Source organism: Aquimarina rubra (assembly GCF_042684305.1).
GTDB lineage: Bacteria > Bacteroidota > Bacteroidia > Flavobacteriales > Flavobacteriaceae > Aquimarina > Aquimarina rubra.
The window spans coordinates 358,374-416,044 of record NZ_JBHULE010000002.1 but is presented as its reverse complement, the minus strand read 5'-3'; the positions used below and the strand labels follow the sequence as shown (position 1 = coordinate 416,044).

Annotated in this window: 56 protein-coding genes (2 of these 56 cut by a window edge); 28 read left to right on the top strand and 28 right to left on the bottom strand. The window is 33.6% G+C overall.

What is annotated here, in order from left to right:
- From ACFSR1_RS02280 to ACFSR1_RS02190, 19 genes are all read left to right on the top strand, one after another.
- A protein-coding gene (locus ACFSR1_RS02280; RefSeq protein WP_378289214.1) for a S41 family peptidase crosses the window boundary here: on the top strand, nucleotides 1–43 show its final stretch. 1,388 nt of this gene lie to the left of the window's left edge; 43 of the gene's 1,431 nt are visible here — the last part of the coding sequence; the start codon falls outside the window, past its left edge; the stop codon is at nucleotides 41–43.
- Nucleotides 44–501: 458 nt separating this feature from the next.
- Nucleotides 502–1,254 carry a hypothetical protein gene (locus ACFSR1_RS02275; RefSeq protein WP_378289212.1) on the top strand — a complete coding sequence of 251 codons (753 nt, stop codon included), beginning with the start codon at nucleotides 502–504 and terminating at the stop codon, nucleotides 1,252–1,254.
- A 176-nt stretch (nucleotides 1,255–1,430) separates the two neighbouring features.
- On the top strand, nucleotides 1,431–2,132 hold the full coding sequence (locus tag ACFSR1_RS02270) for a hypothetical protein (protein ID WP_378289210.1): 702 nt from the start codon (nucleotides 1,431–1,433) through the stop codon (nucleotides 2,130–2,132).
- 161 nt (nucleotides 2,133–2,293) lie between these two features.
- Nucleotides 2,294–3,445: a cyanophycinase gene (locus ACFSR1_RS02265; RefSeq protein WP_378289208.1), complete on the top strand. Its 1,152-nt coding sequence runs from the start codon at nucleotides 2,294–2,296 to the stop codon at nucleotides 3,443–3,445.
- 192 nt (nucleotides 3,446–3,637) lie between these two features.
- Nucleotides 3,638–4,510 carry an RNA polymerase sigma factor gene (locus ACFSR1_RS02260; protein WP_378184083.1) on the top strand — a complete coding sequence of 291 codons (873 nt, stop codon included), beginning with the start codon at nucleotides 3,638–3,640 and terminating at the stop codon, nucleotides 4,508–4,510.
- Nucleotides 4,511–4,644: 134 nt separating this feature from the next.
- Nucleotides 4,645–5,148, top strand: a complete 504-nt coding sequence (locus ACFSR1_RS02255) for an SRPBCC family protein (RefSeq protein WP_378289206.1) — start codon at nucleotides 4,645–4,647, stop codon at nucleotides 5,146–5,148.
- A 69-nt stretch (nucleotides 5,149–5,217) separates the two neighbouring features.
- Nucleotides 5,218–5,823 carry an SRPBCC family protein gene (locus ACFSR1_RS02250; protein WP_378184087.1) on the top strand — a complete coding sequence of 202 codons (606 nt, stop codon included), beginning with the start codon at nucleotides 5,218–5,220 and terminating at the stop codon, nucleotides 5,821–5,823.
- A gap of 55 nt (nucleotides 5,824–5,878) precedes the next feature.
- Nucleotides 5,879–6,361 carry an SRPBCC family protein gene (locus ACFSR1_RS02245; RefSeq protein ID WP_378289204.1) on the top strand — a complete coding sequence of 161 codons (483 nt, stop codon included), beginning with the start codon at nucleotides 5,879–5,881 and terminating at the stop codon, nucleotides 6,359–6,361.
- A gap of 268 nt (nucleotides 6,362–6,629) precedes the next feature.
- Entirely contained in the window at nucleotides 6,630–7,220 is a 591-nt protein-coding gene (locus ACFSR1_RS02240) for a hypothetical protein (protein WP_378289202.1), read from the top strand.
- A 53-nt stretch (nucleotides 7,221–7,273) separates the two neighbouring features.
- Nucleotides 7,274–8,200, top strand: a complete 927-nt coding sequence (locus tag ACFSR1_RS02235; protein WP_378289200.1) for a hypothetical protein — start codon at nucleotides 7,274–7,276, stop codon at nucleotides 8,198–8,200.
- 372 nt (nucleotides 8,201–8,572) lie between these two features.
- A complete protein-coding gene (locus ACFSR1_RS02230) occupies nucleotides 8,573–9,310 on the top strand; it encodes a hypothetical protein (RefSeq protein ID WP_378289198.1) in 738 nt (245 codons plus the stop codon).
- A gap of 74 nt (nucleotides 9,311–9,384) precedes the next feature.
- Nucleotides 9,385–10,437, top strand: coding sequence for a sensor histidine kinase (locus ACFSR1_RS02225; RefSeq protein WP_378289196.1), 1,053 nt, complete (start codon nucleotides 9,385–9,387; stop codon nucleotides 10,435–10,437).
- Nucleotides 10,430–11,206, top strand: coding sequence for a LytR/AlgR family response regulator transcription factor (locus ACFSR1_RS02220; RefSeq protein ID WP_378289194.1), 777 nt, complete (start codon nucleotides 10,430–10,432; stop codon nucleotides 11,204–11,206). The genes ACFSR1_RS02225 and ACFSR1_RS02220 overlap by 8 nt, the downstream gene beginning before the upstream one ends.
- A 239-nt stretch (nucleotides 11,207–11,445) precedes the next feature.
- The gene (locus ACFSR1_RS02215; RefSeq protein WP_378289192.1) at nucleotides 11,446–12,009 is read left to right on the top strand and encodes a VanZ family protein; all 564 of its coding nucleotides are present in this window, start codon (nucleotides 11,446–11,448) and stop codon (nucleotides 12,007–12,009) included.
- A gap of 121 nt (nucleotides 12,010–12,130) precedes the next feature.
- Nucleotides 12,131–13,141, top strand: coding sequence for a hypothetical protein (locus ACFSR1_RS02210; RefSeq protein ID WP_378289190.1), 1,011 nt, complete (start codon nucleotides 12,131–12,133; stop codon nucleotides 13,139–13,141).
- Between the two features lie 81 nt (nucleotides 13,142–13,222).
- Entirely contained in the window at nucleotides 13,223–14,827 is a 1,605-nt protein-coding gene (locus ACFSR1_RS02205; protein ID WP_378289188.1) for an alpha/beta hydrolase, read from the top strand.
- A 25-nt stretch (nucleotides 14,828–14,852) separates the two neighbouring features.
- On the top strand, nucleotides 14,853–16,523 hold the full coding sequence (locus ACFSR1_RS02200; RefSeq protein ID WP_378289186.1) for a serine hydrolase domain-containing protein: 1,671 nt from the start codon (nucleotides 14,853–14,855) through the stop codon (nucleotides 16,521–16,523).
- 83 nt (nucleotides 16,524–16,606) lie between these two features.
- Nucleotides 16,607–17,194: a helix-turn-helix domain-containing protein gene (locus ACFSR1_RS02195; RefSeq protein WP_378289184.1), complete on the top strand. Its 588-nt coding sequence runs from the start codon at nucleotides 16,607–16,609 to the stop codon at nucleotides 17,192–17,194.
- An 84-nt stretch (nucleotides 17,195–17,278) separates the two neighbouring features.
- Complete coding sequence (locus ACFSR1_RS02190) at nucleotides 17,279–18,913, top strand: serine hydrolase (RefSeq protein WP_378289182.1); 1,635 nt, start codon at nucleotides 17,279–17,281, stop codon at nucleotides 18,911–18,913.
- A gap of 105 nt (nucleotides 18,914–19,018) precedes the next feature.
- Here ACFSR1_RS02190 and ACFSR1_RS02185 read toward each other — a convergent pair whose 3' ends face one another.
- The 7 genes from ACFSR1_RS02185 to ACFSR1_RS02155 all read right to left on the bottom strand — a co-directional run bounded on the left by ACFSR1_RS02185 (nucleotide 19,019) and on the right by ACFSR1_RS02155 (nucleotide 23,650).
- Nucleotides 19,019–19,819 carry an anti-sigma factor gene (locus ACFSR1_RS02185; protein WP_378289180.1) on the bottom strand — a complete coding sequence of 267 codons (801 nt, stop codon included), beginning with the start codon at nucleotides 19,817–19,819 and terminating at the stop codon, nucleotides 19,019–19,021.
- A 3-nt stretch (nucleotides 19,820–19,822) separates the two neighbouring features.
- Nucleotides 19,823–20,353 (bottom strand): RNA polymerase sigma factor, encoded by a 531-nt coding sequence (locus ACFSR1_RS02180; RefSeq protein ID WP_378289178.1) that lies wholly within the window; start codon nucleotides 20,351–20,353, stop codon nucleotides 19,823–19,825.
- Between the two features lie 103 nt (nucleotides 20,354–20,456).
- A complete protein-coding gene (locus tag ACFSR1_RS02175) occupies nucleotides 20,457–21,059 on the bottom strand; it encodes a superoxide dismutase family protein (RefSeq protein WP_378289176.1) in 603 nt (200 codons plus the stop codon).
- Nucleotides 21,060–21,145: 86 nt separating this feature from the next.
- Nucleotides 21,146–21,892: an LVIVD repeat-containing protein gene (locus ACFSR1_RS02170; RefSeq protein ID WP_378289174.1), complete on the bottom strand. Its 747-nt coding sequence runs from the start codon at nucleotides 21,890–21,892 to the stop codon at nucleotides 21,146–21,148.
- An 11-nt stretch (nucleotides 21,893–21,903) separates the two neighbouring features.
- Nucleotides 21,904–22,428 carry a hypothetical protein gene (locus ACFSR1_RS02165; RefSeq protein ID WP_378289172.1) on the bottom strand — a complete coding sequence of 175 codons (525 nt, stop codon included), beginning with the start codon at nucleotides 22,426–22,428 and terminating at the stop codon, nucleotides 21,904–21,906.
- 740 nt (nucleotides 22,429–23,168) lie between these two features.
- The gene (locus tag ACFSR1_RS02160) at nucleotides 23,169–23,375 is read right to left on the bottom strand and encodes a YdeI/OmpD-associated family protein (RefSeq protein WP_378289170.1); all 207 of its coding nucleotides are present in this window, start codon (nucleotides 23,373–23,375) and stop codon (nucleotides 23,169–23,171) included.
- Nucleotides 23,376–23,377: 2 nt separating this feature from the next.
- A complete protein-coding gene (locus ACFSR1_RS02155) occupies nucleotides 23,378–23,650 on the bottom strand; it encodes a hypothetical protein (protein WP_378289168.1) in 273 nt (90 codons plus the stop codon).
- 502 nt (nucleotides 23,651–24,152) lie between these two features.
- On the opposite strand from ACFSR1_RS02155, the gene ACFSR1_RS02150 reads away from it, so the two are divergent.
- Nucleotides 24,153–27,908, top strand: coding sequence for a M36 family metallopeptidase (locus ACFSR1_RS02150; RefSeq protein ID WP_378289166.1), 3,756 nt, complete (start codon nucleotides 24,153–24,155; stop codon nucleotides 27,906–27,908).
- Nucleotides 27,909–27,910: 2 nt separating this feature from the next.
- Here ACFSR1_RS02150 and ACFSR1_RS02145 read toward each other — a convergent pair whose 3' ends face one another.
- On the bottom strand, nucleotides 27,911–28,810 hold the full coding sequence (locus ACFSR1_RS02145; RefSeq protein ID WP_378289164.1) for a hypothetical protein: 900 nt from the start codon (nucleotides 28,808–28,810) through the stop codon (nucleotides 27,911–27,913).
- 182 nt (nucleotides 28,811–28,992) lie between these two features.
- On the opposite strand from ACFSR1_RS02145, the gene ACFSR1_RS02140 reads away from it, so the two are divergent.
- Nucleotides 28,993–31,902 (top strand): InlB B-repeat-containing protein, encoded by a 2,910-nt coding sequence (locus tag ACFSR1_RS02140; protein WP_378289162.1) that lies wholly within the window; start codon nucleotides 28,993–28,995, stop codon nucleotides 31,900–31,902.
- A gap of 171 nt (nucleotides 31,903–32,073) precedes the next feature.
- Here ACFSR1_RS02140 and ACFSR1_RS02135 read toward each other — a convergent pair whose 3' ends face one another.
- From ACFSR1_RS02135 to ACFSR1_RS02100, 8 genes are all read right to left on the bottom strand, one after another.
- On the bottom strand, nucleotides 32,074–33,288 hold the full coding sequence (locus ACFSR1_RS02135) for a bifunctional alpha/beta hydrolase/OsmC family protein (protein WP_378289160.1): 1,215 nt from the start codon (nucleotides 33,286–33,288) through the stop codon (nucleotides 32,074–32,076).
- A gap of 121 nt (nucleotides 33,289–33,409) precedes the next feature.
- On the bottom strand, nucleotides 33,410–33,976 hold the full coding sequence (locus ACFSR1_RS02130; protein ID WP_378289158.1) for a GrpB family protein: 567 nt from the start codon (nucleotides 33,974–33,976) through the stop codon (nucleotides 33,410–33,412).
- A gap of 39 nt (nucleotides 33,977–34,015) precedes the next feature.
- On the bottom strand, nucleotides 34,016–35,686 hold the full coding sequence (locus ACFSR1_RS02125; RefSeq protein ID WP_378289156.1) for a SulP family inorganic anion transporter: 1,671 nt from the start codon (nucleotides 35,684–35,686) through the stop codon (nucleotides 34,016–34,018).
- Nucleotides 35,687–35,827: 141 nt separating this feature from the next.
- Nucleotides 35,828–36,322, bottom strand: a complete 495-nt coding sequence (locus ACFSR1_RS02120) for a hypothetical protein (RefSeq protein ID WP_378289154.1) — start codon at nucleotides 36,320–36,322, stop codon at nucleotides 35,828–35,830.
- Nucleotides 36,323–36,509: 187 nt separating this feature from the next.
- Nucleotides 36,510–37,109, bottom strand: coding sequence for an aspartyl/asparaginyl beta-hydroxylase domain-containing protein (locus tag ACFSR1_RS02115; RefSeq protein WP_378289152.1), 600 nt, complete (start codon nucleotides 37,107–37,109; stop codon nucleotides 36,510–36,512).
- 571 nt (nucleotides 37,110–37,680) lie between these two features.
- On the bottom strand, nucleotides 37,681–38,055 hold the full coding sequence (locus ACFSR1_RS02110) for an endonuclease domain-containing protein (protein WP_378289150.1): 375 nt from the start codon (nucleotides 38,053–38,055) through the stop codon (nucleotides 37,681–37,683).
- A 150-nt stretch (nucleotides 38,056–38,205) separates the two neighbouring features.
- On the bottom strand, nucleotides 38,206–38,892 hold the full coding sequence (locus ACFSR1_RS02105; RefSeq protein WP_378289148.1) for a LytR/AlgR family response regulator transcription factor: 687 nt from the start codon (nucleotides 38,890–38,892) through the stop codon (nucleotides 38,206–38,208).
- Nucleotides 38,889–39,965, bottom strand: coding sequence for a sensor histidine kinase (locus ACFSR1_RS02100; protein ID WP_378289146.1), 1,077 nt, complete (start codon nucleotides 39,963–39,965; stop codon nucleotides 38,889–38,891). Before ACFSR1_RS02100 ends, ACFSR1_RS02105 begins: the two co-directional genes overlap by 4 nt.
- 202 nt (nucleotides 39,966–40,167) lie before the next feature.
- On the opposite strand from ACFSR1_RS02100, the gene ACFSR1_RS02095 reads away from it, so the two are divergent.
- Nucleotides 40,168–41,616, top strand: a complete 1,449-nt coding sequence (locus ACFSR1_RS02095; RefSeq protein WP_378289144.1) for a serine hydrolase domain-containing protein — start codon at nucleotides 40,168–40,170, stop codon at nucleotides 41,614–41,616.
- A 176-nt stretch (nucleotides 41,617–41,792) separates the two neighbouring features.
- Here the strand turns inward: ACFSR1_RS02095 and ACFSR1_RS02090 are convergent, their stop codons facing one another.
- The 7 genes from ACFSR1_RS02090 to ACFSR1_RS02060 all read right to left on the bottom strand — a co-directional run bounded on the left by ACFSR1_RS02090 (nucleotide 41,793) and on the right by ACFSR1_RS02060 (nucleotide 46,719).
- Nucleotides 41,793–42,017: a hypothetical protein gene (locus tag ACFSR1_RS02090; RefSeq protein WP_378289142.1), complete on the bottom strand. Its 225-nt coding sequence runs from the start codon at nucleotides 42,015–42,017 to the stop codon at nucleotides 41,793–41,795.
- A 133-nt stretch (nucleotides 42,018–42,150) separates the two neighbouring features.
- On the bottom strand, nucleotides 42,151–43,464 hold the full coding sequence (locus ACFSR1_RS02085) for a S41 family peptidase (RefSeq protein ID WP_378289141.1): 1,314 nt from the start codon (nucleotides 43,462–43,464) through the stop codon (nucleotides 42,151–42,153).
- A gap of 98 nt (nucleotides 43,465–43,562) precedes the next feature.
- On the bottom strand, nucleotides 43,563–44,588 hold the full coding sequence (locus ACFSR1_RS02080; protein ID WP_378289139.1) for a helix-turn-helix domain-containing protein: 1,026 nt from the start codon (nucleotides 44,586–44,588) through the stop codon (nucleotides 43,563–43,565).
- Between the two features lie 121 nt (nucleotides 44,589–44,709).
- Nucleotides 44,710–45,117, bottom strand: a complete 408-nt coding sequence (locus ACFSR1_RS02075) for a DUF6326 family protein (protein ID WP_378289137.1) — start codon at nucleotides 45,115–45,117, stop codon at nucleotides 44,710–44,712.
- Between the two features lie 77 nt (nucleotides 45,118–45,194).
- A complete protein-coding gene (locus ACFSR1_RS02070; protein ID WP_378289135.1) occupies nucleotides 45,195–45,716 on the bottom strand; it encodes a GNAT family N-acetyltransferase in 522 nt (173 codons plus the stop codon).
- Nucleotides 45,717–45,782: 66 nt separating this feature from the next.
- Entirely contained in the window at nucleotides 45,783–46,022 is a 240-nt protein-coding gene (locus tag ACFSR1_RS02065; RefSeq protein ID WP_378289133.1) for a hypothetical protein, read from the bottom strand.
- Between the two features lie 337 nt (nucleotides 46,023–46,359).
- A complete protein-coding gene (locus tag ACFSR1_RS02060) occupies nucleotides 46,360–46,719 on the bottom strand; it encodes a hypothetical protein (protein WP_378289132.1) in 360 nt (119 codons plus the stop codon).
- A gap of 422 nt (nucleotides 46,720–47,141) precedes the next feature.
- On the opposite strand from ACFSR1_RS02060, the gene ACFSR1_RS02055 reads away from it, so the two are divergent.
- The gene (locus tag ACFSR1_RS02055; RefSeq protein WP_378289130.1) at nucleotides 47,142–48,284 is read left to right on the top strand and encodes a N(5)-(carboxyethyl)ornithine synthase; all 1,143 of its coding nucleotides are present in this window, start codon (nucleotides 47,142–47,144) and stop codon (nucleotides 48,282–48,284) included.
- Nucleotides 48,285–48,591: 307 nt separating this feature from the next.
- Here the strand turns inward: ACFSR1_RS02055 and ACFSR1_RS02050 are convergent, their stop codons facing one another.
- The 5 genes from ACFSR1_RS02050 to ACFSR1_RS02030 all read right to left on the bottom strand — a co-directional run bounded on the left by ACFSR1_RS02050 (nucleotide 48,592) and on the right by ACFSR1_RS02030 (nucleotide 52,026).
- Nucleotides 48,592–49,098 (bottom strand): hypothetical protein, encoded by a 507-nt coding sequence (locus tag ACFSR1_RS02050; RefSeq protein WP_378289128.1) that lies wholly within the window; start codon nucleotides 49,096–49,098, stop codon nucleotides 48,592–48,594.
- A gap of 100 nt (nucleotides 49,099–49,198) precedes the next feature.
- Nucleotides 49,199–49,534, bottom strand: a complete 336-nt coding sequence (locus ACFSR1_RS02045) for a hypothetical protein (RefSeq protein WP_378289126.1) — start codon at nucleotides 49,532–49,534, stop codon at nucleotides 49,199–49,201.
- Nucleotides 49,535–49,617: 83 nt separating this feature from the next.
- A complete protein-coding gene (locus tag ACFSR1_RS02040; RefSeq protein WP_378289124.1) occupies nucleotides 49,618–49,983 on the bottom strand; it encodes a hypothetical protein in 366 nt (121 codons plus the stop codon).
- A 380-nt stretch (nucleotides 49,984–50,363) separates the two neighbouring features.
- Nucleotides 50,364–51,044, bottom strand: a complete 681-nt coding sequence (locus tag ACFSR1_RS02035) for a hypothetical protein (protein WP_378289122.1) — start codon at nucleotides 51,042–51,044, stop codon at nucleotides 50,364–50,366.
- A gap of 106 nt (nucleotides 51,045–51,150) precedes the next feature.
- A complete protein-coding gene (locus tag ACFSR1_RS02030) occupies nucleotides 51,151–52,026 on the bottom strand; it encodes a LytR/AlgR family response regulator transcription factor (protein ID WP_378289120.1) in 876 nt (291 codons plus the stop codon).
- A 513-nt stretch (nucleotides 52,027–52,539) separates the two neighbouring features.
- Here ACFSR1_RS02030 and tssD point away from each other — a divergent pair.
- From tssD to ACFSR1_RS02005, 5 genes are all read left to right on the top strand, one after another.
- Nucleotides 52,540–53,304 carry a type VI secretion system tube protein TssD gene (gene tssD / locus ACFSR1_RS02025; RefSeq protein ID WP_378289118.1) on the top strand — a complete coding sequence of 255 codons (765 nt, stop codon included), beginning with the start codon at nucleotides 52,540–52,542 and terminating at the stop codon, nucleotides 53,302–53,304.
- A gap of 9 nt (nucleotides 53,305–53,313) precedes the next feature.
- Nucleotides 53,314–55,386, top strand: coding sequence for a M23 family metallopeptidase (locus ACFSR1_RS02020; protein ID WP_378289117.1), 2,073 nt, complete (start codon nucleotides 53,314–53,316; stop codon nucleotides 55,384–55,386).
- A 4-nt stretch (nucleotides 55,387–55,390) separates the two neighbouring features.
- On the top strand, nucleotides 55,391–56,179 hold the full coding sequence (locus ACFSR1_RS02015) for a hypothetical protein (protein WP_378289115.1): 789 nt from the start codon (nucleotides 55,391–55,393) through the stop codon (nucleotides 56,177–56,179).
- Nucleotides 56,180–56,288: 109 nt separating this feature from the next.
- Nucleotides 56,289–57,341, top strand: coding sequence for a hypothetical protein (locus ACFSR1_RS02010; RefSeq protein ID WP_378289113.1), 1,053 nt, complete (start codon nucleotides 56,289–56,291; stop codon nucleotides 57,339–57,341).
- A gap of 39 nt (nucleotides 57,342–57,380) precedes the next feature.
- Nucleotides 57,381–57,671: the 5' portion of a hypothetical protein gene (locus ACFSR1_RS02005; RefSeq protein WP_378289111.1), read on the top strand. The gene runs 393 nt beyond the window's last position; the window shows 291 of its 684 coding nt (coding positions 1–291); its start codon is at nucleotides 57,381–57,383; the stop codon falls past the right edge of the window.

Sequence of the window (57,671 nt, the reverse complement as noted above, 5' to 3'; positions counted from 1 at the left end):
CACAACGTTAGAGCATGCATTAAAATGGATTTCGACAAACTAATATTACTGAGTACAACATTGTATATGCGATAATGCTCTCTAAACGGCAGCAATAGGCATATATTAACCGTTGTAAGCCATTGAGAATTGTATGGTAGTTGAATTAAATTTTTCTAAAATGTTGAAATCAGTTTAAAAGAGTATCATATCAAATTAAGATTTTATTGATTAGGAAAGTTTATAAGATGGCTCTGAAAACTTCAAATCATTTATTGAGAATAATAATTTAAAAGGTGTTGGTTTTGAAATTGTTTGGGAAGATTAGTAATGAGTAGCTATGGCTTCAAAAATAAACTTTACAAATAAGCAGTTTCTAAATAAAATATCTAAAGTAAGAGCAACACCACAGCACTATAGAACGAAACATAGCTGCCCATATGGAAGCAAACGCAACATGCAATAGACGTTAACCATAATATGAACGGAACGATATTTGATAAAAGTTAGAAAACTAACATCATGAAGAAATTCATTTTTATTTTGCTCTTTACTTTGGGTGTAAAATCTGCTTTTGCGGATTGTATGGGTAAAGGAATGCAATTCTTTCCTTCAACAAAAGAAATTAGCTTAAATTCGATGTTTATTATTCAAGGTTACGCTTTAAGTCAGAAGACAATTAATAGTTTTAAAGCCACAACAATTTATCTTGAAAGTGAAAATGGCCAATTAATAGAGCTAAACCTTCAAGAAATTTTAAAAGGACAAATGCGCCTTACTCAAGCCATTTTTCGACCGGTTTCCGAATTGAAACCCAATACAACTTACTTTCTTAAATACTCTGACCAAAAAGAAAATGAAAGGGTCGCAATTAGAGAATATGGTAGTGATAAAAAAGAAAGAGAAAAAGTTTACTGGAAAACAACGGACAAAAAAGCACTTGAACCGCTTAATTCCAATCTGAATCTTGAATTTGAAAAGACCGAAGTTATCTATTATGCTGGAGGCCCATCTGCCAACGTAATCTTTAATGTAAAAAACAAATCGAATTCTGAAATTTGGTATAAGACAGAGGTTGTTGACCTAAATACTGATATCAAAAATGTATTCTATATTAAAGAATCGAATGGCAAACTTAATGTTGGACGCGGAATGTGTTCAGGAGCTTTTACCTATAAAAGTAAAGGTAAATATAAAGTCAGGTTTACGCCAATGAATATAGACGGAAAGTCATTAAAAACAACTGATTGGAAAACTTTTGATAGTCCTCTATGAAAGACAATTGTCTATTCATAAACAAATTGTTAGTAATAAAATGACAAAAATCAAATTCAAAACTTTAATAACAACATTTCATCTTGATCTTTTGGGAATTGCTTTATTGAATTTTATTCTATGACAAGCACTAGCTCAGTTTCTTAGAGTAATGTTTTTATTTTAATTACCTTATAATGATCACTTTAAAATATTTAAGTGCAGCCAGTTATATGAATAAACAAATATCCATATCCATTTTAATCTTATTTATTTTTTCGTTTTCACCTAGTAAAAGTCAGGAAAATGAAAAAAATGAAACCATAAAAACACCAAAATCCTTTAGAATTCTTGGTGAAACAGAAGGCGATTTAGACAAAGATGAAATTCCTGAAAAAGTGATAGTCTACGATACTGAAAAGAATACTGATTTTGGAACAGAGAGACAAATATATATTTACAAGAAAAACAATGACAGATGGGAATTATGGAAAAAATCAGTTGGAGCAATATTACCTAGTGAACACGGTGGAATGATGGGAGACCCTTTTGAGGGAATTTCAATTGAAAGAAATTGTATTGTAATTAGTCATTTTGGTGGAAGTCGTCAAAAATGGAATTACACGCATAGATTTAGATATCAAAATGGAGCTTTTGAGTTAATCGGAGCAACCGTAAATTTTGGTTCTCCCTGTGATTATTTTTTCATTTTTGACTATAATCTATCAAATGGTAAGATACATTACGAAAAAGAAACCGAAGATTGTGAGAATGAAAGTTCAAAAATAGAGAAAGAAGAAATGATTAGAAAATTCGAAACGTTACCGGCTATGAATGGTTTTTACCCTGGAAATAACCAATTGATACTTGCAAAATCTGAAAGAACCATATATTATTAAACACAAGATTGTTGACTTCATTAGACATAGTTTATGGTTAATACTATCCTATTTACTAAAATCTTCGTTGATTTTCTATTAGCTTTTATTTGCTACTTTAGTTGTATAAAATACGTAACAAACTGTACACGAATTCGTGGACGGTAATTAGAAAGCAAAAAATGAAATTCACGCATTTAGTATTATTAGTTATTACTACACTAGTCTCCATATCATTGTTTTCACAAAAGAATAGCGTAATGACTACAAAGGGTACTATGCTAATTATGGGTGGTGACTGTACCAACGACTTCTTTATTTCAGTATTTGCTGGCCTAGTGGGTAGCATTGAAAGCAATATTGTTATCATTCCTACAGCGATGGAAGATAAATATATCGACTCAGAACGTGATATGGACTTTTTGAAAAAACCATTTAAGGATATTGGTTTTAAAAACATTAATGTTGTTCATACCAGAGAATTTGATGTTGCCAACAGTGATTCCCTAAATAGAATACTATTATCTGCTGATGGAGTTTGGATCACCGGTGGTAGGCAATGGCGTTTGGCCAAGGCCTATAACGGTACAAAAATTCAACGCTCTCTAAAATCCCTATTAAATCAAGGAAAAGTTGTTGCAGGTACTTCCGCTGGAGCTTCTATTATGGGGGATATTCTTGTTAGAGGTGATTCTAAGGATTCAACCAAGATGCTAGGAGATTATCAAACGGGATTTGGGTTCATCAGCAATTTTGCTATTGACCAGCATCATATTGCTAGAAATAGACAATTTGATATGTTTGAATTAAAAAATAAAAGACCAGATATTTTAGGTATTGGAATTGATCAAAACACTGCGATTATTTTAAATGAAAATAAATTTAGAGTGATAGGTAAAAGTTATGTTACCATATATGATGCTACGAGATGGTCTGAAGAAAGAGATACGATCTATCCATTAGAAAAAAATAACAAACAATTTTATACGCTCTCTAGAGGTTATGAATATGACATAACCAAAAGAAAATTCATTAGTAAAAAAGATAGAGAGATAGCATCTTACGATGAAGAGATGATTAAAAATATTACTGGAACCTATCAGCAAACTGAAGGACTAAAGTACGGTCAAGATTTAAAAATAATAGTGACTTTTGAAAAAAATGATTTGTATTTTGAACAATCTTGGAATAATGCAAAGTATAAAGTAGAATACCATTATTTGACCACATTTTTTCGGCCAAATAGTATTTCAGCATATCATTTTACAAAAAATAAAAATGGTCTTATCAATGCTTTTACATTTTTTCAATTTCAACATGGCTTAACAGAATAGATAAAACAGTAGTAATTCTTGACGAAAAGTAACTATTGTCAATAAAAGGTATAATTGATTTCAGGTTGCTGTTTAAAAGAAAGATCTTTTTCAATATTAACTACATTCAAATTGTTGAGTAGTTGCTAAAAATTACGAACTTTTGTAACACTCTCAACTATTCTGTATCAAACCAAAAAAACTCTTATTATTATGCAGTTTCCTTTTAGTAAAACATATTCGGATACAGAACAGCAAATCTTGGTTAAACAAGCTATTGATGGTAACAAAGAAGCTTTGAATGAAATTATAAGCTATCATCAACCTTTTATCTATAACGTGGCCTGGAAAATGTGTCATAATCCTGTAGATGCGCAGGATTTAACTCAAGAAGTTCTGATTAAAGTGATAACCAAATTAGGTCAGTTCAATTTCAAAAGTAAATTTAGAACCTGGCTATATCGTATTGTCGTTAATGAATTTTTGCAATCTAAAAGAAGAAAAGGTGAAACTCAATTTTCTGATTTTGATGATTATGGAGAACGTTTAGAGCAAGTTCCAAATCCTGATCTAAGTATTGAGGAAGAAATTAACTATCAAGAATTATCGAAAGAAATGCAAATTCAGTGTATGAGTGGTATGATTATGTGTTTAAACAGAGAACAACGTCTCATATTTATTCTAGGTGGAAGTTTTGGAATTGACCATGCTCTTGGAGCAGCTATTTTTGACATAAGTCCTCAAAATTTTAGGATAAAACTTCACAGAGCGAGAAAAGATTTGTTCAACTATATGAACAATAAGTGTGGATTAGTAAATAAAGATAATCCATGTCGATGTCCTAAAAAAGCAAAAGCTTTAAAACAAATGGGAGTTCTGGATGATGAAAAAATGCTATTCAATATTAAAACTAAAACGAAAGTAAAAGATTTTGTAGAGGAGAATCACGTAGAAGCCTTAGATGATTTTACAAGCACATATACCAAATTGTTTCAGGAACACCCAGTTAAGGATAATTTTGATAAGGATACAATTATTAAAGAACTTATAAATAATGATAAGTTATCAGGATATTTCAGATTATAACCAGAGATCCTTTCTTTTGTATTCATGAGTTAAAAAAGTTGCTTCATTTTAGAGCAACTTTTTTTGCTTTTGTAACACATTCAATATTCTCGTATCAAAACAGTAAATATTTATTCATTTAAAAATTTATTGATATGGAATTTAAAAAAGAAATCATCATCAACAAACCAATAGAAGCCGTTTGGGATGTATTGGGGAATCAATTTGGTGATGCCTATAAATGGGCATCAGGGCTAAATCATTCTAAAGCATTCAGTCCTCCGAGAATCAATGGTGCACCATCAAATAATCGTTCTTGCGAATTACCATCTGGCAAAATTAAGGAAGTCATCAGAGAATTTGATGCTAATAAACATATCCTGGAATATGAAGTTATCGAAGGCTTTCCATTTTTTGTAGATACAGCAATCAACAACTGGCAACTCACCAAGATAAGCGCTGATAGAACTCAAGTGGAGATGCATTTAGTTGTAAAAACCAGGGGATTAATAGGTAGTATCATGAATCCTATGATGAGAATGCAATTGAACAAACAGCTTGTGCATATTCCTAACGATTTAAAGCACTTTGTCGAAACAGGAAAACCAAGTCAAAACAAAGAGAAAGAACAGCAAAAATTGTCACAGAAAGTTGCTTAAGTTTTGTAACACCAATTCAAATACTGTATCAAAGAATTAGCATTTAAATTTTAAACTATGAAAATCACAATGAAATCAATATTTGTAATCGCTCTTATGAGCATAATGAATATTAATGTATCAGCTCAAAGTATGGAAAAGAAATTCCGTACAGTTAAAGTAGAAATGAAAATAAACGCAATACCCGAACGAGTATGGGAAGCCATGGTTTTGGATTATGGAGAAATATCAAATTTTTCACCCTATATCTTTACATCAGAATATACCAATGGATCTCTGAAAGGGGAATTAGGTGCAGAGCGCAAATGTAATTTCGATGCAAAAGGGGCACAATGGTCTAAAGAACGTATCGCTGAAATTGATAACGAGAACATGGTAATGCGTAATGTAGTTATCGACGGAGCAAAACTTCCTTTAAACTTTGATAATTCTCAAGCTTTTTATAGAGTAAAAGATAATGGGGATGGTACCTCGACAGCGTCCTATGAGTTTCAATTTAGAACAAAACCTGCCTTTCTCGGAATCATTGCAAAAGGAGGATTTAAAAAACAAATGTCTGGAACTCTTGTTGGTCTAAAGCACTATATAGAGACAGGAGAACGCGTTACCGGTGGAACTGACAAATACAAAAAAATAAAGAAGAACTACCCAAAGGCTACAGTAATAAAAACTTAAACCACTCAAATTACAAAAACCAAATAATTTTAATAACATCCTAAAAATCAAAACAATGAAAAAAGCAGTAATTTTATTTATCCTATTAATTTCTACTACTAATGTATTACAAGCACAAATCCCTTTAGTAACTAAAATAGAAAGTTCTGCAGATGAAGTCTGGGAACAGATTCGTAAAATGGATAACATTGATGAGTTGTCATCTTTTGTATCTAAAGTGCAATGGAAAGGACCAAAAGGAATTGGTGGAGAAAGAGTTTGTACTTCTTCAGATGGAAACGGTTATTTTAAAGAAAAGATTACAGGTTTTGATGATGCAACTAGAACTTATTCCTATCAAGTTGTTGAAGGTGTTCCGGCAAAGAATATGAACAATATGATCAAAGTAGTTGATTTAGGTTATGAAAAGTCAATGATCGTTTGGACATCTAGTTTTGAATTTATTGAGAATCCAAATATGACTAAAGAACAATTCAATAATTTTTTAACTACTGCAAGAGTAGAAATGGTTGAAAACATAATTAAGCTGGTGAAATAAAGCCAGATCAGAACAAGGTGGATATCCTACGAAAAGCAAATCAAGCATAAGTCGTTAAACTTGTGCTTTTTTTATACATTTATCTTAACTGAACAGATGGTGATTTTAAAATTGTTAGTTTTCATACACAAGACATACTAGAAATTGATTTGGAAAAGATTACACATTACTTAATCCTAATGAAAAGAAGAAAACAATAAGATGACTTCTAAACAGAAATAAAAGATTAAGAAAGCCTCTTAATGGTAATTCAATAAACTTATGAATGATGATCCATAAAAAGTATGAACAAAAACAAGGTGTCGAACGTTTAATACATATAAAACTAATTATTAAAATAATAGTTGTCATTTTTTTGGTTTCTTGTTCGGACAAACCGGATACCAAAAAAGAGGAAACTACAACCTCCGAACAAGACCCAATAGTGTCAAATACTGTTGTGATTGATACAATTACCAATGCTTTTCCTGTTAGGATTGGTAACGATAAAGGAGTAATCAACGTTTTAGGTGTCAGGACATTTGAAAACCAAAAATTAGTAGCTAGTGATTTTTTAATTTCACTTTATGACATACCTAATATATCAATCTCAGAAAAACTGAATAAGCGTATTTTGATTGATTCTAATGACACTATACTTCTAAAGGATTCTCTTCACTATGATTTCTTAAATACAGCAATTATCAAAAAAGTGGATTATAATTTGGTGCGATCAAACACCTTATATTTTAAAGCAGTTCTGGAAAATCCGAATCAAAAGAAAAAGATTACCGGAAGATTCGGATTACTATACAACTCTAAGAAAAAGAAAAAAATCTATGGTTGGATTACAGATGAGATACAAGATATTGACAATTAAAAGTGAACAACATTAAACCAACCTAAAAAGTAACAGTCTAAAAAGTAAAACATATGATGAAAAACATGTACTTCTTCTTTTTATTAGGATTACTATTCAGTTGTTCAGAGGATGATTCTTCTGCAGTTGATCCACAAATTACCAATTTTACGGTATCCGAGTTTGATAGTTCTATAGAAGCACCATTTGGAAGTTTACCCTATAGAGTATATTATCCTAAGGAATTAACGGGAGATACGTATCCCATTATTTTATCCCGAGGAGGAAACGGTCAGGGTGATGATAGAGGTAAACTGGTGTCTTATGCAACTAATTTTATTGCTGAAGGTTATGTTGTAGTTCAGGTGGATCATAGAAATGCGGGAAATGATATTGAAAATATAGCCAGATTACGCGGAGAAGAAATTCAGTTTATTTCACAAAAAATTGCTGATGGACAATTAGATTATGGGGATTTTGCAGGGAATGTTGTCGGAGCTAAACAGGGATATATGGGGCATTCTGCCGGAGCTATGGAAGGGATGCTTGCAGCAGGGATGAATATGACACACGGCAATTATTTAGCACCTTCAATTAAAGCGGTTTATGCTATGTCTCCTCCGGGATATGCTCCGGATCAATTTGGTATTGCTCAAAACCCTAATGGATATGGTAGCATTGATCAAGCCGCTATTTTTATGATTATTGGCGAAGATGAAAAAGATAGTAATGGACCAGGAACGATACAGCAAGATAATTGGAGACTGCAAGGCTATGATCAAATGAATGCTGATGCCTTTAGAATGATGGTTCTGGTAAAAGGTAGTAATACACAACACGAAGATGTAGCAGGTTTGAATTCTGGTATCAAAGCATATAACGAGGAAAATTCTGTCGCTCTTTTTGATAGTTATCTAAAAGGAAAGGACAGAAACTCTGAAATTGGTAACCTATCTCCGCCTTCTAACAATGAGATGGTCATATCTACGAAAGGTAATTAGATATATAATTTTTAATGAAAAAGAATAATTATATAGAGATCAAGACTAAAAACGATTCTTCTTTTTACTAAGCTTAAATTTTCATACGTTTATAAAAATAGAACGTATGCCTTTTTTTACATCTAAAAAAGAGAAACACCTATGGATATGGGCACTTGCTGTGTTTGCGGCAATTTTCTCTACACTTTTTATCGGACAGCCATTGGCGAAGTAATTAAACGGTAGTCAGAATCTGGATTTTTGAGCTTCTTCTTTTCAACGTTATTTCTCCTTAGTTCTAATTAATTCTTCCTGTATTCATAAGAAAGGTGTTCTTAAAATACTAGAGTCACTGTAGTTTTGAGGCATCATTAATTATTTAATCTATTCATTATGAAAAATACAAAAAGGGAATTAATTTTTTTACGAATGTTTGCGCTTACTACAGCTTTAGGAATACTAACCTTTGCTTCTGTTGCTTTTAAAGGATCTAATGATCGAAAGTTTGGAAGTATTGATGTAGAACGCATTAATATTATAGAGAAAGATGGAACAGTTAAAATGGTAATCACCAATGCAGAACATTTTCCAAGTGAAGGTGATAGTATTAATAGTAGGATTTATCATAAACGAAAAAAGCGTGCTGGTATGTTATTCTTTAACGAAGATGGAATGGAATGCGGTGGTTTTATCTATGATGGTGCCAAAACAGAAGAGGGACATAGTGCAGGCCTTTCATTAACCTATGATCAATACGATGGAGATCAGGTAATGCAATTAATAACTACCGATGATCGGATAGGAGACAAACGCTATAAAGGAGGTCGTTTAGTATTTAATGATCGTGGTGATCAAGAGACTAAAGAGAGTATGATGAAAATCGAAAAGGAATTGAAAACGATTGCAGATCCAAAAGAACGTAGAAAAAAATATAAAGAATACATTGAGCAAGGCCTTATTGGAAGCGTGCCTAGAGTTGCTTTAGGACAAACAGCAGGAAGACAAAATGGATTGTTTTTGTTTGATGATAAAGGTGGTATTAAAGCTAAGTTTTATGTAGATAAAGACAATAACGCTAAACTTCAATTTTACAATGAAAAAGGTGATGTAATCAGTTCCTGGCCAAAATAGATATTTCAGTTAACATTGCATTTGTAATTAAGAAAGCAGCTCCTATTAATTGCAAATGCATATATTTACCCGGTATGAAAAAATTACTTCATTACATTAAAGAAAATAACAAGTTTATCCTTTTCCTGTTTGCTTTTAGCTGGGTATTAACGCTTAAAGATAAAATAGGAATCGCAAGTTCCTGGGATGATTTTGTTTTCCATATGGATACTTCATTTTGGGTTTTTCTGAATGCATTCTTCATTTTTATAGGTGTTGATTTTATTAAAAAAAATACAGATAAAAACTACTCAGGACAGATTCCTTCGGTATGGAAGTATTTGAAGTTTTTTGGAATAAGTTTTATCTGCTATATCGTTTTTATAAATGTATTAAGCGTACTTATCTCTGTTGGTTTTAATAACTTTTCGAGGAATTTTAATTCCTCTTATCAAATAACATATAGGGTTTTTAGACAGATCATCGATTTTATGATTTTTGGGAGTTTTTCTTTTGTCTATTTGTATTATAAAGAGAATAAAAACTATAAAAAACAATTAAATGAGTATAGAATCAACAATTCTAAAAGTAAAATTCGGCAACTTAAAGCACAGCTAAACCCTCATTTTCTTTTTAATAATTTAAACATACTTGATCAATTCATAGAAGAAGATAAAGAAAAAGCTTCCGAGTTCTTAAGTCAATTTTCAGAACTATATCGTTATGCTCTTAGAAACTCTGACAAAGAATTGATATCTATTCAAGAAGAATTGATGTTTATCGAAAGTTATTTTGAATTGATGGAAAAAAAATATGTAGGGTGTTATCAATTAATTATTGAGGATACTATTAAAAATTCTGATAGAATCGTTCCTCCATTTTGTTTACAAGTTCTGGTAGAAAACGCAATTGTACATAATTTGGGAACCACAGAAAACCCTGTAATTATTAATATTACAAGCGAAAACGGAATTAAAATTAAGAATAATAAAGTTGAGCAACATAGAAAGAAAAAAGGCAATGGCGTTGCCTTAAAAAATCTATCGAAACAATTTGAGTTATTAATAAATACTGCTATTAATATTCAGGAAACCGAGGTTGAATTTGCCGTTACTTTACCATTTATTAAAATGAATACCAATGATTAAAGTAGTAATTATAGAGGACGAAGCACCTGCAGTAAAAAAACTAAAAAACTATCTCGATAAAACTGATGAACCCTTAGTGATAGTAAAAGAGATCGCAACGGTTACGGAAGCTTTGAATTACTTTCAAACCCAACCAGATATTGACTTGATTTTTTCGGATATTGAATTGAGGGATGGGAATGTTTTTGAAGTGTATAATCAAATAAAGATTGTGGCTCCTATCATTTTTATAACTGCTTACGACCAATTTTGGATGAATGCTTTTGAGACTAGCGGTATTGAGTATTTATTAAAACCGTTTTCATTCGCACGTTTTGAAAAAGCATTACAGAAGTATGATTCTTTAAAAAATAATTTAACAACGAATCAAAATGATATTTTTAAAAAACTAGACGATTATTATCAAAGTAAATTAGAATTAAAACCAACGTATAAAGAATATATTCCTATAAAATCTAATAGTGGGATTTACTTCTTGAAAACAGAAGATGTCGTTTTTTTTCAGGCTGATTATGGTATTATTTCGGCGTATGATTCAGCCAACAAAAAACATTTGCTGAACCAGACATCTCTTAAGGAAATAAACGAAATGCTGAATCCAAGTGATTTTTTTAAAATAAACAGAAGTGAATTAGTAAACAGGAATTATATTGAAAAAATAAACCGCTACGCTAAAAATACTGTTGCCATCCATGTAAAATTAAAATCTCATATTTTAAAAACAAGCCAAGCCAGTACGGCTCAATTTAACTCTTGGATGGGGTTATAATAATACTGTTTTATTAAAATGAAATCAATGAAAAGCCATACAGATTTAACTGGTGATGAACAAAATGATTGGCAATTTAAAAAGAAGGGAACTAGTTGAGAATATTTGTATTACAGCTAATAGCAGGAAGAGTTAATCGAAATTATAAAAAAGAAATTTGAGTGATAAACCTGTAGTAGTAAAATAATTATTCTTCATAATAAACCTAATTTTTTCATACGTTTATAAAAATAGAACGTATGCCTTTTTTTACATCTAAAAAAGAGAAACACCTATGGATATGGGTACTTGCTGTGTTTGCGGCAATTTTCTCTACACTTTTTATCGGACAGCCATTGGCAGCGATTTTTGGTAATCAGGATGTACAAGCACTTATTTTTGGTAGTGTTATGATACTAGTTGGTATAACCATTGTAGTTCATGCGTTTAGGACAAAGGCAAATAAGATTGAAATTACTGTCTTAATAGGTGTTGTAGCTGTATATAGCATGTTGTTTCTAAGGCTTGGATTACCGGAACGCAGTCATCTTATGGAGTACAGCGTGTTGGCAATTTTTATACATAATGCAATCAACGAACGTGTTAAACAAGGAAAAAAGGTTTTTATACCTGCTTTACTTGCCATAATGATTGCTTTCATGGTTGGAGTATTTGATGAATGCATACAGATATTTTTGCCTAATCGTGTCTTCGATCCAATGGATATTGTTTTTAATGGCTTTGCCATCGTGATGGCCATTGGATTTAGTGTTTTAATCAAATGGGTAAGAAGGCAAATACAAAAAAGAAAACTCAAAAGATAATAACTACTTACTTTATACAGAAACGATATTGCAGTCTCTATTCATTTCACTGAAAATTGGTATAAGAAATTAACCTATAGTGTATATCTTTGGGCAACATATTAATGTATTGAGCTATTAAATGATAACCAATGATAAAATCCATAACTGTAAGATACAACCTTGTTTTTTTGCTTTTTTTACTCTGTCTTGTAATTTTTTAGAGGATAAAAAAGAAGGGAATACAGAAGATAAGGATAAAAAGGAAGAGGATAATAGACTTTATTTCGAAGGAGAAATTAAATTATCAGAATCCAGAGGCCTTTATGGATCTTTAACCAAAGTACATACAACCTATTATATTTCAGAAAATAAAATAAAAAGAGAACAAGAATGGGGCGGAGTATATAGTATGCTGGAGAATTATGCTGGTATTATTATAGATCTTAAAAAAGATAGGGTAGTAATGTATTATGCGGATAAATTAAGTAGCACAAGGAATAAACATACACTTAGTATTAAGGATTATAAAACTCATTTAAAAACGAAGGTAATGCCAAAAGGTATACCATCTCCTGTTGATCGCACATTCGAATTATTACTTGATTATAGATTAATAAATCAAGTAAAGGATTCTACTGTTATAAAAGGATTTAAATCGGATTTTACCAGATATCACGATGATACAGATTTTCTAAAACAAGATGTATTTGATTCTAAAGAAATAAAAGTAAAACGCGAGCTGTTAGAAATGGTTTTTATGAACCTTCCCGAAGAGATTAATTTTCCATTAAAATCGGAGGTGAAAACAACTTTTTCAGAGATTAGCAATGATTCTATAATTAAAGGAAAACAAACCAAGGCTATTGATCAATTGGCCAGAAATATACTTCGTAAAAAGGATTCAACAGTAAAAAAAGAAACAGATTTAGAGAAATTATCTAAAAATAAGTGGCTGAATATGGGGCTAAAAATCCTGAAAAAAGGAGTAGACCTAAATATACATATCACAGCAGATGTTTCAGATTTTTCTGTCAGGACACTTACCAATATTGATGTGTCTATACCCTCTGGAGATTTTACGGAGATTTTAGATTTTGATGAGTTTCTTAATACCCTTCCCACTGGTGGAAGTGTAGATTTTGATGATTAAAAGAAAATAATATTGTTTCTTTATACCTAATTCTACTAGTTAAAATCACTAAAACCTGATTTCATAATAAACAATCGATTGATGAAACGAACATATAAGCTCATATTCTTTATAATAATCTTATGTATTTCCAATATTACGAATGCCTTTGCTAAGACACTTAGTAACGATATAGAGTTAGTTGCAGGAATGAAGTTGGAGAAGAAGTTATCTGCAACAGAAGAGCATATTTATATTGCTAATCTAGAAAATGGAATGGCTATTATCGGAGAGGTAATTCAGGATGGTATTGACATTGTAGTTGATGTGTATACTCCAAAAGGAATATTACTAAAACAGATAGATAGTCCAAATGGCAAAAATGGTGCTGAACCAATTGATATTACGGCTAACGAATCGGGTATCTATAAATTTATAATTCGCACATTAGATAAGAATGCTGAACAAGGTACATATTTGTTAAAGGTAGAAGAAGTATTGGCTCTAATGGATAATGCCAAACGTATTGCTAAGAAAGAATTCCCAACAAAAACACTATATGATTTATGGGAATCCTCATTAACTAATCCAAACGAGATTGATACATTCATAAATAAACTAGAACAGCAACATATTATTGAACCGTTAGAAGGGAATGATACCAATATGCTGGTTACTTATTTTTGTGTCCCGGATAAAGATACAGAATATGCTATGCAAAGTGGTGGTCCGGATTTTTTAGGACTAAGGTTTCAGAGGTTGGGAAATACAAAATTGTTTTTTGTAACTCAACTAGTTCCAAAAGATGCAAGGTTCAATTACGGATTTAATTATTTTAAAGTATATCATGCTGGCCCAAATAACGAGATTGAAAGAAGAGAAGTGGATCACGTTTATGACGGAACGGTAGTAATGCCTGATGCTCCCAAAGAACTATATATTTCTGAAAGAAAGGGTGTTTCAAAAGGAAAACTCATGCTAACTTCCATTAAGAGTAAGTTTTTAAACGAAGACCGAAAAATAACAATTCATACACCGGCAAATTATGATCCAAAAACTCCTCATAATTTATTGATTGTATTTGATGGTGAATCATATGGAGGAAGACCTAATCGAAGGTCTAGAATACCAACACCAACAATTCTGGATAATTTAAAAGCGGAAAATAAAATTACACCAACTGTAACAGTATTAGTTTGGTCAATGAGAAAAAGAACCAAGGATTTAATAAGTGATACCTTTTCTAACTTCATTGCTCAAGAACTCATTCCTTATATGCGTTCAGAATATAATATTCATAAAGAAGCAAAAAATGTAGTACTTGCAGGTTCCAGTAGAGGAGGTTATGCTGCCAGTTTTATTGCATTTAATCATTCTGATGTTATTGGTACTGTTTTGTCACAGTCAGGTTCGTACTGGATAAAAGCAACGGATGATGAAAATCATTGGATTTACCCAAAAGATACAGGCAAATTGATTACAGCTTTTAAGAATAGCAAAAAGCTTCCTATACGATTCTATATGGAAATTGGGTTGTATGATGCCGGTGCTTCTATGCTTGGAACCAATAGAGAATTACGTGATATATTAGAAATAAAGGGGTATGAAATAGATTACAGGGAGTTTAATGGAGGACATAACTATGTAAACTGGCGTGGTTCTCTTGCTAACGGGCTTATGTCGCTTCTCGGTCAAGACAAAAAATAATTCATAAAAATCAAAAACATCATAAATGAAACACATTTCAGTAATTCTGACTCTTATCTTATGCATCTATAATGTTAATGCTCAAAATTCAATTCCACAAGAAACTAGTATCGATTCAATTTTTTCGGATTGGAACAAACCTGAAACACCAGGTGGTGCATTGGGAATTATAAAAGATGGTAAATTGATTTATGCCAAGGGATATGGCGCTGCAAATCTAGAGTATAACATACCTAATAGTCCTCAGTCTGTTTTTCGTATTGCATCTACCTCTAAACAATTTACAGCTGCTTGTATCGTACTCTTATCTCAGCAAGGTAAACTATCATTAGGTGATAAGTTGATTAAGTTCTTTCCTGATTTTCCTGCTTACGCCAATAATATTACCATTCAACATCTTTTAAATCATACCAGCGGTATAAGGGATTATTTGTCACTTGCCAGTCTTTCGGGTTTGGAAGATGAAGATCATTATACTGATAAAACAGTAATGAAATGGCTTGCAAACCAAGAAGAGTTAAATTTTAAACCAGGAGACGAATATTTATATAGCAATTCTGGATATTGGCTTCTTGGCCAAATAGTTAACAAGGTTAGTGGGGTTTCTATGGCTAAATATGCTAAGGAAAATATTTTTGACCCATTGGGCATGGATAATACTCATTTTCATAATGATCATACACAAATTGTGAAAAATCGAGCTTCAGGTTACTCACCAAGCAAACAAAAGGGGTATTCAATTAGCATGACTACATTAGACATGATTGGAGATGGTGGTGTTTTTACAACTGTTGAAGACTTAAAAAAATGGGACGATAATTTTTATGATTCAAAAATTTTAAACCAAGATTTTTGGAATAAAATGACTACCGTTGGAACCTTAAATAATGGAGAGCAAATTACCTATGCTTCGGGTTTAGGGATAGACACTTATAAAGGCCTTAAAACTATTCAACATGGAGGAGCCTTTGTTGGATATCGAGCAGAAATGATTAGACTTCCGGAGCAACGTTTTACGGTCATACTTCTTGCAAACAGATCCGATGCCAATCCTACAAGAATGGCATTTCAGGTAGCTGATATCTTTCTTAAAGATGAGTTTAAGGAAAATGATAATGCAGCTACTGATTCAAATTTCACAAAAGAAAATATAAAGTCAATTTCACTTTCTAAGGATCAACTTAGCGCTTTTGAAGGAACGTATTGGAACAATGATGATAAGATAAGTAGAAAACTAGAGGTTCGTAATGATACACTTCATTATGTAAGAAGTAATGGTAGAACAACTAAAATGATTCCAATAGCTAAGGATACGTTTCAGTGGTTCATATCTAACCCGACTATCATACTAAAGTTTGACGATTCAGGATCACCCAAAAACTTTTCTTTAGATATTCCAGGTGAAACTCTTTCTAATTTCAGAGCGTATATGCCTATGGATTCTTTTACAGATAATGATTTAAAAACATATTCAGGAGATTATTATAATCGTGATTTGGATGTCGTTTATACGTTTAAAACTGAAGGAAAAGGCATGGCGCTATACATAAATGGAGAACTTGCAGATCCAATAATTCCTATTATGAAAAATGCATTGACACTCGCACCATTCATGATTTTTGAATTTAATGAAACCAACGATGCCTGTATCCTATCAGTGGGAAGAGTTAAGAATTTGAAATTTGTAAAAAAATAACAACATCATTATAGTAACTATAAGAGAGGTAATTAAGCCGTAATTGGCAATAGCTAAGTAGCGAGAAGACTAAATATTTAATAATGAATACTATAGCTTTAAAAGAAAAAGTTAAAGAAGCACGTGTAGCAAAAGGTCTATCACAAGAGGCGCTTGCTGAAATGTCCAACATTTCTCTTAGAACTATACAACGCATCGAAAAAGGTATTGTAACACCACGTCTTTATACGCTGCAAACCCTTGCAGAAAAATTAGATGTTGATGTTTCAGATTTTACAACAGATGAATCGAACGTTCAGGATGTTAGTAAAGAAATATCAGTTCTTAAAATAATGAACTTATCTATTCTTGTCACATTAATGATTCCTTTAGGTAATATCATATTTCCGTTTATCATTTGGAAAGTAAGCAAGAGACTGAAGGATCTAAGACACATCGGTGGTAAAATAATTAGTTTTCAAATTATCTGGACAATCATCACTTTGCTATTCTTTTTTATAGCAGTTTTTTTTACTAACCTTATTACAGGAAATGCAGGAAATGGTTTTTATAGTGCTTCCATAGCTTATATTTTATGTCTTGGATTCAATATCGTAATACTTTCAAAATCTACCATACAACTAAATAAAGAGTATACTAAAGTATTACCATCTGTGCCTAATTTTTTCTAGGAATCATCAGCAAATAAAATAAATGACATAATAGAAATCCCTGTGTCCGTATACATTTGTTTCAAATAATTAAACGAAGCAAATATGACCTATACCACATTACAGAAAATAAGTTGCATCCTGTGCATTACATTATTACTAGTTGCTTGTAGTGATTCTCCTCAATCTCTTGATGAGCTAATGACAGCATATTCCGAAAATGGAAGACATAAAATCGGAAGTCCTTTTAATGGAGCTGTTCTTGTGGCAAAAAATGGTGAAATTGTATTTAAAAAGGCATATGGATTAAATAATCGAGAATTAGATATCCCCAATACTTTAGAAACTAAATTTCCTATTGGATCGGTAACCAAACAATTCACTGCCATGTTAGTTATGCAAATGGCAGAAGAAGGGAAGTTGAATTTAAACGATTCGGTTTCTAAACATTTATCATATCTCCCTAAAGAATTTGGAGATAAAATAACCATCCATCAGCTCTTATCGAATACTTCCGGATTACCACATTATGAAGGTATTACAAAAAATGGAATCAAGTTTAATACGTTTGCCGCAACGAAGTATTCTCCTAAGGAGTTGGCATTGTTGATTAGTAAAGTAAAATTATCTTATGAACCGGGAACAACTTTTTACTACAGTAGCTTAGGATATATACTCTTGGGAACAATTTTGGAAGAAGTTTCAGGAAAATCATTTGCTGAATTATTGGAAACAAAAATAACGAAGCCCCTTGGTTTAAAAAATACCGGATTCGCATCTAATGAATTTATTAAAAATGAAACTGCTAAGGGATATAAGTTTGTAGAAGATGAAACTATTAAAATGATTTTCATGAAATATGGAGGAGATTTTCATGAAGTTCCATTTAGGGATCAGTCGAATACATATACTACAGGAGGGATGCATTCTAATGTTGAGGACTTATTCATATGGAGTGAAGCTGTTAAATCTTATAGGTTATTATCTAAAGAATATACGGATAAAATGCTGACACCTAATAAGCAAGGATATTGCTACGGTTGGATCAGGAATTGGGACGATCTTATTGAAAGAAATACAAAGGCTAAGCTTTTTTCACATAGTGGATCAACCTTTGGGCACGTTGCTTCAATAAACTTATTTGATGATGGTACAACGATTATATATACCACCAACGTAAATACCATCAAAAATCAAGAAATAGTACACCAACTATATTTATCAGCCCATCAACTTGAAGATAATTATAGAATAGAAGGATACCCTGACAGAGGTTCACTAGCAGAATTTGAAAAGGATGGAGGTGTTAAAGCACTAAATCGATATTTTGAAAAATTATCAGAATTATGTGGGTATGAAGTGTTGCCTTCTGATACGTCTATAGGACATATTATGTATCTCTACTATGAAAACGGAAACCAAAAAACGGGCGATAGTATTAAACAATCCTTTTTTGAAAAATACCATCCTACAGAATCTTCAATTAATAGATTAGGTTATAATTTATTGGATAACAATTGCAATTTAGCGATAGAATTTTTTAAAGAGAATACTGTACTTTATTCAAAATCACCCAATGTTTGGGATAGTCTGGGTGAAGGTTTCTTAAAATGCGAAAATTATGAAGAAGCTGTTACGAGTTTTACTAAAGCAGTAGCAATTGGCAAAAAAATAAACCATCATAATTTAGAAATATTTAAAGATAATTTACAAATCGCTAAAAATGAGTTGAATAGATAATTGTTGATGTAAGAATATAATCAGCATCAGACGTCTATTATTGATAATAGAATGATGGACGTTTTATAGTAGCAAATTCACTTTTATTAAACGGAATTACAAAAACTAAGATTCAACCACACCTAGCGTATATAACTGTTCCAGGGTAGGCGATTCACTTCCTCCTTCTGGTTCTAATGTAATCCCAAAAGCTTCAGATTCATTGGTGTTAGTAAGAGAGAAGATTTTTGTTTCATCTTCGGTAAATTTATCCAGAATTCCCAAACTGGTAGGAGTAAGCGGATCTAGCTTCAATGACCATACTTGGTATACTTTTCCAGGTGGAGGAGTAGGTAATCCAGCTACATCAATATATGCGGTTTGTTTTTCCTTATCCCAGTATACAGCAGCATATGCACTTGGATCTACTTTCTGAGCTTGTAATGGAATCTGGAGTATATCCTTATCACGAAGTACGCTTAGCAATGTTTTAGCTTTAGATAAATCTTCTTCGGCAACATTTATTTTCCCTTCTAATAAGGTTTGTTCTATTTGTGATTCTACAACTTGTTGGCGTAATTCTTTATTCTTATTAAATTGTATAAACAATCCAATTAGTAGTGCTACCGATGCTGCCCAGCCAATAAAGGCAGGCCAGTTAGTACGTTTTGAAGTCATTGGAATAACATCCGTTTCTTTATCAGTAAAGCTTAATTTCTCTTTAATGCGATTAAAAACGGATTCTGGATTGTAAGGTGCAGTAGCTGCGGATAGTTGCATAAGAGATTTTTCTATCTCTTTTACTTCCTCCTCGATTTCCGGATGTTCTTTGAGCGCTTTGTATACTTCGGCATTTTCTTTTTCTGATAATGCGCCATACACATAGAGTTCTAATATTCCGGATGATATGTATTGTTTTATATCCATAAATTATACAGCCAAGACTTCTCTTAATTTATTAATGCAAATTCTGTTCCGAGTTTTAATCGTTCCAATCGGAATGTCTAATTCTTCTGAAGCCTCTTTTTGTGTGAACCCTTTAAAAAACAATAAATCAATGACTTTTTTGCAAATTGGTTCCAGCACATCTATGTACTTTTTGATACCTATAGCGTCAATCTTACTTGAAAAATTACTTTTCTCTTCTAATATATCTACGAAATAATCAGCAGTTTGGTTTTGTTTTGAATTTTTAAACGCTGCCGATCTTGTTTTATCAATGGCTGCATTACGTGCAATATTAAGCATCCAAGTAAAGAAGCGTCCTTTTTTTTCTGAATAAGAGTCTGCCTTGTCCCAGATTTTAACGAATACGTCTTGCAGTACTTCCTCAGATAAATTTTCATCTCTTACAATATTATAAATCACACCAAAAATGTTTTCGGCATACATTTCATAAATGCGCTGAAAAGCTTTTTCATTTTTTTGCTGCAATTGAGAGATTAATTCTTTGGGCTGCATGTAAGGTTGGTTCGGATACTATTAATCTATTTTTTCCTTTTGAAAAAGTAAAAAGAGTATATCATTAAAATGAATATACTCTTTTACACTGATCGTATTTCTTTTATTGAATAATTCCTCCGCAGCTTACTCTACTTCCAGCAGCACCTGATGGTTGCGATGTATAATCATCTATTCCCTGATGCACAATAATAGCTTTACCGACAATATCTTTTTTATCATCTCCGCATCCAATACACCATTCGTTAGTAGCAAAAGTGATAGAACCTTTACCGTCTCCTGATGCATTAAAGTTTCCAATATCTCCTTTATGATAACCTTCTTGTGCTCCCCATTTTCCGTGAGGTTCCATTGTTGGATTCCAATGTCCTCCAGTTGATTTACCATCTTCAGAAGAACAATCCGCTTTTTCGTGAATATGGATAGCATGTTCACCTTCTGATAAACCACTTAAATAAGCTACCATAGTTACCATTCCGCCTTCTTCAGTAAAAGTTACATTACCTGATACTTGGCTTTCGCTTTTTGGAGCAAGTGAAATTGCCAATGTTTTTACCTTCGTAGTTTCTTCCTTTCCTTCAGTAGTTTCTTGGGTAATTTCTTCGTTTACTTTGTTTTCATATTCTTTTCCTTCTTTTTTATCCCCTTTACATCCAAGAACAACTATAGATAGAAAAGCAATTACCGCCAGGTTTAGAGTTTTCATAATTTAATGATTTGTTAAGTTTTAGAATAACCAATATAGTGCAGTTTTAGCTTACAGCAAAGGATTTAATAGGTTTTTAGATTTTGTTATATGTTTATTGTACTTAATTCTGTTATACTAATCCCAGAATTGATGTCTGTGGCAAGTCTATATTGATATAGCCCGGTTTCCCCAATAGCGATTAATAGATCGCCAGAAATAATAACATCAAATGCACTTCTATTAACAGAGGTAACCAAGTTGGATTCTGAAGGATTTGATACGTCAAATACCTTAATTTCATCATCACAAACGATTAAAAAATCTCCGTATAAACCAAGCCCTTTCGGAAAGGTAAGATTTCTGGAATTAATAAGGATCGGTTCCGTAACCGTAGTAACATCATAGATTTCTAAAACGTTAATATTATTACCACAAAATGTATCAGAGTGCAATGTAACAAAAGCATGGGTGTCGTTTGCAATAACAGGATCGCAGGCTGTAAAATGTTCTACCTGGGATAATTTTTCAGGAAATTCAGGATTTGTGAGGCCATATATAAACATTCCGTTTCTGGATCCTATGTATAAATAGTTTTTATAACTAAAAAGAGTTTCAATATTAAATCCAATAGGTATGGTATTTACTTGTACTGGATCCTTAATGTCTGTAATATTGAATACTGTAAGATCTGTATTATCTACGGTATATAAATAATCTCCTTTTAACGTAAAGGTAGCTAAAGATCCTCCTTGACCATCTTCTGAGGTAGGAGAGGAGGTATCACTATTAGTATCAGAATCACAACTGAATATTATAAAAGAAGTGAGAATCATATACATATATTTTTTCATAATGTTTCTTTTTAATTAATTAGTGTCCAGCCTATTACTACGTTGTTGTCTGGGATGTTATATGGTAAAAAACCATCTGGAGAACGCAATTCTGGAAATACATTAACCACTCTTTTTGTAAGAGTAATTTCGTTGCTGTTATTGTATTCTACTGCGATTAAATCTGTTGCCTGATTGATATATATCATATTATCTCTGATTGCGAGATCTGTTGATCCCGGAACTTCCAGAAACTTTATGGGAGTTGGTGATGCTGGATCGGTGTTGTCATAAATATGAAATCCTTTGTGAACTTCATTAATAAAAAGCAAATTGTCTTTAATATAGATTTTCCCGGATGTTTCTATAGTAATGGGATCTTTAAGAGAAACTGAATTTTCGAAATCACTACGATCTAGTAATACGGGTTCGTATTGAGTAAATCTTGGCTCTATTGGGAAATCATCATCGTTGTCTTCACAATCTGCCAGTAAAGGACAACAGTTCTGCAAGCATATAACGAGCAGGCCTAGTACAAGTAATTTTGTTTTTTTCATCTTATGACTGTTTGATTGAAAGATGAAAAAAAATCAAAATGGTTGCGTTAAGAATAAGGCTCTGTTAGAGACTAGCTTTTATAAATTGCCTTTTTTTGGTATCTTTTTTCTGATTTTTTTTAATCTTACTTTCGATTGGCGATATAATTATATTGGAAGAATTTTCTAAAATGCAAAAAACATATAAGCTGTTCTGACCAATAAGTTTTACATTAATTGCCTCACCATCAGTAAAGGTAATTTGATGATCAGTTTTATATGTTTGGTTTTCTATTTTACTTCTGGTTTTGGCATCACCTCCTAAAGCATATGTGATATAAAACTGAAAAGAACTATTGCCGAGAAAATGGATTTCAGATCTTTTAACTGTAGTAGTAATCTATCAGATTTTCTTTGCCATTTTACAATCATTTTTTCTTTCTTTTTAATTGATTTTTTTGAAATAGATAAATCAAAAGATAGATCACTATGGTAAAGCCAATAATCGCTGAAGGAACCGAAATTCCCTGAGTAAAAGTAATTACTGGACTTATTAAAACATCAAAAATGTTAGAATAACTAATAATATTGATACTTGTCAACCCATACTAAATAGAATTACTTATAATCCTTATTAGTAATAAGAAAATATATCCAAGCGATAGATATTCTTATATGCTGCCGCCAAAATGAATTCCTTTATTTTTTATAGGTATTAATCATATGTTATTTTTTTTTATTGATTTTCTATAAAGTAACTACTATAATTTCTTCATTAGTAGTTTTTTATCTCTGATACCCAATCTTAAATTTTCTGTAATAATCAAAGCTTTATCGATGCGGGTCTGAGAATTTTTGAATCCTAACACATAATAAATCAAACTTCTCTTCATACCATCAGTAAAGGATTCAAAGATTTCTGAAGCTTCCGGATCACTTTGTAAGACAGCTTCCAATTCTTCAGGCATTTCTACACCATATTTTGAAGTATCTTCAAACAATTGAACCTGAAAATAATCACTTGGAAATACACCAAGTTGTTTTTGATTTTCTTACTAAACATCACAAAAAATAACTCCTTTCTTTTTTGTAAAGCTGCGTGAAATCGAACTGACGCATTCTGAAATTGTATACGAACAACTACTCTTTTATGGTTTTGAGAAATAAATGGTTCAGCAATTTCTGTAGGGATCAATATACTATGCGTGGACTGTAAGGAAGTTTCAAAAACTGTACTTTTCATTTTTGCTATTCATTCTATTGTTAGATGTGAGATAAATCATCGTATATCATTTTAATAGGTGTCAAATTGATAATGGAAGTCCCTTTCTTATAAACCCAAAAATATAGAAATATTTTAAGGCCAAAATATATAAGTCAAGAATAAGTTGTTTAAAGATTTTTTTGATTTGTTAATCAAAAGTGAATAAATGAGCTTCGGAAGTATAGTTTTTTAAAAAAAAGTTAAAAAAAATACTACAGATATCCCGTAATAAAAAAAAGGGATAGCTATTATTCTGATTTTCAGGTTTTACGGATAATTGGTTGTTTTTTTTTTCTAAACTCTAGTATTTATGTAGGCTAACTACCAATTGTTAGTTAGCTAATAATGGGTTGTTTTTTGATATATAAAATATTCATTGAAAATGTGAAATTGTTAAACTTCTTTCAGGTATATGTGATTTATGCTATAAATACCTTTGATTTTGTTAATTTTAGTTAACACAAATTCAAAATTTATACGTATGAAAAAAATGTACTCGTTTGTTCTATTTACACTTTTTATAGGACAAACAATGTTTGCACAAAACATCATGGATGGTATTGTGAAAAATCATCTCAACAGCACGACAGCTAAATCAGCCTTGACAACAGAGGATGTGTCAGAGTGGACAGTAACAAATGTAGTTCCTTCCTTAAACCCTGCGATACAGCACGTTTACGTGCAGCAGTATTATCAAGGAATACCTATACAGTATGCAACATACAAGTTGACTGTAAAAAATAATCAGAAAGTAACCTGGGAAATTGATCAGTTCGTAAAGGATATCAAATCTAAGGTAACTTCTGCAAAAGCATCTCTTTCTCCTGAAAATGCGATTATGAATGTGGCGAGAGCTCATAATTTACAATCGCCACAATTAGTGAGGTCTAAAAATAAATCAGATGGATCTTTAGTGTATGACAATTCTGGGATTACTTTAGAGCCTATAGAGGCAAAACAAGTATATCTTAAGCAGGATGACAAGCTCATATTAACTTGGCGTGTTAGCTTATATCAAAAAGATGGGCAACATTGGTGGAATGCAAATGTGGATGCCTCTTCTGGTAAAATCCTATATACAGAAGATTGGGTAATTTCATGTAATTTTGGAACCCCTGATCACGAATCTCATGATCATGGAGAATCTGTATTATTTGATAAAGCAGTTCCAACCGTACCTACAGAAGCAGAAGCAACAGCAGCGCTTGCTCCTGATTCCTATAATGTATATGCAATGCCTGTGGAAAGTCCAAGTCACGGAAATCGTTCTATAGTAACAGACCCTGCTGATGCAACAGCATCTCCATTTGGATGGCACGATACTAATGGTAGTGCTGGAGCAGAGTTTACAATTACCAGAGGTAATAATGTATGGGCTCAGGAAGATAGAAATGGAAATAATGGTACAGGTTTTTCACCAGATGGTGGAGCGAGCCTAGATTTTAATTTTCCAATTGATCTTAGTCAGGGACCAATTACCTATGATGATGCAGCTATTACAAACTTATTTTATTGGAACAATATCATGCACGATGTATTCTATCAGTATGGTTTTGATGAAGCTAGCGGAAACTTCCAGGAGAATAATTATGGAAGAGGTGGAGCAGGAGGCGATTCTGTAAATGCAGATGCGCAAGATGGCAGCGGAAGCAATAATGCAAATTTTTCAACACCGGGAGACGGTGGTAATCCTAGAATGCAGATGTTCCTTTGGACAAGTCCAAACCCTGATAGAGATGGAGATTTAGATAACGGAATCATTGCTCACGAATATGGACATGGTATATCTATTAGATTAGTAGGTGGACCAGCTTCAAATAACTTAGGAGGTTCTGAGCAAATGGGTGAAGGATGGTCTGATTGGTTTGGATTAATGCTTACTATGAAAGCCGGAGACTTAGGTACAGATTCTAGAGGAATTGGTACATATGCTTTAAATCAGCCAACTACCGGAGATGGTATTCGTCCAACTCCTTATTCTATTGATAGATCTGTAAATAATACAGATTATGCAGATATAGGTGGATTAGCAAGACCACACGGAGTAGGGTATGCTTTTGCTACCATATTATGGGATATGACTTGGGGATTAATCGATGCAGAAGGATTTGATCCTGATTTTTATAACGGAACTGGTGGTAACAATATCGCAATGGCTTTAGTTATAGAGGGTCTAAAAAACACTGCTAATAATCCTGGATTTGTATCTGGTAGAGATGGTATTCTACAAGCAGATCAGGATTTATACGGTGGACAATACGAATGTATTATCTGGAAGGCATTTGCTGAGCGTGGTGTTGGCCAGGACGCAAATGAAAATAACAACGGTGGTACTAATGGTCAAACTGACCAGACGGTATCTTTTGTAAACCCTTGTGATACGACGCCACCACCACCTGTAAATTGTTCAGGAGATGTTTCTGCTTTCCCTTATAATGAAAGCTTTGAAGGATCTATTGGTGATTGGACTCAATCCGCTGGAGATGATATTAACTGGACAGTAAATTCTGGAGGAACACCTTCTAATAATACAGGACCAAGTGCAGCTGCAGATGGTAATTCTTACATCTATGTAGAAGCGTCTGGTGATGGAACAGGATTCCCTAATAAGAGAGCAATTTTAGAGTCTCCTTGTTTAGACTTCAGTGCATTATCATCACCTACAATAGGATTCCAATATCACATGTTAGGTAGTGCTATTAATTCACTTGATTTAGAAGCAAGAACAGATAATACAGGAGACTGGGTTAGTGTCTTTAATAGATCAGGAGCGCAAGGTGCTGACTGGAACACCGCTTCTGTAGATTTATCTGCATACGCCGGAAATGCTAGTGTTCAATTAAGATTAAATGTTGTAACAGGTAGTGGTACCGAAGGATGGCAAAGTGATATCGCCATAGATAACTTAAGTATCACAGATGGAACAACGCCACCACCACCAACAGGTTGTACGGGAGGTATAGCTACTTTCCCATATGCTGAAAGCTATGAAGGTTCTATTGGAGCTTGGTCTCAGGAAACTTCAGCAGACGATATCGACTGGACAGTAAACTCCGGAGGTACACCGTCTAATAGTACAGGACCAAGTGGAGCGGCAGACGGAAGTTCTTATATTTATGTAGAAGCTTCTGGAAATGGAACTGGATTCCCTGATAAGCGAGCAATTTTAAATTCACCGTGTTTAGATTTCAGTGCAGTAACAGCACCAGCTTTAGGTTTCCAATACCATATGTTGGGTAGTGCGATTAATTCTCTTACAGTAGAAGCTAGAGCCGGAGATACAGGAAACTGGTCAAGTGTATTTAGTAGGTCAGGAGCTCAAGGAAGTAACTGGAATACAGCTTCTGTTGATTTATCTGCTTATGCAGGAGAAGCAAGTGTACAGTTAAGATTCAATGTAGTGACTGGTAATGGTACGAGTGGATGGCAAAGTGATATTGCAATTGATGACGTAAGTATCACAGATGGTACAACTCCACCACCGCCACCTCCAACGTGCGACACTATAGATTTCAATAGCTTTACAATCAATGCTTTCTCTAATCAGGATGCCGCAGGAGACTTCTCTATCGGAAGTGGAGGAGCGTCATTAACATTGACTAACAATACCTGGAAGCACATTAACCTTAGCTATAATGTGACAGCAAATACTGTCATAGAATTTGAATTCAGTAGTGGTTCTCAAGGAGAAATTCACGGTGTAGGTTTCGAAGATGACAATACGTTGACAGCTAATAGATATTTCAAAGTTCACGGTACTCAAAATTATGGAGTGACCAACTATGATAACTATTCTAGCGGAACAACAACCTATGTAATTCCGGTAGGTAACTTCTATACAGGAAATATGGATCGATTGGTATTCATTAATGATAATGATGCTGGGTCAGGAAATAATTCTACGTTCTCTAATGTTAAAATCTACGAAGGATCTTGTGGATCTACAGTAGTAGCTGATTTTGGACCTACAACTCCGATATTAGGAAATGAAGACGAAGAGAGTATTTCTAGATTCACTATTGCACCTAATCCACTAAAAAGAGGCGGATTATTGCAAGTTTCAATGAAAGAAGCTAAGAATGCTAACAATCATCCATATACTATTATGAATGTGGTAGGACAGATTGTTGGACAAGGCACTATCAGCGGTAGCAAAACTATCAATGTTGGTAACCTTGAAGCAGGTATGTACTTGCTAAAAGTTCAAGGCGAAACACAAAGATTTGTAATTAAATAGATTTATATCTTGAGTTTAGCGGGAGGGCTGTCCATTATATGGGCAGCCTTCTTTATTTTAGGACCACTTTGCTTCTTAATGGATAGAATCACTAATAAAGGTGTTAATCCATGTGGAAGACGATATAAAACTTCATATAAATTCTGATGAATGGATTGTAAAGGAAACTCCCAATAGAAGTTAGCTACTATTCTGGCTAGAGCGGTTAATAACCCCCAAATAACAGCATACCATAGCGCGTATATCTGAACTTTCGGAATAAAAATCAGAATAGCAAGGATGAAGTCTAAGATACCAGCTACATATAAAAAAGCAATAGCATTAGATTCAGAAAATCCAAAGATATGTATAGTCATATCTACAAATTTTCCCGGAACAGGATAAAACCCAAAAGCGTATAATCCATGAGAGAAAAAAGTAAAAGCGATTAAAATCTTAAGTATCAAGATTAATCGTTCGATTTTTAAACGTTTAGAATAACTATATAACAAAACAAGGGGTAACCCAAACTGAATACTGTGCTCAAAAAATTGGGCGGCGTGATAGAACTTCTCTTTAGTCATTAAGAGTGTAAGTAATACCAGACTGATACCACCGATAAGAATTGGAATTCTAAATAATTTTGAAACTTCTTTTCGAATAGCTAATGATGAAATTGCAGCAATAAGGTATATGAATCCATTAGTTTTGATACCATTTTGAATAATTTGATCGGTACGCTCACTAGTTGCATATTCTTGCCAGGAAGTATTAAATAACCCTTCAATAATGGGTTTTAAAAGGGATTCATCCCAAAAAAAAGTTCGGTATGGAGCATCCCAAAAGAGATGTTGCCAAGCTCTACCAAAGAAAATTAAAAATACTGATATTTTGAGAATACGTTGAGTTTGATCTTTTGTCATGATTACAAAGTAAAAAGGAATATTGTTAACTGATTACAAATTCAATATTATATTATTTATAATATATAGTGATAAACATTAATTCTTAATTAAGAATTAGTTAGTGTTAATATTTATTCATTTAATGAACTAGTTTTATCAATTATAAATTAACTTTATAAAACCAACTTAATTATATTTTCATGAAAAGAATACTTACCCTTCTTGTAATTCTTATAGGATTGCAGGTCACAGCCTCTAATGACAAGTATCGACTAACCTTACGAGGAAATCCAGCAACCTCTATAGTAATAGGATGGAATCAAATATCTGGTAGTAACCCAACTGTTTATTACGGCACTACAGATTATGGAACCAATTACAGTAATTACCCTAATTCTAAATCACCAGACAGAACGGTTTCTTATAAAGGGATGAATAATACCTTTGCACGGTTAACCGGCTTACAACCTAATACCGCTTATTTTTTTGTGATAAGAGATAGTCAAGGTACTAGTGAGCGATTTTGGTTTAAAACAGCTCCGGCCGATAGAAGTAGACTGTCTTTTATAGCAGGAGGAGATTCTAGAAATAACAGAACTCCAAGGCAGAACGCAAATCGTTTAGTTGCTAAATTAAAACCTCATGCGGTTTTGTTTGGAGGAGACATGACAGATGATGATACTAATAGTCAATGGCAAACTTGGTTTAACGACTGGCAGTTGACAATAGCTTCAGATGGCAGAATGTTTCCAATTGTTGCAACAAGAGGAAATCACGAAGATAGCAATAACAGTGTTTATAATTTGTTCGATACGCCTTCATCCAGTGTGTATTATGCTATTACTTTTGGAGATAATCTTGTAAGAACTTATACCTTGAATACCGAAATTTCTATTTCTGGAAATCAAACTACTTGGTTACAAAATGATTTGAATGCGAGTACTGAAGTAACTTGGAAAATGGCACAATATCATAAGCCAATGCGTCCACACGTATCTTACAAATCTGAAGGTAATAGTCAATATAATAATTGGGCACAGCTATTTTACGATAAAGGAGTAAAACTTGTAATTGAGTGTGATGCTCATACGGTAAAAACGACTTGGCCGGTAAGACCAAGTACTGGATCTGGAAATGACGAAGGCTTTATAAGAGATGATCAAAATGGAACTGTATATGCCGGAGAAGGATGTTGGGGTGCTCCATTAAGATCTAATGATGATAACAAAGACTGGACACGAAACTCGGCAAGATTCAATCAATTTAAATGGATTTTTGTAGATGAAAACAAAATAGAAACCAGAACTATCAAAGTAGATAATGCATCACAAGTAGGTTCGGTGTCCAATAATAATGTATTTCAGATTCCTGCTAATTTGGATATATGGAATCCTTCTAACGGAAGTGTAGTGACCATAAATAAAGGAATAATCGTGGATCCTGATCCAGATAATGGTAGCATTGAGGTGTCTATTATGAGTGGTAGTGATGATGTAGAAGAGCGACAGAATGGTGATGTATATACCAATAGTAGTGATCTGGAACTGGTATATGATAGTCATAGCAGTGCAGGAAATCAAACTATAGGATTGCGATTTAGATCTTTGGCCCTGCCAAAGGATGCAACAATTACCAGTGCATACCTACAATTCACTGCGGATGAAAGTAACAGTGCTGAAGCAGAACTCGAAATAGCTTTACATAACAGTAGTAATTCTCCTGCTTTTACAACAGCATCGAATAATGTGTCGAATAGATCGCTGTTTTCTAATAAAGTAATCTGGAATCCTTCTTCATGGTCTAGGGGGCAAAATGGTTCATCACAACGATCACCTGATCTAAAAAGTATGGTTCAGCAGTTAGTTAATAAAAGTTCTTGGGAATCCGGTAATAATGCTAGTTTTATTATACGAGGGAAAGGAATAAGTTTAACGAATACATCTGCAAAAAGAGTAGCCGATTCTTATGAAGGTGGTTCTGATCAAGCACCTAAATTAATCATCAGTTATGAAACAGTTTCTACCGATAGCTATACCTTATCAGTCAATTCCATTGGGCAAGGCACGATAGATGGAGCAGGAACTTATCAGGATGGAGAAACTGCTACGGTACACGCTATTCCAGCAAATGGATGGGAATTTAGTGGTTGGAGCGGTGAGCTATCGGGTACTACAAACCCTGCATCTATTACGATGAATGGAAATAAATCTGTTACTGCTACATTTACCGAAATTACAGGTGGAAATACAGGTGTTATTGATGTTGCAATTAGCAATGGGAATGATGATGTAGAAGAAGATAAAAACGGAAGTGTATATGCTAATAGTAGTGACCTGGAGTTAGTGTATGATAGTTACAATAACTCAAGTTATCAGGTTGTTGGGTTGCGATTTCGATCTGTTGACGTTCCTAAAAATGTTATAATTACAAATGCTTATCTACAATTTACGGCAGACGAAAGTCATAGCGCTAATGCAGAATTAGAAGTTTCACTTCATGATAGTAGTAATTCTCCAGCTTTCTCTTCATCTGATAACGTATCCGGAAGAGCTACATTTTCTAATAAAGTGGTGTGGAATCCTTCATCATGGTCAAGTGGACAAAGCGGAAGTGTCCAGCGCTCTCCAAACCTAAAAAACATGGTTCAACAGTTAGTCAATAAAAGTTCTTGGTCATCCGGTAATAATGTTAGTTTTATGGTAAGAGGAAAGGGAGTTAGCCTTAGCAATACTTCTGCTAAAAGAGTGGCTGATTCATACGAAGGAGGTGCTGATAAGGCTGCAAGATTGATTGTAGAATATACAATTGATAATAGAACAATTTCGAATATAATAAAACCTTTCTCCCAGCAACAATTCTTTAAGTTATATCCTAATCCTTTTACCGATCAGATTAATATTACTACCTCTTTATTCGAAGTGAATAAAAAATATACTATCAATGTGTATACGCTTACAGGAAAAGTAATTCATGAAGAAGATATTTCTATTGAATTCAAAAATATGACTATTACCATTACTCCGAAGATTAGTCAAACCGGAATTTATCTACTTTCTGTCAAAGATGAAAACGAAAAGACCATACAAACCAAAAGACTGGTAAAACAATAAGAAATTGCTGAATTATTTTTGAGTGAAGTACTTCAAAACCGTTAGCTAGATAAAAGTTAACGGTTTTTGCTTTTTAGCATAAAGAATTTCTTTTGAAGAGAATTTTTATACTTTTCATGATGATTAAATGGGAAGCACCAGTATTATATGGCTTCCCACTTTATTTCTATATCACTTGATTAATTTGGTAATTACTTGCGTCGGGGAATGTAGTGTTTTATGTACAGGACATTTATCAGCGATCTGTAAGATTCTCTGAATTTGCTTTTCGTCCAAATTCCCTTCCAGCTTGATTTCTCTTTCGAACGTATCTATCTTCGCCATTGGATCCTCACAATTTTCGCAATCTTCCATATGTTTTTTATCATAGCTTGTATGTACTTCTACATTTTGAAGATCCCAATCTTTTCTAGCTACATACATTTTAATAGTCATTGCTGTACAAGCTGATAATCCGGCGGAAACCAATTCATATGGAGAAGGTCCAAAATCGTTACCGCCCACGCTTTCAGGTTCATCGGCAACCATATAGTGATTTCCAACTTTCATTTGAGTAGTATAACCTTCATCATTTCCTAAACTGGCAACTACATGATGTTGACTTTTTAGCTTGGGTTCTTCAGGAATATCAACATATCTGGAGGACCAACCCGCAATCACTTTTCCAACATATATAGAATCTTCTTTTCGCATTAATAAATGATCTGCACCATCCAAGGTCACAAAGCTTTTAGGATGTTTTGCAGCGTGGTAAATTTCTTCAGCATTTCTAATACCTACCGTTGTATCTTGTGGTGAGTGCAAAACTAATAACGCTTTATCTAAGTTTTTTGCTACTGTTGGTAATGATTTGGTTTCGAGATCATCCAGAAACTGTTTTTTAATAGTAAAATCTCTTCCGCTGAGGTTTACAATGGCTTTACCATTTGCTTCGATTTCTTCTAATCCACTTCGTAATAGATGTTGAACATGGGTTGGATCAGAAGGAGCTCCTACAGTGGCAACTGCCTTGATCGAATCTATTGCTGCAGCTGCAAATATAGCTGCCGCACCACCAAGAGAATGACCGACCAATAGAGAAGGAGCCTGGTATTCTTTGGTTAAAAAATCTGCTGCCGCAACCAGATCTTCTACATTTCCTGAGAAGTTAGTATCAGCAAAATCACCTTCACTTTCACCTAAACCTGTAAAATCAAATCGTAATACACCAAATCCCTGAGAAGTGAGTGCACGACTTATATTACGAACCGCCCCCAGATTTTTATTACAAGTAAAACAGTGTGCAAAAAGCGCAAAATTATGTGGATGTTGATCTGCAGGTAATTCCAAACGCCCTGAAAGCGTCTGACCTTCTGCATTGGTAAAGGAAATTTTAGAAAGACTCATGTGACTGTTGTTTTTACTAAATGTCGTTTTTTTTGAGCTTTTCTAACTTCTTGATATGGTTAAAAAAGTGTTAAAGAAATTGGTTAATAGAGGTTTTAATACTGATTTGCAATCGAGTTTGCTAAATCAGTTCTAAAGTTTCATAAACAAATTTGGTTTTTCCTAAAACATAAGCTCCTCGATCGTTTTTATATTTTTTCGCTAACTGAATTTTGAGACTTTCATACATTTTAGCTCGCTCTTGATTTCCGATCAGATAATCTCTAAACCCAATTTGTTTCCACATCGTATTGTCCTTAGGGCACATATGGAGATGAAAAATTTGTTCTTTTTTTCCTTCGAGATTGTATCCTTTGCCAAAGGAAGAGTAGGCTTCAATATTATCTCTTTCGGGGACGACAAAATGGGAATATCCTAAATCAGTAAACTTTGAAATTAAATTCTTATCAAATAGTAATGCTTTAGGAATTTCTATCAATATATCAATATAAGGTTTGGATTTTATAGATGGTATTGAGGAACTTCCGAAATGTTCTATCCGTAAAATAGAAGTGGCACCAACGTTTTTTAATATTCGTTCTTTTTCAATTTTATAAATTCTTTTCCATTCAGGATTGTGATCTGTCAATTCAATAGGGAATAATGTATTCCACTCTTCTTTGGTGAGATCAAATAAAGTTTTTTTCATTGATAAGCACTATAGAATTAATTGTGTTGCAGATTTTATTTACACCGCCTCCGAACGTTGTTTGAACTTCTCTCGTAAATAGGTAAAGCTATCCTCAATATTCTCGAATAGATCGTTTTCGGGAACAAGATCTGGGATGATATCAACAGCCTTGAGCATATCTGCAGGTTGTTCTTTGAGTCCTACGAATATTACTTCAATTCCTTGTGCCCGTAAGTCAAAAATGGTATCCTCAAGGGTGTAGATACCTGATTGATCAATATAGGGAACACGATCCATTCTTAAAATAACAGCTCTCACATCTTTTGGTAACGCTTTGATCTGATCTTTAAAATAGGAAGTAAAACCAAAAAATAACGGTCCATATAAATGCTTAATAATGACTTTGCCTTTATAGCGGTCGTAGAATTCAATTTCGTCTTGCCAAGGTTTAGAACCGTCAAAATCGGCAATATCTCCAACTTCCATTCCTTGTTCACTTAAATCCCCAGCTTTTTTCATAAACAATAAACAAGCTAATGCCACTCCAATACCAACGGCTTGTATCAAACTACCAAAAGTGGTAATAAATAATACCAGAATCAATACAAGGGCATCGGCTCTAGGTACTTTTAATAAGTGTTTTAATCCTTTAAAATCTACTATTTTAAATCCAATAGGGATCAATAATCCAGCCAATACACAAAGCGGGATATGTGCTGCTAGTTTTCCTAAACCTAATAATACAGCCAATAAAAATAAACCGTGTAATACTCCTGATAATCTTGTTTTTCCACCTGCATTGATGTTCACCACCGTTCCTTTGGTAGCACCAGCTCCCGGAATACCACCAATAACTGCTGCCAACATATTACCAATCCCTTGCCCGATCAATTCTCGATTACTATTATGTTTCGTTTTGGTCATATTATCAGCAACAACAGATGTTAAAAGGGAATCTATACTTCCTAATACAGCGAGTACCACTCCATATTCGATAATAACACTTAGTGCACTAGAATCTATTGCAAAAATGCCATCTAATTGAAGCGATGGTAATCCGGATGGTATTTCTCCAATTAAAGGTACATCCATTTTTGTAAAATAGGCTACCAGCGAAGCAACGATCAAGGCTACCAAAGCACTGGGTATTGCTTTGGTTATTTTTGGAAAAAGGTAATATACAGCAATAGTGATCCCTCCTAATAGTAACGCGTATGGATTGGCATCAGAAAAAAGCCTCGGTAAATCCTGCATAACGGCTGTGGTTGATTTTGCAGAACTTAAACCGACAAATGGGAAAAGTTGCAGAATCACAATGATCAAACCTACACCACTCATAAATCCTGAGACTACGGGATATGGAAAATACTTAACGTAACTCGCAATATTTAAAAATCCGAATAATATCTGGAAGAGTCCACCCAACAAGAAAGTTGCTACGATTATAGGCATCGCATTACCCAGAGAACCATTCATTTCTATAGCAGCGGCGATTAGCGTTGCAGAAACTACGGTCATCGGACCTGTTGGACCACTGGCTTGTGTCTCGGTACCTCCAAACAAGGCAGCAAAGATACCAACAGCGATGGCTCCATACAGACCGGCTGTAGCCCCCATACCCGATTGTACACCAAAAGCTAAGGCAAGCGGTAATGCAACCACCCCAGCAACTAATCCACCTGTAAAATCTCCTTTTAAATTTTTTACGTTATAGAATTTTGACAACATAGGCTTAAGATAATTTATGAAGCGCTAAATATACTTCATTTACGGCTAAACTATGTGCGTTTTTGATGTAGGTTTAACATTTTTAAGATGAGAATACAAGTGACCTGCCTCGAATAATAGGATGTATTTTTATTTTATCCATTATGACTTTTCAGCGTCATAGTTTATGGATTCCACCTTTCCATCATTAAAATGAATGGTAATGGATGCATTTCTATCAGGTGGATCTACGGCAATTAAAGTTCCGTTAGGTAATTTAATCTGAAAATCTAATATTTCTTTTGATTCTTGTTTCGGTCGTAATTTAGAAATAATCCATTTGACAGAATTTGAGATTGTATCGTCAACCAATTTTTCGGCAAACTTTTCTCCAACATATTTGAGTCCCGGCACGATAGCATAATTAAAAACAGCTGTTCCTACGATTCCTAAAACCAATTCAACAAATTCGTGCGGTTCTGTGTCTTTGGTTTGTCCCCAATCCTTGACAATTATTTGATCTTCATTCTCAAATACATCGATCAAGGCATCTTTCCTTCTGTTGTGTAATGCCAGTTCCGCTTCTGAATCGCTATGATCTGTTACTAACTCGTGATCAAACCTTCGAAAAACCCCAATTGCTAATTTGTGTTCCATAATTTTTGTTTTAAATTTTATTAAAAAGTAATAATCCACTTTGCATCAAACGATGTTTAGTGGTAGTTCGCTGATTATATTTTCAGCATCAATTATGGGGATGATTATATTATATTCTTGTGGGAACCTGAATCAATTTTAGGATGAGGCATACATTCTTAAGCATCATAAAATGCTTATATAAGATTTAGTGATTGTGAGCATCATTTTCTATAATTGTCGTTCGCACCCAATCATTTGGGATCATGTCAATAGTGAAATTAACACGTTCTGTATTCCCTAGATTATCAATCTTATGGGGATCTGTTAATCTTAGGTACCAGCATTCACCAGGTAACATAGAAACTGGAGTATTGTTGAGGTAAAATACGACATCATCACTGTAAGTAATAGGAATGGTTAACCGAATCACAGATCGTTCTATTTCTAATCCTAAGGTTGGATCTGTATGTTCTTTTACAATGGCTCCAGGTGCCAAACGCAATAAACGCACTAATGTCACTTTTGTATGTGCTCTAAAAAAATCTACCACACCGGTAAGATAAGGAGATTGCTGTAATGCCTTGGTGTCTAACCAATCGGTCCAAGAGCCATCGGCATAATCATCTGCTGGCGGAGGAAATGGTAGCGATGTATCTACTTGATGTGCAGGTGCTCGTAATGGTATGACATCATAATACTCAAAATGCTCCGGTGTAAAAGCTTTAAACTCCTCTAACATCTTTTCGGCATCAAAAGTATAGGGTAATTTAATTCGATCGCTGGTTGGTATGGTTGCTACAGACATTTTAATGTTTTGTAATTAAATGATTGGAGTAAAGCTCTAAGATAATTAATTATTGCGTACCCATACCAGGGGATTTTACCTGATTTTTACTTCATAATGAAGTGCCAAGGTAAAAAGTAAGAATATGGGATCTCTTGGGGTTTTGGTAAGTGTGGGGTAATTGAACCCTCCGAATTCCGATAAAATCGGAATCCACCTCCCTTTTTTAAAAAGGGAGGAGTTTTTAAGGAGTGTGCGATGTTTTTCGCAAGACTGTTTTTAAGGTGTGTCGTAATAAATGGTAAAAATTATATTCCTGGTAAAACCACTTCATTTTTTAGTAATTAGAGGAGTTTTAAGGAGTGTTTCATGTTTTTCGCGAGATAGTTTTGAATTTGTATTTTGTTTAGTGGTAAAGATTGGGAGGGATATAAAATCCAGCTTCATTTAATAAAAATGAGGAGTTTTTAAGGAGTTGTTGATGTTTTTCATGAGGTAGTTTTTAAGATCCCTGCTGAAAAAGCACCCCTCTTTTTAAAGAGGGAAATATTCAGCTGTTTGCTGAATCAGGGGAGTTATAATCACCGCAATTTTATTTTGATTCTTTAAAATGATCCGATATTTCATTTAAAACAGATGGTAAATGATCAAAAACCATTTTGTTTTCGAATCTAATTACAGTAAAACCTAATTCATTAAGTCTTTTGGTACGTTTCTGATCTTTTTCCTGAGCTTGAGGTGTATTATGAATCTCCCCATCTAATTCAATAACTAGCTTTTCTGAAGCACAATAAAAATCCACGATGTAATATTCAATACTATGCTGCCTTTGAAACCGTCTTCTTTCAAGTTTTCTGGCTTTTAAATATTTCCAAAGAAAAGCTTCTGCCGGAGTGCCATCAGTTCTAAGTTTTCTCCTATATTCCTGTAATTCCTTTCTGGTATGAATTCGTTTTTTATTCGCCATAACTGAGTTTATATACTACTTACCAATTTAAAAGCACCCCTCTTTACCAAAGTGGGGAATGAATTCCGCTTTGCAGAAGAAAGGGGAGTTCAGTTCTCCCTTATATTAGATAGTGTCTAAACAATGCAGTATGTTACTAGTGGAGATCTTTTATTTCACTTCCAAACGATCCAAGAGTCTTACTTTATACGATTGCCCGATAGAGAGTTTAGTGTTCTCAATGGTAATAGAATTCGAATCAAAAGCCGAAACTTTATCCAGATTGATAATGGTAGATTTATGAATTTGTACAAAACGATCTCCTAACTCTTGTAAAGCTTCTTTGATAGATTGTCGTGCTAAAATCGTTTTATGGGTTGTGATATAACTAATGTAGTTACCATCTTTTTTGAGGTATAAAATATCCACAAGACTGGTTTTGTGCCGCTGATGACCACTTTTTACATAAATAACAGCATCATTTTTCTCCTCGATATCTGATTTTTCTAAATCATCCTGAATTTTTAGCAAAGCTTTTAAAAAGCGCTCAAAAGAAATAGGTTTCAACAGATAATCTGCAACTTGATACTCATAACTTTCTACCGCATATTCAGAATAGGCTGTGGTTAAAATAATGCTAGGTGGCTTTTCTAATGTCTTTATAAATGATATCCCTGATAGTTGAGGCATATTGATATCCAGTAAAATTAAATCCACTTCGTTTTCTTTAAGATAGATCAAAGCTTCAATTGGGTTTCTGAAACTTTCAACACATTTTACAAACGGAAGTTTTTCAATATATCCTCTTAAAAGCTCAATGGCATTTGGTTCGTCATCGATGATTACAGCAGAGATCATTCTGATAAGTTGATAGTTAATTGTATATAAAAGGTATGGTCATCCTCTGTAATATCCAAATGATGTTGATGAGGATATATAAGTTTAAGTCGTTTTTTTACATTTTCTAATCCAATCCCAGAGTATTTTTTGTCAAATTCTGTTTTCTGAATTTGATGTTTAGAATTTTTAACTTTAAAAAGTAGTTGCTGATTTTTAAGGGTCAATTGAATATCTATAAAAGAAGCAGATTGAATATTGAGTCCGTGTTTGAAGGCATTTTCTACAAATGGAATTAAAAGTGTAGGGGCAATTTTTGGGTTTTCATTTTTAGTATCGACGGTAAATGTAATGTCAAAAGGATCTTCGGTACTATATTTTAATTTTTGAAGCGAAATAAAGTTCTCAATAAATTCAATTTCTTTGGAAAGCAACACCTGTTCGGATTGTGTATCATAAATCATAAACCGCAATAAATTTGATAATTTGGTGATTCCGGATGAGGTTTCAGGGTTGTTGGATCGTTCAGATATCGCTAGTAAATTGTTTAAAGCATTAAACATAAAATGAGGATTGATCTGGGATTGCATTAATCGCAGTTCTGCCTTGACTTTTTCTTTTTCTAAGAGTTGCTGTTGTCTCTCCATGCTAAATTGATGCCTCACAATACCATATATGATGGCTATAGTCATAAAAAAAAGATTGTAAAACAGAAAAAAACGTAGCACTAATGGGCTAAAAGGAGCTTTCTGAAAATAAACAATCAACAATTCTAATCCAGTTAAACAAGCTAATCCTGCAACAAATAGTCCTACAAAAGAAGGATACTTTTTTGAGGCATAATATTTTGGGACTAAGTAGAAGGTAGTATAATAGAAAAGCGGAATTATCCCAAGCATTCCTATTAGATTAGGTAGTATAAACAAACTCATTTCGATAGTCTCTTCTATCACATTCCCATTGATATCTTCTACTATGTTTTCTACCATTCCTGTTTCGGTAGTCAATAATATCATAGCAATAGAGATAGCCCAGAAAATGACATTCAGGAGGATCTCTATCCATCGTTGTAATGTTGTACTTTGTATGCCCATTATTCAAAAATATTGATAATAGTCGAACAGTGAGTCAAAATGTGATGTACGACTGTTTTTTGTTATGAACATACAAAATGTTGGTATAAAAGCTGAATATACCGGAATTTCATGTAGAAATAACTTAGTTTTCACCTAGATACCATTTAGTTGTAATCCTTTTAAAACGGGTGTATTATTGACTATCAAAAAACAGAATAGTATGAATAATTTTTTAAAACTAGCACTGATACTAAGTATTCTTATATCGTGCAAACAAGAACCCGTAAAAGCGCAAGCAGTTGAAAAGAAAACAGAGGTGTCCAATAAGAAGAAAATCCAGAAGTACATGAACCAATTAGAAGATTCAGGATTTTCCGGAAGTGTTCTTGTGGCTCATAAAGGCAACGTTATTTTGGCAAAAGGCTATGGATATGCAGATCGTGAAAATAAAGTGAAATACACTGCAAAAACAGTTTCTACCACTGGATCTATTACAAAACAGTTTACTGGAGCTGCTATTCTAAAACTAGAAATGCAAGGAAAATTATCGGTAACAGATAAACTTTCAAAGTATTTTGACAATGTTCCAGATGATAAAAAAGAGATTACTTTACATCATCTCTTAACGCATTCTGCAGGATTACCGCCTGCGATTGGTGATGATTATCAGAAAATCACTACAGATGAATTTGTAAAAAAAGCTTTTGACAGGAAGCTGTTATTTACACCCGGAACTCAATATGAATATTCTAATGTTGGGTATAGTATATTGGGAATCATCATCGAAAAACTTTCAGGGATGTCGTATGAAGCATATCTATACGAAAACCTATGGAAACCAGCTGGAATGTATCAAACAGGATATCAGATTCCATCTTTTGGTCATATTGCAGTAGGATATCGTGGTGATCAAAAGTGGGGAAGAACCACTGAAAGAGCATGGGCAGATGATGGTCCGTATTGGCATCTTAGAGCAAATGGCGGCGTACTATCTACTGTGCAGGATATGTATAAATGGCACAAAGCTTTATTAGGAGATAAAATTTTGAATGTCGATGCCAAAGCTAAATTGTATGGTAAGCATATTGAAGAAGGTGAGGGAGCAGGCTCTTATTATGGATATGGTTGGGCGATTTTTCCAACTCCCAGAAATACAGAATTGATTGCCCATAATGGAGGTAACGGAATATTCTTTGCAGACTTTTGGCGGTATTTAGAAGAGGATATCACCATTATGATGATGACCAATGCGGTAAAACGCCCGTATGAAAATATTGCTTCTAATATTGCAGGCATGCTATTAAAACCTGATTTTACTCCCGAAGTATCTAAAGAAAGTACACAGAGCCCTATAACTGGTGAGATGGCGGATCAATTGGTCGACGACTTTATGCGTACGGTGAATAGCGAGGATCAGAAAAACTGGGAATCTTTCTTTGAGCGTAGGATGGAACCTTCTTTTTTAAATTCCTTTTCGATGGAAAAACATCTGGAAATCTTTAAAAACCTTCGTGAAAAGTTAGCAGGAGGCGAAGTTGCGGAAATTAGAGTAACCGAAGAAGACGAAGTACTTTTAAATGTAAAAACCAAAAAAGGCTCACACCCAATACGATTTAATACCATAGTATCTTCTGATGGAATACTAAAGATTGACGGAATAGAGATGTAAGCAAAGTCTGTTCGGATAACAAATTAAGTTGCTTCTCGTGAGAAAGAGAAGCAACTTACTTGTATTAGCTATTTCTTGATTAATTTATTATGTAAGTCCAATTTTTTACTTGTCAATGTAGAATTAAGAGTCAAAATTTCAAAGTCCAGAATCTATACTATTTTCTTTTAGCTCTTCTAGAAAGTCAAAATATTTCCCCATTTTAAAAGAAACATTGTTATAGCCGTTAATCCGATACTATATAATATAGCAGCTTGCCAATAGGATAATCTCGTTGGCCAATGTTTCCACATCTTTGTACCATATCCTTTTTTGGCATAACCAATAGTCAGCACCCAAAAAAGGAAAGTGAATAGTAAGAAAATCAGTATGGTGATTAATAGTAACCATTTTTTTTCCATTTGTTAAACTTTTAGTTTTGTTCTTCATTGTTGCCAACAACAATATAAAAACTAATATAATCATATCCGTAATGCGTTACGAACAAATGGCTATAAAAATTACTTAGCACTATTAAGGAAATAATTGAATATTTCATTCTTCCATCAGTTCCAAGGCTTTTTCTAAAACCACATCCTTGTCTGATAAATAATCCTCAATGGATTGTTCAATTTTAATATCCGGAGTTATGGTAGCCTTGGTGTTTTTCTCTTGCACATCAGTTACAAAAACATTTCTGGCCACCGTATAGTGAAAATCTGTATGTGTTAATTGAAACTGTTTTTGATTGGCAGTACAAAACTGGTTTGAACCCAAGGTTTCTCCTACAAACACAACTCTTCTTTTATCTTTGTAAACAGACGCCAAATGCCCCACGGTAGAGTTTCCTAAACCATTCATCACAAAAGCGATCTTACCATTAAAATTATTTTCAAAAGGTTGCTGCATGCCTCTTCTGTCATCATCGGTTCCATCCTCTACAAAATACTTAAAAGGTTTCTGTAAGGTATGTTTTAAAAGATGAATACTCGCAGCTCCCGGCCCTCCCAAATTTCCTCTAACATCAATAATGAGATTTGTATATCCTTTGTCTTTGATTTCTTTAAAAGAATCATCCAAGAAATCTGTAAATACCTCCGTTTTTCTCCCGTAATAAGCAAAGTTGCGCAGGGTTAATAAAGCGGTCTCTTTGTTGGCTTCTGTTAAACAGAAATCCTTCTGACAGGGATGTTTTTTACTAAATAATGGCGCATCAGGTGGTTTGTTTTCTAAAGATTTTAAGACAATGGTATCATCAGAACCGGCTACTTTTATGGTGTAAGTTTCAGGAAAATCCAGTGCATACGCCAGATACGAAGTATTATAACTATTAAATAGTTCTTTTTTTGAACTTTTAATGGATGCCTGTGAGTTTATATGTGCATAAATGGTATCCATAATTTCGGCTATAGACTTACCATTAATTTGTGTTATTTCATCCCCTACATTTACTGTATCCTCGTTTATCAAATTATCGATTACATATAGTTTTTGATCAATGAATCGGGTTAATAGCGGAAAATATTCTTTGGGTGTAAGCAAGGCACGTTGTTGATTAAAAAAACCTAACGAAGTATGACCACAACCAACCGTAGCGATGAGCTCGCTTAGTATCCAAATAAAATCTTTTTTGGAGGTAGAATTATTAATTTGACTTCTTAGCTGTATAACTTTTTTATCAAAATTTTCTTTAGAAGTAAATTCATATAAAGTAGGATGCTCTGTAGTCAAGGTAGCTACAAGTTCATCGTAGTCTGCTATATAATGCTTAGCCTGTCTGTTTAATGATTCGTTTGCTGTTTCTTTTTCTTTACAGGAAGAAAAACAGAAAATAAATAAAAGTAAAATACTAAAAAGATTGAATTTCATTTTTGATTGATTTTTTTGAACAGTTACAAATCTATTGAAACCCAAAAAAGAAGAACCATTTGGTGTGCTTTTTCATGTTCTGATTTATAAAAAAGAACTCATTGTTGCTCTTTAAATTTAGCAGGTGTAGTGTTAGTTACCTTTTTAAAAGCCTTATAAAAAGCTGATTTAGAATTGAAACCGGATTGATTACCTATCGCTTCTATAGTATACAAAGAATTATTAGTAATTAAAAGCTTGGCTTCTTCAATTCTATATTCATTAATAAAATCAGTAAAGTTTTTGTTCAAATTATCATTAATCAACTTAGATAACTCGTGCGCAGAAATATCTAGTTTTTTGGCAACTACAGATAGTTTCAAATCTGGATTCGCAAACAATCTTTCATCCAGCATATATTGATGTAGTTGACGAATAAGAAGGTCGTTTTTTTCAGAATGTGTAGAGGTGTTATTTGATTTTACTCTTTTAAAAACCTTCGAAACCATTTTCTTTTTGATAAGAAAAAACAAAAAGAAGCCATAGAATAGGATGGAATAAATAATAGAACCGCTAACAAAATATTCAAAAGGGATGAACGCATAGCTGCTCCATATAATGACAGTAGCAACTGTTAGTGACAAAAGCCATTTGATTTGTAGAGCACTAGCAACACTGTTTTTAGAACTTACTTTTAAATATATTACGGAAAGTACAATGAAAGCTAACCACTGAAAATTAATAATAGGTAATACAACAACTTTGTTAAGCTCATTATAGGTGCTGAAGGGTATAAAAATCAAAAGTAAAACGATTGCAGAGAACCAAGAAGCTATATGATATTTCCAATGTTTTACCCAAAATGAATTTGGTCTGATCAGACTTATTACATAGGAAAAGAACAAAGGACCAATCAATAAGAAAAAACCAGGGCCGGATTGCAAGAACCAAATCGGCTCCTCTGTAGAAAAAGCATAAAACAGCGACTTGAGTATGCGTAAACTTACTACGAGTAAAAATAATCCAAATAATTTGCTGCTTAGTGTAGCAAAGGTTTTGTTAAAAAGTATATACACCGAAATAATAAAACTGTTGAACACACCAATAGCACCAAAGAAAAATAATATTTGAGTTACATAATTCACCGTTTCAAATATAAAATTTTCTTTGTGATGAAGAGTTTTTACTTCTTACAAGACTATGATTTTTGGCAAAAGTTATTATACTAAGTCAAAAAACTACTTTGAGCCTTTTTTGATGAATAGATTAGATATTTTCTTTTGGCCATTTCCAGGCTTGCCATACAATATATATGGTAACTAGGGCTTCTAAAAAAGCATAGAACACATAAAAACTGTACCAGGGATAAAGAGAAGTACTACCCACCAACACCACAACAAGTGTAAACAAACTACCAAACAGTATATTTAATATCCTGCTAATGGCTGGTTTTAAAAAAATATTGAATGCGATCATAAATGCAGGTATAGCCAATACGACAGCAGCCACAAATAATTTAACAGGACTATCGAGTACGTCTGTAACATTCATCAGTTTCTCTACTTTGGAAGGAGTGTATAATTCAAAGTAATCGCCGTAGATGTATAGGAACATTAGAGTGATCCATAATGTTGCCATTTTAATTTTGATATTCACTGGTTGGTTTTCTAACATGGTTGTCGTTTTAATAGAAAGATGATGGTATCTCTATCTATATAGACGTGTTATGCTTAGAAAAGGTTGCCTGACCCCTAACTTTGTTTCTCTATTTTATATACCAGCAACTCTTCAGTATCATCCGGGAGTGTAGTGGTTCCGGATACTTGTAATCCCAACTTTTCTAAAAGGCGTTGAGAAGCCATATTGTCTTTTGTTGTAATTGCTTGAATTAAATTCATTCCAAAATCAGTAAATGCAGCATTTTTGATGGTTTCTGCAGCTTCATACGCTAGCCCTTGTTTTTCATATTCCGGGAGAAAAGCAAATCCTATATCAATACCTTCTAATCCTTCTCGATCATATAACCCACAGGTGCCCACCTTTTGTTGATCATTTTTGGTTATCAATGTATAATTACCATATCCCAGTTTGGTAAGCTGCGGAGTCATTTTGGATTGAATATAGGCTGCAGCATCTTCCACAGATTTAATATTTCGATCTCCGATATGTTGTAGCCATTTCTCAGTGTTCATCAATTCAAAGATAAACGCCGCATCATCCTGGTTGGTGGGTCTTATATACAATCGCTCGGTTTCAAAGGTTTTGTATTCCATTTATTTTTTAAATTTCTTATTAAATACAGTATTTGGGATCGGTTTTAGAAAATATTTGAGTAGTAATTATAAACTTTTCTGACTCCTTTTTCTATATATTTTTAGAAGGTACTCCAGTCTTTGTGTACTTATATCAAGTTCGTTTATAAGTATTTCCTCGTTTCTGTTTCTGTGATCATAGCTCAGATAATAGTAAGATTTTCTTCCGGTGGATGAAGGTTCAAAAATGATGTCTTCGTTTTTTATTTCTGACCATTTTTTGATGCGAGCACCTTTATAGCTAATACCTTCTTCTGAGAGAATCAACTGAATACTTCTATCTTTTGAAAGTTTGTAGTTACTCCTTATTCCATAAACCGATATCGCAATAAATCCAATACCTATTAAATAGCTTACAGCAAAAAGGCATAGATCCCAAAACTTAAAAAAAGTATAGAAGATATTATATAGAATCGACTGGTAGATTTCGAATAATAGATCACAGTTTTCTTAGGTGCTTTCTTATTTTCTACAAATAGACTTTCTAACATTAGTATATGGTTGTGTCTTTATGATTTTGTTACGAATATAGTTAAATCTGAACGGTGAAAGGTCTAGTTAGAAGTAACAAACCTGGAAGAGCTGAAGAACTTCAATTGAAATATTAAAAAGGAGCATTTTCGTTAACTTTTGACAATAACCACTTCACATCATCTTCACGGATCTCATTACTATCTGTAAATTTAATACGCTTGGCGTGTTTACCCTTACCGCTAAACTTCAGTCTTTCGTGATCAATTTCTTTTATATGATGTACATATAACATACACGATTCGTTGCTTCCTTCCTGGATTCCGCATAAGACATTGTTTTTACCATTTCTGGTATACAGTACAAGTTTTACTTTTGCACCTCCCAGAACATTTTCTTCAATACCATCCAGATGGGATTCGATAATTTTTTTGAGCTGAATACCCATTTCTCTGGCTTTCGAACTTTTAAATATTTGATTGAAATCGTCCATTTCGAGTATCTGATTAGGGATGAATATGTGTATGATATATACCTACTAAGATAATTATATTTCTAAAATGTGTGGTGCAATCCTCAAAGTTGGAGACGTTGTGGAATAGAGATATTTATATCCTGATACCAGAAAATTTAGGAGTTACCAACTCCGTAACGTAGAGATACTATCCATATTACCCGTTAAATACAATTAATTGGCGTAACTTGGAGCATACAATTATTTATTCATTCGTATTGATAATACTCACTAATTCCTGGTGAACAAAAAGGCTCACTTTTCGTAACCTTTTTAATTATTGACACCTCTGTGGTCAAATTCATGCCTGATCGCCGGCAAATAATTCTATTTAGTAGCCTTATAACAGTGCCTAACTCATTTCATTAGTGATGTTTGGTTTCAATTAAAAAGAAAATCATATGATATTATCAAAAATAGGAGTGATCGGAACCTCAAAAAAAGAGGATGAAAGACGTGTTCCTATTCATCCGGAACATTTAGAAAGACTTCCTGAAGATGTCCGTAAAAAACTTATATTCGAAAAAGGATACGGAAAGCCATTTAATATTGAAGACGAAGAAATCGCCAAACAATCTGGAGGGATCGCTACACGATCAGAGATCTTGTCGGACATCGGATCCGTGATCATTGCCAAACCGGTACTATCAGATTTACAAGAACTGAAAACCGGAGGAGTGCTTTGGGGATATCCTCATTGCGCTCAGCAAATGCAGATCACACAAACCGCTATTGATAGAAAATTAACCTTAATAGCCTTTGAAGATATGTTTGTTTGGAGTCCAAATGGCAGAATCGGGAGACATACTTTTTATAAAAATAATGAGATGGCAGGGTATGCTGCGGTAATACACGCATTGCAACTTAAGGGGATCGACGGACATTATGGCAACCAAAGAAAGGTGATTATTTTTAGTTTTGGAGCGGTGAGCAGAGGAGCGATTTATGCACTAAAAGCACATGGATTTCGGGATATCACCATTTGTATTCAAAGACCGGATCACGAAGTCAGAGAGGAAATATTAGATGTAAATTATGTGCGCATTACCAAAGGAGAAGCTAATGAACCTAGATTAAAGGTTGTAGAACACGACGGATCAGAGCGACCACTGATCGATTTGATCAGCGAATCAGAGATCATTGTGAACGGTACGTATCAGGATACTGATGATCCGATCGATTTTGTGATCGCAGAAGAAAAATCCAGACTAAAACCGGGCGCACTTATTATAGATGTTAGTTGCGACGAAGGTATGGGGTTCTATTTTGCGACACCTACTACGTTTAAAAAACCAATACTATCCATAGATCATATTGATTATTATGCGGTAGATCACACCCCAAGCTATTTTTGGGAAAGTGCCTCCAGAGCGATTTCTGCAGCATTAATCGTACACTTAGCGGCGGTGATTGCCGGGCCACAAAACTGGAAGCAACACGCAACCATCAATAATGCGATCAATATCGATAAAGGGGTCGTAGTAAAAGAAGCGATTCTTAGGTTTCAGAACCGCGAAACGAACTATCCACATAAGGTGATGTAGAATGATGTGGTTTGGGGATGTAAGCGGGTATCTTAAGGATTAGGTATTCCTCAAGGTTAGGATATTTTATACAGTGGAGCGGGAAACTACTTTTTGTGTTTTCTAATGATATTAGTTATTTGAAGTAACAGAAAGATAGGAGTCAATCCCCATGCAATAAGATAAAAGCTGATGTATAGCATCATTTGCTTCCAGGTGGTCAACAAAAGTGATAACACGAAAAAGGCGATTAATATTTTGATAAGAATTTTCAATGCCTTTTCTGATTTATCGAGTATATCGTCAGGTATCTTTTTTAGAAAACAAATCATTTAGTGATCGCTTTTTTGGCACGTTCTAAAATGGGATCATAGATTTCATAATTAGAACATCCTTCTTCACTCATAAACCTTTTTCCAATTGTATTAGTTTCTCCTTCTTCTCGTTCCCAGTCAAACACATAATACTCCTTTCTAAAAACTTCTTCCAATACTGAATACTTAAATCCATCATTTGTTCTTTCAAAATTTTCTTCTGTTTCTATAATTTTTATGGGAGTTTGATTACTGAGATAAATAGTCGTTGTTAATCTACCATATGAGAACCCTATTTCTTCGATGATTTTATGAATGGTGTCGTCATTACTCCAGATCTTTAAAACGCCACCACCATCTGTGACTATCCCGGTTAGTTCGACCCAATCGAATTCACTAAATGATAATTCTGTGTTCGACTCTATTACATTTACTTTACTATCAATTTGTTCGGGATTGTTTTCTTGACCAGACACGATCTGTCCGATAGAGAATAATACAAGGGCAAATACTTTTTTCATGAAGCGACTAGAAATTGTGTAGTTCACGAATATAAGCATTTCTCTAACTCAACAGCTATTACACTTATTTGGGATATTTTGTGGAGTGAGGTATTAAGAATTATTGTTGGAGTTTCATTTTTAACAGTTGTATGGTTTGATTAAACTCAGAATTCGATTTTGGTGAAGTCTTATACGTCCAGTCTCCACCATTCTTTTTTATGATCTTCAGAATCCAGGGATCATTTTTAGAAAATATTTGAGCAGTTAAAGAGGACATTATATGAAGTTTTGTCCACCAATTATTATTAGGGTCATAATGTTTAATATCTTTAATTTCAGAATAATAAAAAGTTCTGTATTTTGAATAATCAATAGCTTTGACCTCAAAGTGATCAGGATAGATTTTGATTACAGGAAATCCTTTCTCTTCTAAAACAAGTATGTCTTTTTCCATCACTCTTTATAATTACTTACTTGTACTATAAGTATGGTGGTAGGGCAAAATGTTACTCTTTTTTTAATTTTTATGAGCAGTAATTATAAACTTTTCTTATTCCTCTTTCTATATATTTTTAGAAGGTACTCCAGTCTTTGTGTACTGATATCAAGTACGTTGATGAGTATTTTTTCATTCCCGTTTCTGTGATCATATTTCAGGTAATATTCTAATTGCCCTCCAGAGTAATTGGGCTCAGTAACTATATCTTCATTTTTTATTTCTGACCATTTTTTGATGCGAGTTCCTTTGTAGCTAATACCTGCGTCAGAAAGAATCAACTGAATACTTCTATCTTTTACAAGTTTGTATTTACTCTTTATTCCATAAACTGATATTGCAATGAATCCAATACCTATGAAGTAACTTAAAGAAAAAAAGGTATAGATCCCAAAACCGAAAAACAAGATAGAAAATACTATATGGAATATACTAGTAGACTTTGAATAATATATTCTAGTTTCTTTAGGAGCTTTTTTATTTTCGACAAATAGACTTTCCAGAATTTATGTAAAAATTTACAAACCTTGATATATGGATACTAATATAAGGATATCTATAAAGTGGGCAGTAATTTCTCAAAGTTGGGAAGAATTATGTAGGTGAAGTTAAACTTCAAAGACGGCTACTTTTGCGTCATACTGTTCTTTTGACATAGTTTTTAGTTTTAAAATTATTGCAGTAGGAATACTGCTTCTCTAGATATTGTGTCAAAAGAAACACAAATGTTACCTGTGCTATGGAATTATTTTGAAAAGTAGTGTTTTACCATACCTTTACCTATGTATCACTTAATTTTAGCAGTCTCAAATTTTTTCTCAATTCTTTTCTGCCAATACAGCAGTATCGGGATTCCGATAAGAGAAGGCAACGCAAAGGCCAAATACGGATTCATCAGGTCATATCTTGTCACCATGGTTGAGATAAATGCGGTTACTGTAGCAATATAACCGCCCATCATATTTCCGATATGGGATAAATACCAATGATACGCTTGTTCCGGCTTTTTGATGAGTGGACTTAGATTGGCATACGAAATCAAAAGTCCTCCAATACCAAATCCAATCGATAATAAAGCACCGCCCGAAGTAAATCCTCTTGCGATTCCATAATATAAGCCCAATATGATGAATACTATATTGGCAATGGCATTAACAATACCTGCAAACCAATCATACCAGGTACCTTTTTGTTGCTGATGTAGTTTTTTTAGTTTTAGAATTCGCACACCACAAAACACGCTGTAATAACTTAAGAAAGCAATAAGGAACAAAAATCGGTTGAACCGAAGTCCTGCTACTATGATTCCGGTAATAAAAACACCAGTCATAGCATAAAAGTACAATTTGCCGGATTTTCGGTGCCAGGTTTTTCCTTTGGGGCTAATCATTGCAATAAAACCGGAGATCAATGCCAGTGAACCGGCAAGAATATGAACGTATAAAATGTTGTTGGTCATCGTTTCCATAAGTAAGAATTTTGATGCTGCAAAACTCTTACAAGAAAATCAGATAACCCCTTTAATTATTGGTTTCGTGATGTATGGGACGTATTTGTGATGATTGGGCATAGGGCTATTTCAGATGATGTAAAAAATCTGAAATCATAGGGGCCTTGGCTCTCGAAACAGGAACCGTTTCTGTGATTCCTTTTAACCTTAACATCAGGTTTCTGGCATTGCCTTGTATCTCAATAATATGGTTGCCATTAACGATATAACTATTATGACATCTCAAAAAAGTAATCGGGGGTAACAATTCTTCGATATGCTTTAGTCTGTTACGGATGAGTTTTTTGTGAACCTGATCCCGGTCTGTAAAAAATACTTCTATATAATTACCATCTGATTTTATGTACACCAAATCTTTAGGATCGAGTCTAAGTTCTATTTCACCTTTTTCTGAAGGGATCATTACCGGTGGTGCTACAGGTATTTGATCAGAGGTACGGGCCAGAAGTTCGGTGTTTTTTGATTTCAAAACTTTGGTAAGGGATGTAGCCTTTTGTAACTGCTTTTTTTGATGCCTGTACTGTTCAAACATAATAGAAATCAAAATAGGGAAAATACTTATCGCAAAGGTTATGGCCGATGTGCGTGCCATTAAAGCTACTGCAGAAGCACGGGGATTTAGGATAAGTAATGTTAGCGACATTACAACAATCAGCAGGATAAGCACAAAAAGAAAGAGCAGGAACTCTTTTCCGACTGTCCATTTGTTTTCGGCCATAGCCTTTGGGAAAATTTTTTGTAACATTTTTACAGAACCTACAATGCTTAGCCCAACTAGTATCGAAACCATACTACCGCTAATGAGTAGGTAAGTGGTTCCAAAATCCTGAAATTGGAAAGGTTGTAAAACCACGATGATAAAAAATGTAATGATAACAGGGATCAGAACACTATAAACATTGAAGATGAAGGGATGAGGTTTTTTAAAAAAGGCAAGCATAGATCTGTTGTTCTAAAATAAGGGTTTAGGTTTTATTGGATTTCTTTTGCATTTTTTGTTCGCAGCGAGCTGTTGGACATTATAAATATACGAGAACATTAAAAATGAAATTACCGCATATGGCTAAAATAGTTCATTCTTGATGAGATGCCAGATATTTATATAGATGTGATTATAAATTAGAATGTGAAGACAAAAGATTTCTTTTATCCGTTTGTCCTGCGTTTTACCTGATAAAAGAAATTGTCAACGTGTATACTGTTTTGTAAAAACATCGTTCTTACTATACTCATCATGATGAGTATAAATGAACTTTTTATCGCGGGAAAATGTCCCTACATCGAATTCATGTATAACGGAACGTTTGTGAACGTTTTTTTTGATATTTTCATCTCGCAAATGAACTGATCTTGAATACTAGTTTTTAACCGAAAAGTTTGGCTTTTGTGCTATGATACCGTAGTTTTTTTTCGGCATAGCCTTAGCTACGGTTAAAAAAACTATAAAATTAGAGTGCAAAATGCGAATTTTGCAGGTCAAAGTAGTATCCAAGATAAGTTCTATAACCAAATTACTAAGCCTATGGCCTTTCAGGCAAAACTATTTATTAATGACGAAGAACGAAATGTGCTGGATAGTACATTTTTGTATCAACAACTGATCGATCATAATGGTCGCCCCAAAACCACGATACAAGGCGGAAGGATTACCTTACTCATAGAATCTACCAAGAATGATGAGTTGTTTTACGATTGGATGTTTTCTACGCATACAATGTACAATGGCTATGTGCGTTTTTATAAACGAGATGGATATAGCAAGCTTTTTGATTTTGAGTTTGCCAATTGTCACTGTATCCATTTACAGGAACGGTTTAATGCAGAAGGTAATAGCCCATTAAAAATGGAGTTGCTGCTGTCACCAGGAATCCAACGCGTACGAGATGTACTCTATGAAAAAAACTGGAATCCCAGCAATCCTTTTACAGAAGCCGCACCGATTACGGAACGGGAGGAAAGAAAAGATCTAATTATTGAATCTGCTCATTTCGAAGATGAATCTGGTAACAAAATAACAGAGTTAGAAAATGGGAAAGTCTATCTCGTTATCAAGACAAAAGATGGAGATGGTAAGACAGTGGATATTGATCTGTCAAGTAGAGAACATGATTTTAAGTACAACGGACAACGAGTAGAGGAGGATATCCTAACAGATGTGGCCATTGTAGGAGACACTACAAAAGTACTTTTAGAAATTATTGATGAACAAAACGCTTAACAAGATCAGATGATTACAATTTCAGAAACAGGAAATCCATCCAATCAGGTAACTACCGCCCCTCTAAAAAACCCGGTGATAAACAAGGTAAAAACTATAAAGGTCTTTGATACTGAAGCGAACGAGATAAAGTATGGAAGTAAAGAAGAAAATAAACTTAAGTCAGGAACAGAATATATTTTTGAAGTAAAGGAATATACTGTTGCCAAAGCTGCAACGCTTGAGGCTGATAAGGAAAATATAAAATGGTGTTTTTGGTTAGATAAAACTCAGGATAAACTGTCGGCTAAAAGTTTTGAGATCAAGGAAACATCGGAAAAAGAAGATGCCAAAGAAGATTTTCTGTTGATATCAAAAGCAGAAAATGAAGCAAAGAAGAAAGAAGAGAACTTTAAGGCTATTGATGAAAATGGAATTCTCTATGCGGAGCACATTGTAGAAGAAAAAGAAGGTGTTAAAACCATAAAACTGAAAGTAAAGTTTTCTAAATGGCTGGATGGAGAGAAAATCAAGACAGAAGCTTATATTGATAAACCAACACTAAGTTCTAGCAACAATTCTGTGGCTACAAGAAGTGTACTGGCAACTCCGGAAATTGCGGAAGTATATTGGATGTCTGCAGACGGAGAAAGATTAGAAGAGACTGGATATAGTGAAGATATTTATTTGTATATTAAAACATTAGGATTAACTGGTAAAACATTGGATACTAATATTTATGATAAAGATTTGACACCAAATCCTGCACCTATGACGACAACAGATGATTATGCGGATTGGGAAGAAAACAAGCTTAAGATTGAAGAGCGTGATCATATCAAACAATTTAAAGTAGGTAATAAGGAAACATATAAAGAAGCTGCTGCTGACGAAAAAACAGATGAGCAACAAGATTCATACAAAGCTATTTTCGATTTTGCGTATGTTGCAGAGTCTTCAAAAAAACAAGATCCTTATGAGTTGGAATTATATGTAACCATAGCAAATGCAAAGGATGTAGGTCTTAACATATCTGATGAACAAAACAAATTTGGGAATATCAAACTTACACCGAAAGAAACGATCAAGGATGCATTTTTTGCAAAAATAGACAAAGAAGAAGTGGTGGCAGATGGCCCAATGACAGAGGTTAAAAATAAGAAAGGTAAAAAAGTAGGAGAGAAAAACCCGACTACAACAGTTGATCATTACGAAAAATTAGAAGATGCAGTTATTGGGCAAAAAGTAAAACTAGTGGCTGAGTGTGATAATATCAATGACAAAGAAATTGTTTTTAAGCTATTCGAAAAAGAACCATTATTGGTAGCTAAAGATCAACCGTTACCCGTTTTACGAGAAGGTAAAGAAGTCACAGAAATCAAAGCTACCGTAGAAAATGGATATGCCGTTGCTGAGGTAGAATTATGGAAAGGGAAAGATAAAAAGACTGAATTTGAGAAGTGGAAGAAGACCTTAAGGAAAAGTCAAGATAATTATGTCACAAATTACTTAAAATTAATTGTTGAGGAAATAAATTCTCCAATTCCACAAATTAAAGAGTCTTATGAGGATTACACGTTTAAATTTAACGCTTGTAGATGGCACGATCCTTTAGATACTATGGCTTATAGGGGCTGGTATGGTCCTGGTTCTAATAGATGGGAGCCTAAGAGCAGTGCTTATCTTAAAAGTACGACAGCAAGAAATAGTGGTAAACATGAAGGACTAGATTTATACGCTCCTATTGGAACGACCACATATGCTTGTGTTGATGGTGAGATATATTTGAATTATTTTTCATCTACATATGGAAACTGTATTGGAATTAAGAGTCAATATTATGGAAAAACACTTTACTTTTTTTATGCACATTTAGATAAGAAACCAGATTTTAAAATAAACACTAAAATAAAAGCTGGTATTAAAATTGGAGAAACAGGGGTGACAGGTAATGCTAATAAGACTGATTCTAAGAAGAACCATTTACATTTTGAAGTTAGAAATACAAGCAATAAATCAGGTGGAAGAATAGATCCTTTGGAAAACGTACCTGAAATAAAGGATAACCTTATAATTAACCCCAAAAAGGAAAGTCAAACATAATAGTATGAAGTCAGTTTTAATATATTTAGCAGTATTTATAGTTTTATTTTCTTGCAAAAATTCCTCAAATCAAAGCCAAGTTTCTAAGATTAAATTAGAAAGTGACACTGCTGCAGTAGTTAGTAAAGATTTTGTTAATAAACAAATAGGGAGCACAAATTTTGTTATTCCTAAGGAAATAGAGACGCCCGAACAATTAAAAAAAATAATACCTTTTGAAATTGAGAAAACAGAAATCATCGATTTTAATGGGGATGGTAATAATGATTATTTGTGTAGGGCTAACAAAGCAATAGAAAATGGTGAGCTGGTTGTAGAGTATTGGGTGACATCTGATTTTACAATTAAAAGAGAGAATGAGATTTATATAGAATATGATTATAAGTGGTTTATCAACCTTGATAAAGACAAAGATCTTGAATTAGTAAAAGCACAAGGTGATGAAGACGGTATAAGTTATGGAATTTATAAGCAGGATTTTTCATTAAAAAATGATAAAATTTTATTCTATTTTAATCCTGTAATAGAGATGGATGGTAAGTATTATTGGGGTTATCCTTGGGAAATCTTGGATTTGAAAATAAAAGCAGAAGATTCAAATGAAATAAAAACGTCCCTATCTCATAAGATTGTTAGGGATGGTAATATTAAAACTCTTGAAGATCAAAGTATTTTACCAGCGATAATATTTAGCGGTAAATCTAAAATGGAGATGGAAATCCTTAATTTGAATAACATTGGATATTTGAGTGTCTACGAAATTCAAAAGAATATTTTCTTCAATAAAAAATAATCCCAACTCCGCAAAATCTACTGGCTTTAGGGTATATCTATCCGCTTCAAATCTTCACGTAAAGTCAGGAAACTTTGTAGCGGAGATAGATAATTTAAATGAATAAACGATGTATATAAAGTGGTTTTTCCTAATTTTTATTTCAGCAGTATTCATTTGTTGTAAGAGAACAGATGGAAGTAGAGAAACTTTTAAGGCCGCTGTTGATAACAAAGTGACCTCAAATAAAGCTCCTCAAAAAGATGTCCAAAGTAAAGACGTTGCGAAATATAAACTTCCATTTGGGGCCGAAGAGCTTTTATCAAGTAAATTTCCAAAGGATACCACTATCGTTTTTGGTTACAATATGAATGAAAGACCAGAAATAGAAAAAACAATCGAAAAAATTGATAAGTACTACAAGGTTTTTAATCTTTGGAGTAAAGAAGATAGTATCAAAGTCTCGTATAATGATAGTAAAAATGATTATAGCTCTACACCGGAGAACTACAGATACTATGATATCCCTTTAGTAAGTGCCAAGAAATCAAAACTTACTGAAAACAATTTGTTTTATTGTAGACCTTATGAATCTTTTGTCAAAACAGGAAAGATAAGCGACTTAGATACTTTTGATGTTTACCTATATTCTACATTCCCAAAATACTATGATCACAATTTTGGCAACAATTGTAATGGAGATAATCCCGTTACTGTTACCGATTTAGTAGTCAAGTCAAAAGAGGGTAAACTAATTGATGCTTGTAACATTTATTATAGTACAAATGAACCTGTTAATACATATCAAGTCTATCCGTATATTGATAATAATTTTATCATTACACTACAATCAATGATGGGTGGAGAAAGCTTTCAGTACATAAGAAATGAAAAATGGCAAATAAAGCCAAATGGTAAAATTGTACGATTTTATGAAAAAGATGGCTTGTATAAAGGAAGAGAAGAACAAGGTTTGGTAAAGAATTCAATGAGAGAAGGTGTCTGGATAGAAATGAAACCGAATGGTTTTGTAAACGAAATGACATACTTAGAAGCTGAGTTTAAAGAGGGAGAACCCATCAATGAATGGAAGTACTATTCATTTAAGAATTTCAATAAAGGAAATCTTTTATATACAGAAACCTTTAAAAACGGGAAGCTTCATAAGAGAGTTTTTAAGTAGTAGAGGATGGTCTTTTTCGCTCGAATAATCTTTATTTCTATGTTTTTGATTGGGTGTGATCAAAAATCTGTTAAAAACAATAAGAGTAAAATAAATCCTTCAAGCACGGAAAAGCAAGATTTTCTGGCATATTTTCAAAAACAATATTCCGGACTTCAAGGTAAAGATGATAAGTTAATTTACGAGGACGAAAAAGTCAAAATCTATGCGAATCATAGTATAATAGAAGAAGGTGAAGAAAAGTTGATTATATATTCTGATAGACAGGATACATTATTAACATTCGAACACGATGATGGGGGAAAGATTACTTTCCCATTTGCTTTAAAT

Coding starts and splice junctions, on each gene's coding strand:
- ACFSR1_RS02275 (WP_378289212.1), top strand. CDS start 502: ATGAAGAAATTCATTTTTATTTTGCTCTTTACTTTGGGTGTAAAATCT.
- ACFSR1_RS02270 (WP_378289210.1), top strand. CDS start 1,431: ATGATCACTTTAAAATATTTAAGTGCAGCCAGTTATATGAATAAACAA.
- ACFSR1_RS02265 (WP_378289208.1), top strand. CDS start 2,294: ATGAAATTCACGCATTTAGTATTATTAGTTATTACTACACTAGTCTCC.
- ACFSR1_RS02260 (WP_378184083.1), top strand. CDS start 3,638: ATGCAGTTTCCTTTTAGTAAAACATATTCGGATACAGAACAGCAAATC.
- ACFSR1_RS02255 (WP_378289206.1), top strand. CDS start 4,645: ATGGAATTTAAAAAAGAAATCATCATCAACAAACCAATAGAAGCCGTT.
- ACFSR1_RS02250 (WP_378184087.1), top strand. CDS start 5,218: ATGAAATCAATATTTGTAATCGCTCTTATGAGCATAATGAATATTAAT.
- ACFSR1_RS02245 (WP_378289204.1), top strand. CDS start 5,879: ATGAAAAAAGCAGTAATTTTATTTATCCTATTAATTTCTACTACTAAT.
- ACFSR1_RS02240 (WP_378289202.1), top strand. CDS start 6,630: ATGATCCATAAAAAGTATGAACAAAAACAAGGTGTCGAACGTTTAATA.
- ACFSR1_RS02235 (WP_378289200.1), top strand. CDS start 7,274: ATGATGAAAAACATGTACTTCTTCTTTTTATTAGGATTACTATTCAGT.
- ACFSR1_RS02230 (WP_378289198.1), top strand. CDS start 8,573: ATGAAAAATACAAAAAGGGAATTAATTTTTTTACGAATGTTTGCGCTT.
- ACFSR1_RS02225 (WP_378289196.1), top strand. CDS start 9,385: ATGAAAAAATTACTTCATTACATTAAAGAAAATAACAAGTTTATCCTT.
- ACFSR1_RS02220 (WP_378289194.1), top strand. CDS start 10,430: ATGATTAAAGTAGTAATTATAGAGGACGAAGCACCTGCAGTAAAAAAA.
- ACFSR1_RS02215 (WP_378289192.1), top strand. CDS start 11,446: ATGCCTTTTTTTACATCTAAAAAAGAGAAACACCTATGGATATGGGTA.
- ACFSR1_RS02210 (WP_378289190.1), top strand. CDS start 12,131: ATGATAACCAATGATAAAATCCATAACTGTAAGATACAACCTTGTTTT.
- ACFSR1_RS02205 (WP_378289188.1), top strand. CDS start 13,223: ATGAAACGAACATATAAGCTCATATTCTTTATAATAATCTTATGTATT.
- ACFSR1_RS02200 (WP_378289186.1), top strand. CDS start 14,853: ATGAAACACATTTCAGTAATTCTGACTCTTATCTTATGCATCTATAAT.
- ACFSR1_RS02195 (WP_378289184.1), top strand. CDS start 16,607: ATGAATACTATAGCTTTAAAAGAAAAAGTTAAAGAAGCACGTGTAGCA.
- ACFSR1_RS02190 (WP_378289182.1), top strand. CDS start 17,279: ATGACCTATACCACATTACAGAAAATAAGTTGCATCCTGTGCATTACA.
- ACFSR1_RS02185 (WP_378289180.1), bottom strand. CDS start 19,819: ATGGATATAAAACAATACATATCATCCGGAATATTAGAACTCTATGTG.
- ACFSR1_RS02180 (WP_378289178.1), bottom strand. CDS start 20,353: ATGCAGCCCAAAGAATTAATCTCTCAATTGCAGCAAAAAAATGAAAAA.
- ACFSR1_RS02175 (WP_378289176.1), bottom strand. CDS start 21,059: ATGAAAACTCTAAACCTGGCGGTAATTGCTTTTCTATCTATAGTTGTT.
- ACFSR1_RS02170 (WP_378289174.1), bottom strand. CDS start 21,892: ATGAAAAAATATATGTATATGATTCTCACTTCTTTTATAATATTCAGT.
- ACFSR1_RS02165 (WP_378289172.1), bottom strand. CDS start 22,428: ATGAAAAAAACAAAATTACTTGTACTAGGCCTGCTCGTTATATGCTTG.
- ACFSR1_RS02160 (WP_378289170.1), bottom strand. CDS start 23,375: ATGCCTGAAGAATTGGAAGCTGTCTTACAAAGTGATCCGGAAGCTTCA.
- ACFSR1_RS02155 (WP_378289168.1), bottom strand. CDS start 23,650: ATGAAAAGTACAGTTTTTGAAACTTCCTTACAGTCCACGCATAGTATA.
- ACFSR1_RS02150 (WP_378289166.1), top strand. CDS start 24,153: ATGAAAAAAATGTACTCGTTTGTTCTATTTACACTTTTTATAGGACAA.
- ACFSR1_RS02145 (WP_378289164.1), bottom strand. CDS start 28,810: ATGACAAAAGATCAAACTCAACGTATTCTCAAAATATCAGTATTTTTA.
- ACFSR1_RS02140 (WP_378289162.1), top strand. CDS start 28,993: ATGAAAAGAATACTTACCCTTCTTGTAATTCTTATAGGATTGCAGGTC.
- ACFSR1_RS02135 (WP_378289160.1), bottom strand. CDS start 33,288: ATGAGTCTTTCTAAAATTTCCTTTACCAATGCAGAAGGTCAGACGCTT.
- ACFSR1_RS02130 (WP_378289158.1), bottom strand. CDS start 33,976: ATGAAAAAAACTTTATTTGATCTCACCAAAGAAGAGTGGAATACATTA.
- ACFSR1_RS02125 (WP_378289156.1), bottom strand. CDS start 35,686: ATGTTGTCAAAATTCTATAACGTAAAAAATTTAAAAGGAGATTTTACA.
- ACFSR1_RS02120 (WP_378289154.1), bottom strand. CDS start 36,322: ATGGAACACAAATTAGCAATTGGGGTTTTTCGAAGGTTTGATCACGAG.
- ACFSR1_RS02115 (WP_378289152.1), bottom strand. CDS start 37,109: ATGTCTGTAGCAACCATACCAACCAGCGATCGAATTAAATTACCCTAT.
- ACFSR1_RS02110 (WP_378289150.1), bottom strand. CDS start 38,055: ATGGCGAATAAAAAACGAATTCATACCAGAAAGGAATTACAGGAATAT.
- ACFSR1_RS02105 (WP_378289148.1), bottom strand. CDS start 38,892: ATGATCTCTGCTGTAATCATCGATGACGAACCAAATGCCATTGAGCTT.
- ACFSR1_RS02100 (WP_378289146.1), bottom strand. CDS start 39,965: ATGGGCATACAAAGTACAACATTACAACGATGGATAGAGATCCTCCTG.
- ACFSR1_RS02095 (WP_378289144.1), top strand. CDS start 40,168: ATGAATAATTTTTTAAAACTAGCACTGATACTAAGTATTCTTATATCG.
- ACFSR1_RS02090 (WP_378289142.1), bottom strand. CDS start 42,017: ATGGAAAAAAAATGGTTACTATTAATCACCATACTGATTTTCTTACTA.
- ACFSR1_RS02085 (WP_378289141.1), bottom strand. CDS start 43,464: ATGAAATTCAATCTTTTTAGTATTTTACTTTTATTTATTTTCTGTTTT.
- ACFSR1_RS02075 (WP_378289137.1), bottom strand. CDS start 45,117: ATGTTAGAAAACCAACCAGTGAATATCAAAATTAAAATGGCAACATTA.
- ACFSR1_RS02070 (WP_378289135.1), bottom strand. CDS start 45,716: ATGGAATACAAAACCTTTGAAACCGAGCGATTGTATATAAGACCCACC.
- ACFSR1_RS02060 (WP_378289132.1), bottom strand. CDS start 46,719: ATGGACGATTTCAATCAAATATTTAAAAGTTCGAAAGCCAGAGAAATG.
- ACFSR1_RS02055 (WP_378289130.1), top strand. CDS start 47,142: ATGATATTATCAAAAATAGGAGTGATCGGAACCTCAAAAAAAGAGGAT.
- ACFSR1_RS02050 (WP_378289128.1), bottom strand. CDS start 49,098: ATGAAAAAAGTATTTGCCCTTGTATTATTCTCTATCGGACAGATCGTG.
- ACFSR1_RS02045 (WP_378289126.1), bottom strand. CDS start 49,534: ATGGAAAAAGACATACTTGTTTTAGAAGAGAAAGGATTTCCTGTAATC.
- ACFSR1_RS02035 (WP_378289122.1), bottom strand. CDS start 51,044: ATGGAAACGATGACCAACAACATTTTATACGTTCATATTCTTGCCGGT.
- ACFSR1_RS02030 (WP_378289120.1), bottom strand. CDS start 52,026: ATGCTTGCCTTTTTTAAAAAACCTCATCCCTTCATCTTCAATGTTTAT.
- ACFSR1_RS02020 (WP_378289117.1), top strand. CDS start 53,314: ATGATTACAATTTCAGAAACAGGAAATCCATCCAATCAGGTAACTACC.
- ACFSR1_RS02015 (WP_378289115.1), top strand. CDS start 55,391: ATGAAGTCAGTTTTAATATATTTAGCAGTATTTATAGTTTTATTTTCT.
- ACFSR1_RS02010 (WP_378289113.1), top strand. CDS start 56,289: ATGTATATAAAGTGGTTTTTCCTAATTTTTATTTCAGCAGTATTCATT.